Annotated in this window: 56 protein-coding genes and 1 pseudogene; 24 read left to right on the forward strand and 33 right to left on the reverse strand. The window is 70.9% G+C overall.

Annotation, left to right across the window (positions count from 1 at the left end):
- Positions 1-423: SDR family NAD(P)-dependent oxidoreductase (locus NMN56_RS26815; RefSeq protein ID WP_283742513.1), on the reverse strand; the 423-nt coding region annotated here is incomplete at its 3' end.
- Between the two features lie 131 nt (positions 424-554).
- On the opposite strand from NMN56_RS26815, the gene NMN56_RS26820 reads away from it, so the two are divergent.
- The 6 genes from NMN56_RS26820 to NMN56_RS26845 all read left to right on the forward strand — a co-directional run bounded on the left by NMN56_RS26820 (position 555) and on the right by NMN56_RS26845 (position 5824).
- A complete protein-coding gene (locus NMN56_RS26820) occupies positions 555-1307 on the forward strand; it encodes an enoyl-CoA hydratase family protein (protein ID WP_274040707.1) in 753 nt (250 codons plus the stop codon).
- A 5-nt stretch (positions 1308-1312) separates the two neighbouring features.
- Positions 1313-2167, forward strand: coding sequence for a CoA transferase subunit A (locus NMN56_RS26825; RefSeq protein ID WP_274040708.1), 855 nt, complete (start codon positions 1313-1315; stop codon positions 2165-2167).
- Positions 2164-2928 carry a CoA-transferase subunit beta gene (locus NMN56_RS26830; protein WP_274040709.1) on the forward strand — a complete coding sequence of 255 codons (765 nt, stop codon included), beginning with the start codon at positions 2164-2166 and terminating at the stop codon, positions 2926-2928. Before NMN56_RS26825 ends, NMN56_RS26830 begins: the two co-directional genes overlap by 4 nt.
- A complete protein-coding gene (locus NMN56_RS26835; protein WP_274040710.1) occupies positions 2925-4118 on the forward strand; it encodes an NAD(P)H-dependent flavin oxidoreductase in 1194 nt (397 codons plus the stop codon). The genes NMN56_RS26830 and NMN56_RS26835 overlap by 4 nt, the downstream gene beginning before the upstream one ends.
- Positions 4119-4262: 144 nt before the next feature.
- Positions 4263-4832 (forward strand): TetR/AcrR family transcriptional regulator, encoded by a 570-nt coding sequence (locus NMN56_RS26840; protein WP_274040711.1) that lies wholly within the window; start codon positions 4263-4265, stop codon positions 4830-4832.
- A 167-nt stretch (positions 4833-4999) separates the two neighbouring features.
- Positions 5000-5824, forward strand: a complete 825-nt coding sequence (locus NMN56_RS26845; protein WP_274040712.1) for a class I SAM-dependent methyltransferase — start codon at positions 5000-5002, stop codon at positions 5822-5824.
- Positions 5825-6022: 198 nt separating this feature from the next.
- Here the strand turns inward: NMN56_RS26845 and NMN56_RS26850 are convergent, their stop codons facing one another.
- Genes NMN56_RS26850 through NMN56_RS26860 form a run of 3 tightly spaced genes read right to left on the reverse strand, consistent with a single transcriptional unit; the run spans position 6023 to position 8412 of the window.
- Positions 6023-7027, reverse strand: coding sequence for a ferredoxin--NADP reductase (locus tag NMN56_RS26850; protein WP_274040713.1), 1005 nt, complete (start codon positions 7025-7027; stop codon positions 6023-6025).
- Positions 7017-7253: a hypothetical protein gene (locus NMN56_RS26855; protein WP_274040714.1), complete on the reverse strand. Its 237-nt coding sequence runs from the start codon at positions 7251-7253 to the stop codon at positions 7017-7019. The genes NMN56_RS26850 and NMN56_RS26855 overlap by 11 nt, the downstream gene beginning before the upstream one ends.
- Positions 7254-7257: 4 nt before the next feature.
- On the reverse strand, positions 7258-8412 hold the full coding sequence (locus NMN56_RS26860; RefSeq protein ID WP_274040715.1) for a 3-ketosteroid-9-alpha-monooxygenase, oxygenase component: 1155 nt from the start codon (positions 8410-8412) through the stop codon (positions 7258-7260).
- Positions 8413-8614: 202 nt separating this feature from the next.
- Between NMN56_RS26860 and NMN56_RS26865 the strand changes: the two genes are divergently transcribed.
- A complete protein-coding gene (locus tag NMN56_RS26865; RefSeq protein ID WP_274040716.1) occupies positions 8615-9352 on the forward strand; it encodes an IclR family transcriptional regulator in 738 nt (245 codons plus the stop codon).
- A 30-nt stretch (positions 9353-9382) separates the two neighbouring features.
- Here NMN56_RS26865 and NMN56_RS26870 read toward each other — a convergent pair whose 3' ends face one another.
- The 4 genes from NMN56_RS26870 to NMN56_RS26885 all read right to left on the reverse strand — a co-directional run bounded on the left by NMN56_RS26870 (position 9383) and on the right by NMN56_RS26885 (position 13236).
- Positions 9383-10192 carry a hypothetical protein gene (locus NMN56_RS26870; RefSeq protein WP_274040717.1) on the reverse strand — a complete coding sequence of 270 codons (810 nt, stop codon included), beginning with the start codon at positions 10190-10192 and terminating at the stop codon, positions 9383-9385.
- A gap of 155 nt (positions 10193-10347) precedes the next feature.
- Entirely contained in the window at positions 10348-11364 is a 1017-nt protein-coding gene (gene dmpG, locus NMN56_RS26875) for a 4-hydroxy-2-oxovalerate aldolase (RefSeq protein ID WP_274040718.1), read from the reverse strand.
- Positions 11365-11378: 14 nt separating this feature from the next.
- Complete coding sequence (locus NMN56_RS26880; RefSeq protein WP_274040719.1) at positions 11379-12320, reverse strand: acetaldehyde dehydrogenase (acetylating); 942 nt, start codon at positions 12318-12320, stop codon at positions 11379-11381.
- Positions 12310-13236, reverse strand: a complete 927-nt coding sequence (locus NMN56_RS26885) for a 2-keto-4-pentenoate hydratase (protein WP_274040720.1) — start codon at positions 13234-13236, stop codon at positions 12310-12312. Before NMN56_RS26885 ends, NMN56_RS26880 begins: the two co-directional genes overlap by 11 nt.
- Before the next feature lie 128 nt (positions 13237-13364).
- Here NMN56_RS26885 and NMN56_RS26890 point away from each other — a divergent pair, with 128 nt between their 5' ends.
- Both NMN56_RS26890 and NMN56_RS26895 read left to right on the forward strand, forming a co-directional pair.
- Entirely contained in the window at positions 13365-14264 is a 900-nt protein-coding gene (locus NMN56_RS26890) for an alpha/beta fold hydrolase (protein ID WP_274040721.1), read from the forward strand.
- A gap of 269 nt (positions 14265-14533) precedes the next feature.
- Positions 14534-15028 (forward strand): DUF6624 domain-containing protein, encoded by a 495-nt coding sequence (locus NMN56_RS26895; RefSeq protein ID WP_274041068.1) that lies wholly within the window; start codon positions 14534-14536, stop codon positions 15026-15028.
- Between the two features lie 115 nt (positions 15029-15143).
- Here NMN56_RS26895 and NMN56_RS26900 read toward each other — a convergent pair whose 3' ends face one another.
- From NMN56_RS26900 to NMN56_RS26930, 7 genes are all read right to left on the reverse strand, one after another.
- Complete coding sequence (locus NMN56_RS26900; protein ID WP_274040722.1) at positions 15144-15752, reverse strand: GNAT family N-acetyltransferase; 609 nt, start codon at positions 15750-15752, stop codon at positions 15144-15146.
- 178 nt (positions 15753-15930) lie between these two features.
- Positions 15931-16893, reverse strand: coding sequence for a zinc-binding dehydrogenase (locus tag NMN56_RS26905; protein ID WP_274040723.1), 963 nt, complete (start codon positions 16891-16893; stop codon positions 15931-15933).
- A gap of 72 nt (positions 16894-16965) precedes the next feature.
- Positions 16966-17550, reverse strand: coding sequence for a Uma2 family endonuclease (locus tag NMN56_RS26910; RefSeq protein WP_274040724.1), 585 nt, complete (start codon positions 17548-17550; stop codon positions 16966-16968).
- A gap of 99 nt (positions 17551-17649) precedes the next feature.
- Positions 17650-18561, reverse strand: a complete 912-nt coding sequence (locus NMN56_RS26915; protein ID WP_274040725.1) for an LLM class F420-dependent oxidoreductase — start codon at positions 18559-18561, stop codon at positions 17650-17652.
- A gap of 142 nt (positions 18562-18703) precedes the next feature.
- Positions 18704-19465 (reverse strand): amino acid ABC transporter ATP-binding protein, encoded by a 762-nt coding sequence (locus NMN56_RS26920; protein ID WP_274040726.1) that lies wholly within the window; start codon positions 19463-19465, stop codon positions 18704-18706.
- Entirely contained in the window at positions 19462-20418 is a 957-nt protein-coding gene (locus NMN56_RS26925) for an amino acid ABC transporter permease (protein ID WP_274040727.1), read from the reverse strand. Before NMN56_RS26925 ends, NMN56_RS26920 begins: the two co-directional genes overlap by 4 nt.
- Before the next feature lie 46 nt (positions 20419-20464).
- A complete protein-coding gene (locus tag NMN56_RS26930) occupies positions 20465-21409 on the reverse strand; it encodes an ABC transporter substrate-binding protein (protein ID WP_274040728.1) in 945 nt (314 codons plus the stop codon).
- A gap of 542 nt (positions 21410-21951) precedes the next feature.
- Between NMN56_RS26930 and NMN56_RS26935 the strand changes: the two genes are divergently transcribed.
- From NMN56_RS26935 to NMN56_RS26945, 3 genes are all read left to right on the forward strand, one after another.
- A complete protein-coding gene (locus NMN56_RS26935; RefSeq protein WP_274040729.1) occupies positions 21952-23148 on the forward strand; it encodes an NAD(P)-dependent malic enzyme in 1197 nt (398 codons plus the stop codon).
- Between the two features lie 314 nt (positions 23149-23462).
- On the forward strand, positions 23463-24107 hold the full coding sequence (locus tag NMN56_RS26940; protein ID WP_274040730.1) for a phosphoesterase: 645 nt from the start codon (positions 23463-23465) through the stop codon (positions 24105-24107).
- Complete coding sequence (locus tag NMN56_RS26945) at positions 24104-25654, forward strand: alkaline phosphatase D family protein (protein WP_274040731.1); 1551 nt, start codon at positions 24104-24106, stop codon at positions 25652-25654. Before NMN56_RS26940 ends, NMN56_RS26945 begins: the two co-directional genes overlap by 4 nt.
- 53 nt (positions 25655-25707) lie before the next feature.
- Here NMN56_RS26945 and NMN56_RS26950 read toward each other — a convergent pair whose 3' ends face one another.
- Positions 25708-26502, reverse strand: coding sequence for a class I SAM-dependent methyltransferase (locus NMN56_RS26950; RefSeq protein ID WP_274040732.1), 795 nt, complete (start codon positions 26500-26502; stop codon positions 25708-25710).
- Between the two features lie 76 nt (positions 26503-26578).
- On the opposite strand from NMN56_RS26950, the gene NMN56_RS26955 reads away from it, so the two are divergent.
- Entirely contained in the window at positions 26579-27262 is a 684-nt protein-coding gene (locus NMN56_RS26955; protein ID WP_274040733.1) for a CGNR zinc finger domain-containing protein, read from the forward strand.
- Positions 27263-27354: 92 nt separating this feature from the next.
- Here NMN56_RS26955 and NMN56_RS43075 read toward each other — a convergent pair.
- Positions 27355-27654, reverse strand: a pseudogene (locus NMN56_RS43075) (S24 family peptidase); the annotation flags it as partial.
- A 167-nt stretch (positions 27655-27821) separates the two neighbouring features.
- On the opposite strand from NMN56_RS43075, the gene sodN reads away from it, so the two are divergent.
- Positions 27822-28217: a superoxide dismutase, Ni gene (sodN, locus tag NMN56_RS26965; protein ID WP_274040734.1), complete on the forward strand. Its 396-nt coding sequence runs from the start codon at positions 27822-27824 to the stop codon at positions 28215-28217.
- A 229-nt stretch (positions 28218-28446) separates the two neighbouring features.
- On the opposite strand, the gene NMN56_RS26970 is transcribed toward sodN, so the two are convergent.
- A complete protein-coding gene (locus NMN56_RS26970) occupies positions 28447-29502 on the reverse strand; it encodes an aldo/keto reductase (protein ID WP_274040735.1) in 1056 nt (351 codons plus the stop codon).
- A 127-nt stretch (positions 29503-29629) separates the two neighbouring features.
- On the opposite strand from NMN56_RS26970, the gene NMN56_RS26975 reads away from it, so the two are divergent.
- A complete protein-coding gene (locus NMN56_RS26975) occupies positions 29630-30166 on the forward strand; it encodes a hypothetical protein (RefSeq protein ID WP_274040736.1) in 537 nt (178 codons plus the stop codon).
- A 23-nt stretch (positions 30167-30189) separates the two neighbouring features.
- Here the strand turns inward: NMN56_RS26975 and NMN56_RS26980 are convergent, their stop codons facing one another.
- The gene (locus NMN56_RS26980; protein ID WP_274040737.1) at positions 30190-31425 is read right to left on the reverse strand and encodes a class I SAM-dependent methyltransferase; all 1236 of its coding nucleotides are present in this window, start codon (positions 31423-31425) and stop codon (positions 30190-30192) included.
- A 31-nt stretch (positions 31426-31456) separates the two neighbouring features.
- Positions 31457-32266, reverse strand: a complete 810-nt coding sequence (locus NMN56_RS26985; protein ID WP_430542722.1) for an EamA family transporter — start codon at positions 32264-32266, stop codon at positions 31457-31459.
- A gap of 234 nt (positions 32267-32500) precedes the next feature.
- Between NMN56_RS26985 and NMN56_RS26990 the strand changes: the two genes are divergently transcribed.
- The gene (locus NMN56_RS26990) at positions 32501-32779 is read left to right on the forward strand and encodes a helix-turn-helix domain-containing protein (RefSeq protein ID WP_430542719.1); all 279 of its coding nucleotides are present in this window, start codon (positions 32501-32503) and stop codon (positions 32777-32779) included.
- 207 nt (positions 32780-32986) lie between these two features.
- Positions 32987-33229, forward strand: coding sequence for a hypothetical protein (locus NMN56_RS26995; RefSeq protein ID WP_274040739.1), 243 nt, complete (start codon positions 32987-32989; stop codon positions 33227-33229).
- A gap of 55 nt (positions 33230-33284) precedes the next feature.
- Here NMN56_RS26995 and NMN56_RS27000 read toward each other — a convergent pair whose 3' ends face one another.
- The gene (locus NMN56_RS27000) at positions 33285-33815 is read right to left on the reverse strand and encodes an NUDIX hydrolase (protein ID WP_274040740.1); all 531 of its coding nucleotides are present in this window, start codon (positions 33813-33815) and stop codon (positions 33285-33287) included.
- A gap of 85 nt (positions 33816-33900) precedes the next feature.
- The gene (locus tag NMN56_RS27005) at positions 33901-35274 is read right to left on the reverse strand and encodes an NsdA family TPR-like regulatory protein (protein ID WP_274040741.1); all 1374 of its coding nucleotides are present in this window, start codon (positions 35272-35274) and stop codon (positions 33901-33903) included.
- A gap of 239 nt (positions 35275-35513) precedes the next feature.
- Between NMN56_RS27005 and NMN56_RS27010 the strand changes: the two genes are divergently transcribed.
- Positions 35514-37094 carry an NsdA family TPR-like regulatory protein gene (locus NMN56_RS27010; RefSeq protein WP_274040742.1) on the forward strand — a complete coding sequence of 527 codons (1581 nt, stop codon included), beginning with the start codon at positions 35514-35516 and terminating at the stop codon, positions 37092-37094.
- A 77-nt stretch (positions 37095-37171) separates the two neighbouring features.
- A complete protein-coding gene (locus NMN56_RS27015; RefSeq protein WP_274040743.1) occupies positions 37172-37762 on the forward strand; it encodes an N-acetylmuramoyl-L-alanine amidase in 591 nt (196 codons plus the stop codon).
- A 168-nt stretch (positions 37763-37930) separates the two neighbouring features.
- Here NMN56_RS27015 and NMN56_RS27020 read toward each other — a convergent pair whose 3' ends face one another.
- Both NMN56_RS27020 and NMN56_RS27025 read right to left on the reverse strand, forming a co-directional pair.
- A complete protein-coding gene (locus tag NMN56_RS27020) occupies positions 37931-38257 on the reverse strand; it encodes a putative quinol monooxygenase (protein WP_274040744.1) in 327 nt (108 codons plus the stop codon).
- Positions 38258-38487: 230 nt separating this feature from the next.
- Entirely contained in the window at positions 38488-39039 is a 552-nt protein-coding gene (locus NMN56_RS27025; RefSeq protein WP_274040745.1) for a helix-turn-helix transcriptional regulator, read from the reverse strand.
- Positions 39040-39264: 225 nt separating this feature from the next.
- Between NMN56_RS27025 and NMN56_RS27030 the strand changes: the two genes are divergently transcribed.
- The 3 genes from NMN56_RS27030 to NMN56_RS27040 all read left to right on the forward strand — a co-directional run bounded on the left by NMN56_RS27030 (position 39265) and on the right by NMN56_RS27040 (position 42070).
- Complete coding sequence (locus NMN56_RS27030) at positions 39265-40185, forward strand: 1-aminocyclopropane-1-carboxylate deaminase/D-cysteine desulfhydrase (RefSeq protein WP_274040746.1); 921 nt, start codon at positions 39265-39267, stop codon at positions 40183-40185.
- Between the two features lie 521 nt (positions 40186-40706).
- Positions 40707-41120, forward strand: coding sequence for an ATP-binding protein (locus tag NMN56_RS27035; protein WP_274040747.1), 414 nt, complete (start codon positions 40707-40709; stop codon positions 41118-41120).
- A 20-nt stretch (positions 41121-41140) separates the two neighbouring features.
- Positions 41141-42070 carry an RNA polymerase sigma factor SigF gene (locus NMN56_RS27040; RefSeq protein WP_274041069.1) on the forward strand — a complete coding sequence of 310 codons (930 nt, stop codon included), beginning with the start codon at positions 41141-41143 and terminating at the stop codon, positions 42068-42070.
- A gap of 126 nt (positions 42071-42196) precedes the next feature.
- Here the strand turns inward: NMN56_RS27040 and NMN56_RS27045 are convergent, their stop codons facing one another.
- Positions 42197-42631 (reverse strand): hypothetical protein, encoded by a 435-nt coding sequence (locus NMN56_RS27045; RefSeq protein WP_347178666.1) that lies wholly within the window; start codon positions 42629-42631, stop codon positions 42197-42199.
- A gap of 113 nt (positions 42632-42744) precedes the next feature.
- On the opposite strand from NMN56_RS27045, the gene NMN56_RS27050 reads away from it, so the two are divergent.
- Together NMN56_RS27050 and NMN56_RS27055 are read left to right on the forward strand one after the other, a co-directional pair.
- On the forward strand, positions 42745-43713 hold the full coding sequence (locus NMN56_RS27050; RefSeq protein WP_274040748.1) for a diacylglycerol/lipid kinase family protein: 969 nt from the start codon (positions 42745-42747) through the stop codon (positions 43711-43713).
- Positions 43714-44029: 316 nt separating this feature from the next.
- Positions 44030-44293, forward strand: coding sequence for a WhiB family transcriptional regulator (locus NMN56_RS27055; protein ID WP_016469673.1), 264 nt, complete (start codon positions 44030-44032; stop codon positions 44291-44293).
- 212 nt (positions 44294-44505) lie between these two features.
- On the opposite strand, the gene NMN56_RS27060 is transcribed toward NMN56_RS27055, so the two are convergent.
- The 8 genes from NMN56_RS27060 to NMN56_RS27095 all read right to left on the reverse strand — a co-directional run bounded on the left by NMN56_RS27060 (position 44506) and on the right by NMN56_RS27095 (position 54427).
- Complete coding sequence (locus tag NMN56_RS27060) at positions 44506-46011, reverse strand: histidine kinase N-terminal domain-containing protein (RefSeq protein WP_274041071.1); 1506 nt, start codon at positions 46009-46011, stop codon at positions 44506-44508.
- 326 nt (positions 46012-46337) lie between these two features.
- Entirely contained in the window at positions 46338-46985 is a 648-nt protein-coding gene (locus tag NMN56_RS27065) for a class II aldolase/adducin family protein (RefSeq protein ID WP_274040749.1), read from the reverse strand.
- Positions 46982-48052, reverse strand: coding sequence for a sugar-binding transcriptional regulator (locus tag NMN56_RS27070; protein WP_274040750.1), 1071 nt, complete (start codon positions 48050-48052; stop codon positions 46982-46984). Before NMN56_RS27070 ends, NMN56_RS27065 begins: the two co-directional genes overlap by 4 nt.
- A gap of 299 nt (positions 48053-48351) precedes the next feature.
- Complete coding sequence (locus NMN56_RS27075) at positions 48352-49419, reverse strand: SIS domain-containing protein (protein ID WP_274040751.1); 1068 nt, start codon at positions 49417-49419, stop codon at positions 48352-48354.
- A gap of 205 nt (positions 49420-49624) precedes the next feature.
- Positions 49625-51151, reverse strand: a complete 1527-nt coding sequence (locus tag NMN56_RS27080) for a glycoside hydrolase family 3 protein (protein WP_274040752.1) — start codon at positions 51149-51151, stop codon at positions 49625-49627.
- A gap of 54 nt (positions 51152-51205) precedes the next feature.
- Complete coding sequence (locus tag NMN56_RS27085; protein ID WP_274040753.1) at positions 51206-52036, reverse strand: carbohydrate ABC transporter permease; 831 nt, start codon at positions 52034-52036, stop codon at positions 51206-51208.
- Complete coding sequence (locus tag NMN56_RS27090; RefSeq protein WP_274040754.1) at positions 52036-53061, reverse strand: carbohydrate ABC transporter permease; 1026 nt, start codon at positions 53059-53061, stop codon at positions 52036-52038. The genes NMN56_RS27085 and NMN56_RS27090 overlap by 1 nt, the downstream gene beginning before the upstream one ends.
- A gap of 94 nt (positions 53062-53155) precedes the next feature.
- Positions 53156-54427 (reverse strand): extracellular solute-binding protein, encoded by a 1272-nt coding sequence (locus NMN56_RS27095; RefSeq protein WP_274040755.1) that lies wholly within the window; start codon positions 54425-54427, stop codon positions 53156-53158.
- Positions 54428-54476: the final 49 nt, after the last annotated feature.

A 54476-nucleotide genomic window follows, 5' to 3' on the forward strand; every position in this document is an offset into this window, starting at 1 on the left:
GGGTGAGGGGCGGGTGCCGCTGACGCTGCCGACCATCACGATCGCGACGAAAACCGGCTGTTCGCGCATGTGCGGGTGGGCGGCGCGGGACAGGTGGAGGGGTGCGAGGAGGTTGAGTTCGATGATGCGGGTGTGGTGGCGGGCCTCGCCCTCGGCCAGGGGGCGGAAGGGGGTGCCGCCCGCGTTGTTCACCAGGACGTCGAGTGCGCCGTGTTCGCGCCGGACGCGGGCGCAGAACTCCTGCGCGGCTTCGGGGTCCCGTACATCGAGGGCGAGGTACCGGGCCGTGCGGCCCTCCGCCTCGACCGGCTGGTCGGGCTCGTTGCGCCCGCACACCACGACATCGGCGCCTTCGCGCAGGAACGCACGCGCGATACCGGCCCCGACGCCCCGCGTTCCTCCCGTAACGACCGCCACACTCATGCGCGTTCCTTCCGTCGGATGCCAGGCGCGGGCCGTTGGCTGTCAGGCACAGACCGCCTCTTCTCATGGAGCGCTCACGCTGCTAGCTTCTCACCAAACAAACGTTAGGTGGAAAGGTAGCTGATCCCGCCATGACTGTCTCCACCTCCAGCCCACGCGACGGCGTCGCGGTGGTCACCGTCGACCATCCACCGGTCAACGCGCTTCCGGTGAAGGGCTGGTACGAACTGGCCGACGCCGTACGCGCCGCCGGTCGCGACAGGGCGCACAACGCCGTCGTCCTCACCAGCGCGGGCAGAGGCTTCAACGCCGGCGTGGACATCAAGGAGATGCAGCGCACCGAAGGACACGAGGCGCTGATCGGCGCCAACAGGGGCTGCGCCGAGGCGTTCGCCGCCGTGTACGAGTGCGAGGTCCCGGTGATCGCCGCTGTGCACGGGCACTGCCTCGGCGGCGGTATCGGGCTCGTCGGGAACGCGGACGCGATCGTGGCCACCGAGGACGCGACCTTCGGGCTGCCCGAACTGGACAGGGGCGCGCTCGGAGCCGCCACCCATCTCGCGCGCCTCGTGCCCCACCACCTCATGCGGGCCCTGTACTACACGGGACAGACCGTCACGGCACGGGAGTTGGAGCGCCACGGCTCGGTGTGGGCGCTCGCGCCCGACCGGGAGGCGCTGACGGAGGCCGCACTGGAGCTGGCCTCGCGGATCGCGGCGAAGGACGGCTCGCTGATCCGGCTGGCCAAGGAGGCCATCAACGGCATCGACCCCGTCGACGTACGCCGCAGCTACCGCTTCGAACAGGGCTTCACCTTCGAGGCGAACCTCTCCGGCATCGCGGACCGGCACCGCGACGCCTTCGTACGCACCGAGGGGAAGTGATCCGGATGGCTCACGACAAGACGCTCACACCCGACCAGTTCGCCGCCCGTATCGAGTCCGGCATGACCCTCGGCATCGGCGGCTGGGGCGCGCGGCGCAAACCGATGGCGCTGGTGAGGGCGCTGCTGCGCACGGACGTCAAGGATCTGACCGTCGTCAGCCCGGGCGGGCCCGATGTGGGGCTGCTGGCGGCGGCGGGGCGCGTGCGCAAGCTGATCGCGCCGTTCGTGACGCTGGACTCCGTACCGCTGGAGCCCCACTTCCGCACCGCGCGCCAAGGCGGCGCGATCGAGTTCGAGGAGTGGGACGAGGCGATGTTCCTGTGGGGGCTGACGGCGGCGGCCAACAGGCTGCCGTTCATGCCGATACGGGCCGGGCTCGGCTCGGACGTGATGACCACCAACCCCCGCCTGCGCACGGTCACTTCGCCCTACGAGGACGGCGAGGAGCTGCTCGCGGCGCCCGCGCTGCGCTTCGATGCCGCACTCGTCCACATGAACAGGGCCGACCGCCGCGGCAACGCGCAGTGCCTCGGCCCCGACCCGTACTTCGACGGGCTGTTGAGCGAGGCGGCCGACCGTACGTACGTCTCGTGCGAGCAGCTCGTCGACCGCTTCGAAGGCCCGCCGCAGAGCCTCGTGGTGCAGCGCCAGAACGTCGCGGGTGTCGTACAGGCCCCGAACGGCGCGCACTTCACCAGCTGTGTGCCCGACTACGAGCGCGACGAGGCTTTCCAGCGCGCCTACGTGAAGGCGGCGGCAGAACCCGAGGAGTGGCAGGCGTTCGAGCGGCGCTTCCTGTCGGGGGACGAGGACGCCTACCAACGGGCCGTTGACACCTTCCGGGAGGAGAACCAGTGACGACAGCGGCATCGACGGCCACCCGTGCCGAGGTCTGCGCCGTCGCCTGCGCCGAGGCGTGGCGCGGCGACGGGGAGATCCTGGCGGCCCCCATGGGCGTGGTACCCGGCATCGGAGCGCGCCTGGCGCGGCTCACCTTCAGCCCCGACCTGCTGCTCACCAACGGTGAGGCGCTGCTGCTGTCCGACCCGCTGGACCCGCAGAGCGTGGAGGGCTGGCTGCCGTACGCCAAGCACCTCCAGATGGTCGCGGGCGGCAAGCGGCACGTGATGATGGGCGCCAGCCAGATCGACCGGTACGGCAACCAGAACATCTCGTGCATCGGTGACTGGGCCCGCCCCAAGCGGCAGTTGCTCGGCTCGCGCGGAGCGCCGGCGAACACGCTCAACAACCCCACCTCGTACTGGGTGCCCAAGCACTCGGCGCGGGTGTTCGTGGAGCGCGTCGACATGGTCAGCGGCGTCGGCTACGACCGCGCTGCGGAGGCCGGCCCGTCCGCGACCCGCTTCCACGGGCTGCGGCGCGTCGTCACCGACCTGGCCGTACTCGACTTCGCGACGCCAGACCACCGTATGCGCCTGGTCAGCGTGCATCCCGGGGTGAGCGTGGCGGAGGTACGGGAGCGTACGGGCTTCGCGCCGGACCTCCCCGAGGGCCCTGACGCGGTGCCGTACACCCGCGAGCCGACGCCGGAGGAACTGCGGCTGATCCGCGACGTGCTGGACCCGCGGCGCGTCCGCGAACGCGAGGTCCCGGCATGACGGCCCCTCCACCGCGGCCCTCGCCGCACGAGCCGGCGCCGCACGAACCGGCGCCGCACGAACCGGCGTCGCACGAGGCTCCGTCGCACGAGGCTCCGACGCTCTCCACGCCGCTGACCGCACTGACCGGGGTGCGCCATCCGCTCGTGCAGACCGGTATGGGCTGGGTGGCCGGTCCGCGGCTGGTCTCCGCGACGGCACGCGCCGGAGCCCTGGGCATCCTGGCCTCGGCGACGATGACGCTGCCCCAACTGCGCGACGCCGTACGGGAGGTGAAGTCCCGTACGGACGCGCCGTTCGGCGTCAACCTGCGCGCCGACGCGGGAGACGCGGGCGAACGGGTGCGGCTGCTCATCGACGAGGGCGTACGCGTCGCGTCGTTCGCGCTGGCCCCCTCGCGGGAGCTGATCGGACGGCTCAAGGACGCCGGTGTCGTCGTGATCCCCTCCATCGGCGCCGTCAGGCACGCGCAGAAGGTCGCCGAGTGGGGCGCCGACGCCGTACTCGTCCAGGGCGGCGAGGGCGGCGGCCACACAGGGCAGGTCGCCACCTCCGTGCTGCTGCCGCAGGTCGTGGACGCCGTGGACATCCCCGTCATCGGCGCGGGCGGCTTCTACGACGGACGCGGGCTGGCCGCCGCGCTCTGCTACGGGGCAGCGGGCGCCGCCATGGGCACCCGCTTCCTCCTCACCCAGGAGTCGACGGTGCCCGACGCCGTCAAGCAGCGCTACCTCGCCGCGAAGGTCACCGATGTCACGGTCACCACCAAGGTGGACGGCCTGCCCCACCGGATGCTGCGCAGCGAGATGGTCGCCGCGCTGGAGTCCTCGGGCCGCACCGTCTCCCTCGCACGGGCGCTGCGCCACGCCGCGGCCTTCCGCAAGCTGTCCGGGCTCTCCTGGCCCGCCATGCTGCGCGACGGCCGCGCGCTGCGCCACGGCAAAGACCTCACGCTCAGTCAGATGCTGCTCGCCGCCAACACGCCCATGCTGCTCAAGGCCGCCATGGTCGAGGGCCGCACCGACGCCGGAGTGATGGCATCGGGCCAGGTGGCCGGCCTCATCGGGGATCTGCCCACGGTCGCCGACGTGGTGGAGTCCACGGTCACGCAGGCGGCCCGCGTCCTGCGTGCCCTCGCGTTGGCGGGGGACGGCTCCGTGTCCCCCTCCGCGCCTGCTGCCCGTCCCTGACACCGCACATCCGGTCCACAGGTCGCTGTGAGCCTGCGGGTCCCGGGTCCACAGGCCGTGGGCCTGCGGGTCGCGGGTTCGCGGGGTCGCGGGTCTCCAGGTCCGCCGTCGGCCGGTTCGTGGGCTGCGGCTAGGCTGCGCCGCATGAGCGCCCCCGTCGATCCCGCCCAGCAGCGCAGAGTGATCCTGCGGGGTACGGCCGCCGCGCTGCGCGAGCGGGGAACCGGTGCGGGGATGGCGGACATCGCGCGGGCCGCCGGAGTGGGGCGGGCGACGCTCTACAGGCACTTCGCCACCCGCGAGGCGCTGCTGGAGGAGCTGTCGCAGTTCTCCGCCGACGAGTGCGTACGCGCCGTGCGGGACGCGGTGCGTGCGGGCGGGGAGTTGCGCGCGACGGTACTGCGGGCCACGCGGGCACTGCTCGCGGTGGGACGTGAGTACTGGACGCTGGTCTCCACGGGCCCCGCCGAGGGGCCGAGCACGCGGGAGCTGGCGGTGGCGGGGCCGCTGGTCGAGCTGGCCGCACGGGGACAGCGCGAGGGCGCCTTCCGCACGGACCTGACGGCCGAGCGGCTGGGCGCGATGCACGGGGTGCTCATCCAGGGCGCGCTGCTGTACCCGCAGCTGATCGGCGCCTCGCTGGAGGAGGCGGCGGAGTCTGTGACGCGGCTGTATCTCGACGGGGCCGCCACGGTGTCCGCCGAACAGCGCTGAGGGCTCCACCGAACGCGTTCATCCGACGAGTCCGCATTTCCCCCCTATGTGACGGGGGTTAAAACTGGCACGGTCTGGAACTCTCCCATCCCGCGTCGCCGCACCAGGCTGTCCACGGCGCGTGCAGTACGTCGCGGGTACCGCCCGGCGACGGATCCGGAGGACGCATGGCCACCAGGAAGAACCTTGTCGTCGACCGTACGAGTCTCGCTCACAAGGTCCGCTACGCCCTCGTGCACCCGCAGCGGATTCCCCGATACGCCAGGCGGGCGGCGCGCGACCGCTGGCTCGCCTTCAAGCACCGCGACCACGTGAGCTACTACCGCGCGGTCATGGCCTCGGACACCCGGCGCAACCCCGAGGCAGCCGTCGGCAGCGACACGCATGAGCGCTGGCTGGCGCTGGGCGAGCTGCAGTTCACCTATCTCAAGCAGCACGGGCTCAGTCAGCGGGCCCGGATGCTCGACATCGGCTGCGGCAATCTGCGGGCGGGGTGGCGCTTCATCGAGTACCTCGATCCTGGCCACTACTACGGCATCGACATCTCGCCCGACATCCTCATCTCGGCGAAGCGGACCGTCGCCGCTCGGGGCCTCCAGAGCAAGCTGCCCCATCTGACGCTCACCAAGGACCTCACGCTCGACTTTCTGCCCGACGCGCACTTCGATGTTGTGCACGCGCACAGTGTCTTCTCGCACTCGCCCATCGAGGTCATCGACGAGTGCTTCGCGCATGTGGGGCGTGTGCTGGCGCCCCACGGCTTTTTCGACTTCACGTTCGATCGCACTACTGGGGTTGAGCATCAGGTTCTGCGTGAGGATTTTTACTATCGCACCGAGACGTTGGTGGCTCTGGCGGCTCGGCATGGTTTGCTTGCCCGCTTCATGGAGGACTGGGAGACGCGGGGGCATGGGCAGTCGAAGATCCGGGTTACGGCGGCGGAGTCGGCTCGCCGTTTCCTGACCGGCCCGTCCCCGGCCTCCCGTTCCTAATGGGGGCTTCGCCCCCTTGCCCCCGTTGGCCTCGCCGGCCGGGCGTCGGGGGGCGCTGCCCCCCAACAGCCCCCCCGCCAAAAGGGGCTTCGCCCCCTCTGGACTCCCCCACCCCGCGTGGGGGCCTGCCCTGGAGTTCTGTCCGCGTTCCTGTCTGGTCAGAGGCACTTCTAGGTGGGGCCTGATCGGGGGACTCATTCAGTCGTATGACACGCTGACGCGTCCCGAGGTGGGCGTGGCCTGGCAGGCCAGGACGTAGCCGTCCTTCGTGTCCTCGTCGGTCAGCACGCCGGTGGTCCGCTGCACGACCTCTCCGTCGAGCACACGGCAGGCGCAGGCGCCGCAGGAGCCCTCGCGGCAGGAGTAGGGCGGGTCGAGTCCCTCGCCGATCAGGGTGTCCAGCAATGTGGTGGACCGCGGCCAGTCCAACTCTCTTTTTACGCCGTCCAGTTCGAGCAGCAGGTCGGCGTTGCCCGTGGTGGGCGGGGTGGGGTCCGGGGGCTCTGCGAAGGCGTCACCCGACAGTGAGGTGAAGACCTCCCGGTGCAGCCGGGCCCTGGGGACACCTAGGCCGCGCAGGGCGGTGGCCGCGGCATCCGTCAAGGGTGGGGGGCCGCACAGGTAGGTGTCGTAGGTGGCGTATGGCGCACTCAGCTTGGCCAGCGCGGGGACGGTGGGCAGGCCCTGTACGGACTCCAGCCAATGGTGGACCAGCAGCCTGGCGGGGAAGCGGGCGGCCAGCTCCCGCAGTTCGCGGGCGAAGATGACGGAGGACTCGTCACGGTTCGCGTATACGAGGACGACCGGCGCACTCTCCTCTTCCAGTGCCGCCCGTGCCAGCGCCAGGACGGGTGTGATGCCGCTCCCTCCCGCGACCAGCAGCACGCCCTCCCCCGGCGGTCGCAGGGTGAAGGCCCCCGAGGGCGGCAGCACGCTCAGTTCCAGGCCGGCACACGCCTCGTCGCACAGCCACGTGGACGCCGCCCCGCCGGGCACGCGCTTGACGGTGATACGGGGCTCGGGCGCGACCCGCGAGAAGGAGTAGCAGCGCGCGCCGCCCCCGGGCAGCCGTACGGTGAGGAACTGGCCCGGGAGCGGCCGGAGTTCGGGCCCGGGTGCCTCGGTGCGCAGCTCCAGGCTGACGGCGTCGGCCGTCTCCCGCACCACCCGCGTGACCCGCACGGTCAGCGGCCTACTCCCCATCGGCGGGCTCCGCATCCGTCCCCACCTCCAACGTCCCCTCCCGCACGGCGCGCTCGATGGAGGAGCGCAGCCCGGTGCAGACGGCTGTCAGGGCGCTGTCGCGTCCCGCCAGTTCCGGGCAGCGGTCGGTGGGCCGGGTCCACTGGACGGTGGTGTGCGGCAGACTGCGCTTCTCCACCAGCACCTCGTTCCCGCAGGCGCCGCACTCGACGGGCCGCATGCTCATGCCGTCACCGCTGCGCGCTCTGTGCGCGACGGGCGAGGTTCGCGTCCACCTCGTCCCGCCACACGCGTACGGCCCGTTCCGTGTCGATCTCGAACTCGAAGCGGTCCGTCATCTCGGGGCGCACGTCCTCCACGTCCACGTAGAACTGCTCGTACCAGCGCCGCAGTTGGTAGACAGGGCCGTCCTGGTCACACAGCAGGGGGTTGTCGATACGGGTCTTGCTGAGCCAGATCTCGACGTCCTCCTCGAAGCCCGTCGCGAGCCCCTCGGCCGCCTGGGCCGCGGCCTGCGCAGCCGCCTCGTCCGTCATGCCGGGCAGCTTCTTGACCAGGGCGCCGTACTGGAGAACGAACGCGTCGGGCGAGACCGGGTAGTGGCAGTTGATGAGCACGGTCTCGGCCGTGGCCCCGCCGACCTCTGTCCACAGGTGGTCGATCATGTACGAGGGGCCGTGGTACGAGGCTTCCGAGCGCAGCCTGCCCTGTGCCGAGAGCGTGTCGGCCGCCGTCATGTCCTCACGCGGGTCGCTCTCCATGTACTGGCTGGCGACATGCCCCTCGAAGACGTTCTTGAAGTACGTGGGGAAGGAGTTGTGGACGTAGAAGAAGTGCGCCATGTCCACGACGTTGTCCACGATTTCGCGGCAGTGCGAGCCGTCGATCCTGATGCTGTTCCAGGTCCAGTCGCTCCACTCGTCGCTGAAGGCGCCCTCGATACGGGGAATCGTCACCCCCTCGGGAGGCGGCGTGCCCTGCGGGTCGTACCAGACGAAAAGCTGCCCGTTCTCCTCCAGCGTCGTCCAGGCGCGGGTGCGGGCGCGCGGCGGTACGCGGTGCGCGTACGGGATACCGGCGCACTTCCCGTTGCCCGCCCAGCGCCAGTCGTGGAACGGGCAGGCGAGCGCGTCGCCCTTGACGGTGCCGTGCGCCAGGTTGCCGCCCATGTGGGGGCAGTACGCGTTGAGCACGTGCAGCTCGCCCGTGCCGGCGGCCTGGAAGGCCACCAGCTCGGTGCCGAACGCCTCGATCCCGTGCGGCTTTCCGTCCTTGAAGCCGCTCGCGAGGCCGAGACAGTGCCAGCCACGTGCATATCGCTCGGGTGGTGCGCCGGCCTCGATCCTCCGGGGCCCGTGATCCTCAGTGGTGCTGCGCGCGCTCATCTCGTTGTCGCCTCCACGTCCTCCTGTGCCAGTGGGGCGAGTCTCGGGCGGCGCCGACACGGGGCGCCAAGCCCGGTCCCGCTGACCGGGACGCGAGAAGGTATTTCGATTAGGCATTGCGCGCCTCTTCCCGCGCGCCCTCGCGGATGCGTAACCTCCCCGGCAACGAGACACAGTTGTCTCGCGAGCGCGAGGAGGCCCCATGAGCATCGCCGTACGGGAGCACGCAGCCGCAGCGCCCACACCGGTCTCGATGATCGACAGAGTCGTGCGGATTCTCGACGCCTTCGAGGGTGCCGACGGGCTCACCCTCGCCCAGGTCGTCCGCCGCACGGGACTGCCCAGGTCCTCGGCGCACCGCATCCTCGAACACCTCGCTGAGGTGCGCTACTTGCGCCGTGACGAGCACACCTACCGGCTCGGCATGCGGATCATGGAGCTGGGCGCGCTCGTCATCCACCAGGACAGGGTGCGCGAGGCCGCCGCGCCCCACCTGCACCAACTGCACCAGGTCACAGGGCTGGTGGCACATCTGGCCGTGCTCGACGACACCCAGGTCGTCTACCTCGACAAGGTCGGCAACCGCTTCGGCACCCTGCTGCCCTCCCGCGTCGGCGGCCGGCTGCCCGCCGCACGTACGGGCGTCGGCAAGGCGCTGCTCGCACACACCCCGCACCCCGGCCCGCTCCCCGAGGCACTGCTGGCCGAGCTGGCGCACATACGCGAACGGGGCATCGCACACGACCGCGAAGAGGCCGTACGGGGCGTCGCCTGTGTCGCGGCGCCCATCGTCGGCGCGGGCGACAGCGGGCCCGCGCTCGCCGCGATCTCCGTGTGCGGGCCCGTGGGACAGGTGCGGCGCGCCCCAGGACTGGCCTCGATGATCCGGCAGGCGGCGGCCCGGATCTGGCGCACCGCCGCACCCTCCGTACCCGCCTGAATCCGCCCCGCGGGCAGGTTGGTTGGTGCCTCAGCTCCGGGGCGGTTCGCCTGCGGTCCGCCTCGCCTGCGGCCCGTCCGCCGCCTCCGTAGCGTTCGCCGCTTCCGCGCGGCCCGTTCCGTCCGCGCGGCGCGCTTCCTCGCCCTCGTCCTGCTCGCGCTCCGCACGTCGGCGCCGCCAGGCCAGCACCGCGGCGGTCGCGGCGATCACGGTGGGTACGGCCAGCACCGGTGTGAGGGTCTCGGTCCAGGGCGGGTTCAGCTTTTCGGTGCCTCCGCTGCGGAACTGGCAGGTCGCCTGCGCCGGGAACAGGCTCGCATCCAGCGTCTGCGGCGCGTTGACGCCCCAGCCTCCGCCGACCGCGCAGGCCGACGACGGTGCGGTGAGCAGCGGCCGGACCGTCGGTCCGTAGGCCAGGAGGAAGACGGAACCGGTGACCAGCAACGCCGTTCCCGTACGCCGTAGCTTCTGCGCGCGCGTGAAGCGGAGAGCGGGCGAGGCACTGTCGGGCAGCTCGGCGCACTCGGCGAGCAGCGCCAACAGCACGCACAGGGCCAGGCCGACGGCGCAGAGCCAGATCACTCCGCCGAGCAGCCCCGTACCGCCAGAGGAGACCTCTCCCCCGGCGTACTCGCAGATCACTGCCGGGGGAAACGCCTGCCGCCTGATGTCTCCCAGCGCCCCGGGCCCCTCGACGCCCCCTTGTGCGCACTGCTCGTCGAACTCCAGCGACACCAGCAGCGCCCAGGCCGAGGCCACGAACAGCACGCCGAACAGCCCCGCCGCCGCGCCCCAGAGCCGACCGGTACGAAAGGCTCCATACGTACGTGTGCTCGACATCCGTGGAGAGTATCCCTGGCCGGGGCGGTCGCGGCGCACTGGTACGCCAGTACGCGAGTGCGCCAGTAGCCAGTACCCGGGTGCGCGGCAGGCGCGGGGCAAGAGCGGGGCGGAGGCACGCGGGTGCGGGTCGGGGCACTTGCGGATCGGGCGGGTCAGTCTGCCAGTTCGCGGGCTATGTCGATCAGTTGGTCCTCCTGCCCGCCCACCAGCTGCCGCTCTCCCGCGCGCAGCAGGATCTCGGCACCCGACACCCCGTACCGCTCCGCCCAGCGGTCGGCGTGCTTGAGGAAGCTGGAGTAGACCCCCGCGTACCCCATCATCAGTTCCAGGCGGCCCAGCCTGCACTCGTCGTCCATCACGGGCAGCACCGCGTCCTCCGCCGCGTCCGCGATCGCGAGCACATCGATGCCCGTGCGTATCCCGAGCCGCTCGGCGACGGCGGCGAACGCCTCGACCGGTGTGTTCCCCGCGCCGGCGCCGAAGCGCCGCGTGGAGCCGTCGATCTGCCGCGCTCCTGCGCCTACGGCCAGCACCGAGTTGGCCACGCCCAGGCCGAGGTTCTCGTGCCCGTGGAAACCGACCTGCGCGTCGTCGCCCAGCTCGTCGACCAGCGCGGCGACGCGGTCGCCCACCTCGTCGAGCACCAGCGCGCCCGCCGAGTCCACCACGTACACGCACTGGCACCCCGCGTCCGCCATCCTGCGCCCCTGCGCCGCCAGTACCTCGGGCGGCCGGCTGTGCGCCATCATCAGGAACCCGACGGTCTCCAGGCCGATCTCGCGGGCGAGCCCGAAGTGCTGGTCGGCGATGTCGGCCTCGGTGCAGTGCGTGGCGATACGGCAGATGGCCGCGCCGTTGTCCGCCGCCTCCCTGATGTCGTCCTTGACGCCGAGCCCCGGCAGCATCAGGAACGCGATACGTGCCCGCTTCGCCGTGCGCACCGCTGTCGCGATCAGCTCCTGCTCCGGTGTGTGGCTGAAGCCGTAGTTGAAGGACGAGCCGCCGAGCCCGTCGCCGTGTGTGACCTCGATGACGGGCACCCCCGCGCCGTCCAGCGCGGCGACGATCGCCCGTACGTGCTCCACCGTGAACCGGTGCCGCTTGGCGTGCGATCCGTCGCGCAGCGACGAGTCGGTGACGCGGATGTCGCGGCTCTGCGGCTCTGGCATGGCTGAACTCCCGTTCACAGTACGGTCGATGAGGTGGCGCCCGCCGGGAGCCCGGCCGCGAGGCCCTCGCCCACGCGGGTCGCCGCCGCGGTCATGATGTCGAGGTTCCCCGCGTAAGGCGGCAGGAAGTCACCCGCTCCCTCGACCTCCAGCAGGATGGCCACCCGCGCGGGCGAGAACGCGTCGGCCGGGTCGAACTGCGGCTCCCCGCGCAACCGGTACCCCGGTACGTACTCCGCGACGGCCGCCGCCATCTCCGCGACGGAGGCGGCGATCGCGCCCTGGTCGGCGTCGTCGGGCAGCTGGCAGTACACCGTGTCCCGCATCAGCATCGGCGGCTCCGCGGGGTTCAGGATGATGATCGCCTTGCCCCGTGCGGCGCCGCCGACGTGCTCGATGCCCCAGCGCGTCGTCCGCGTGAACTCGTCGATGTTCGCGCGCGTTCCCGGGCCGGCCGACGGCGAGGCGACCGAGGCGACGATCTCCGCGTACGGCACGTGCACGACCCGCGAGACCGCGGCCACCATCGGGATGGTGGCCTGGCCGCCGCACGTGAGGAGGTTGACGTTGGCCGCTCCGGCACCCGCCTCCAGGTTCACCGCCGGTACGATCCCGGGCCCGAGCTTCGCGGGCGTCAGATCGACGCACGGGATGCCGTGTGCCTCGTACCGGGGCGCGTTGGCCCTGTGCACCGCCGCGCTCGTCGCCTCGAACACGAGGTCCGGCTGCTCGTCCTGGCCGAGCAGCCAGTCGACACCGCCGGCTTCGGCCTCGATCCCCGCCTCCCTCGCCCGCGCGAGTCCCTCGCTGGCCGGGTCGACGCCCACCATCCAGCGCGGCTCCACGCTCGGCGAGCGCAGGAGCTTGTACATCAGGTCCGTCCCGATGTTGCCCGGCCCCACGATCGCCGCCCGCGCCCTGCGCGCCGTGCGCGGTCCGCCGCCGTCACTTCTCATGTGTGCGCAACTCCCTGATCGCGTCGGTTCCCTGACTCCGCCCGGGCCTCGGCCCCGGTACGGGCCTCCGCCTCCCTAGGGGCTCGGCTCCCGCCCCCCGCCGCTGAGAGGAGGTGCCGGTGGCCTCGAAGGCGAGCGACACGCTCCCCAACCCGTCCCCGAACTCCGCGACATACCGCTCTCCCGCGACCACATCGACCGCACGCGTGCACGACCCGGGCAGCACCACGTGCCCGGCACGCAGCCGCACCCCGTACCGGGACACGGTCCGCGCCAGCCAGGCGACGGCGTTCGCGGGGTCGCCCAGCACCGCGTCGGACCGCCCCCGCGCGAGCACCCGTCGCCCGTCCCCCGCGTACAGCGCCGCGTCGATCGCCCGCCTGTCCACCTCGCCGGGCGGCACACGCGCGGCGCCGAGGACGAAGCCGGCCGAGGACGCGTTGTCCGCGATGGTGTCGGCGATCCCGATGTCCCAGTCACGTACGCGGCTGTCGATCAGCTCGATGGCGGGCACCAGCGCCGACGTGGCGCCGAGCACATCGGCCGCCGTGCACCCGCTGCCCGGAAGGTCGGCGCCGAGGAGGAACCCCACCTCGACCTCGACGCGGGGCGCGCAGTACGCGTCGGCGGGTACGCGGGAGCCGTCCGCGAGTGCCATGTCGTCGAGAAGGTGACCGTAGTCGGGCTCGTCGACGCCCATCATGCGCTGCATCACCTCCGAGGAGAGCCCGACCTTGTGCCCGACGACCCGCGCGCCCCGCTCGCGGCGCCGGGCGACATTGAGCAGCTGGATCGCGTAGGCGTCGTCAGCGCCGGTCCCCGGCCAGGTCTCCCGCAGCGGCGCGACAGGAATACGGGCCGCCTCGGCCGCGCCCAACACCTCGGCCGCAGCACGGCGTTCGGCCTCGTCCAGCATGTGACCTCCCCTTTCGATCCGGCACAGCGGTGACCGTAGGCATGAGGCGCCGGGCACGTGAGCGTGCGCTCCCGTTCAGCGGGACGGGGCGGGGGTCCGCGGCCCGGCGCGCGGTTAGCGTCCGGCGCATGGGATCCACGACGGAGCTGACGTACGAGTCCACGAGCCGCACGCTGACCGGCGAGTACGAGCTGCACTACCACCAGGCGGGCCCGTCGGCGGGCGCCGCCGCCTCCGGCGCTCCCGGAGACGACGCACCCGTACTCGTACTGCTGCACGGCTCGGGCCCCGGCGTGAGCGGCTGGTCCAACTTCGCAGGCAACCTGCCGGTGTTCGCGGCGCACTTCCGTACGTACGTCCTGGACATGCCCGCCTTCGGGCGCAGCCCCCAGCCGTCAGCGTGGACGGACCTCTACCCCAGGGTCGCGGCCGACGCGCTCCGCTTCTTCCTGGACGAACTCGGCATCGTCCAGGCCCACCTGCTCGGGAACTCCATGGGCGGGAACGCCGCCGCCGAATTCGCCCTCGCCCACCCGGAGCGCGCCGGCCGACTGGTGCTGATGGGGCCTGGCGGGCTCGCCGTGAACACGTTCGGGCCGCAGGTCAGCGAAGGCACCAGGCGGCTGTTCGCCTTCCTGGCCGAGCCGTCGCGGGACGCCATGCGGGCGTGGGTGGAGACGATGGTCGCGGACCCCGCGCTGATCACGGACGCGCTGCTGGACGCGCGGACGGAGGCGGCGACGGCGCCCGGCGCCTGCGAGCGCGCTGCCTCGGTGTTCGCGACGTTCTCCGACCCCAGGTTCGCCGACGAGGCGCCGCTGTGGGCACGAGCCGACCGCCTGACCCACCGCACGCTGCTCACCTGGGGCCGCGAGGACAGGATGCTGCCGTACGAGGGCGCACTGTTCCCGTTCAGCCGGCTTCCCGATGCCGAACTGCACGTGTTCGCGCGCTGCGGGCACTGGGCCCAGGTGGAGCGGAAGGAGGAGTTCGAACGGGTGGTGCTGGAGTTCCTGCGGCGCCCGTGACATCCGTCCCGGCGCTGTATCCGTCCTGGCGTCCCATCCGCCCCGGCGCCCGTCCCAAGACCCATCATGGGCGGGCCGGGAGCCCCTTGTCACCGTCCTTCAGGACCAGATCAGCCGTGCGAACGGCTCCTAGGCTGAACGGCATGCCGACACCTGACACCGACGCACACCCGGAACCCCCGCACCGGCACCCCGGCTTCAGCACCGGCCCGGCCTCCGGCACGGAGGAGCCCCGCGCTCCCTCGCCCCTGGTCAGGGAACTGCTCACCATGAGGGCCGAGGACGAGGCGAACGCACCCCGGGCCAACAGCGCCGACCTGACCGATCAGCTCGCCTGGCGGCGGCTGACGGCCCGCCACGGCGACCGGCTGCGCGCGCTGCTGGAGGAGCACGGCGGCTGGCCCGTACCGGACGAGGTCGGCGAGGAGGCCGCCACCGGAGCGTGGCTGGTCGCCCAGCACGCCGACCGTCAGCTCGATGTGCAGCGGCTGGCGGTCCGACTGCTCGAACAGGCCGTCGCCGAGGGAACGGCGGGCCCCGAGGGGCGCCGCCGCCTCGCCTTCCTCCGCGACCGCCTCCACGTCAACGCGGGACTCCCCCAGAAGTACGGCACCCAGATCCAGGGCCTCACCTCCGACGGCGCCCCGATCCCCTGGCCGATCGAGAACCCGGACATGCTGGACGTCCACCGCGCCAGAGCGGGCATCCCGCCCTTCGCCACATACACCGCCGCACACGCCCCGAAGGAGCACCACCGGTCCTAGCGCGCTCCCCACCCACAGGGTCCGGAACCGCTGCGTCCCAGATCACAAGGTCCGGAACCGCTGCCGTCCCGGACCACGAGGCCGGAAGGGTGCCGCAGGAAGGCTACGAGCCCGGCTACAGGCGCCCGGAGGCGTGCGCGGGGCGCCACATCGGCCACATCGTCGGGCCGGCCTCCGGCAGTTCGACCGGTTTGCCCAGGTCCTCGAACCCGTACCGCGCGTACAACGCACGGCTGCGCTCGCTCGACGCCTCCAGGTACGCGGGAAGCCCCTCCTCGTCACAGCGGGACAGCCCGTGCCGCAGCAGCGCACTCCCGATGCCACGGTCCTGCTCCTCCGGTGCGACGGCGAGGCCCTGGAGGTACGCGTGGTCCTCGTGCGGGTGGCACTCCGCCGTGGCTCTGCCCATGACGCCCAGGCGTTCGTTGCCGGGGTCGACCTCCTTGAGCCCTTCGGTCAGCTCTTCCGCGCCCACCTGCTCACCGTCCCGTACGGCGAACCACAGCGCGACGCCGAGCCCGTCCTGCGTCATCTCCGCCGTGCCATGGAGGAAGGCACCGGAGAGAAAGGCACCGAAGAGGTACGGATGCCGTGCCTCCCTGCGCTCCTCCTCGGGGAAGATCCAACAGCTGACGGGGTCCGCGCGGAACGCCGTATGCAACAGCGTCCGCACGGCACCCAGGTCGCCGGTACGTACCGCACGGATGCCGGTAACTGGTCCCACTCTCGACACACCCACCTCTCAACTCGCCCCGTACGACTGCCAGTTCGAGTATGACGGAGGGGGCCGGGAGGCACACGGTGCCAAGGGGATCAGGTACCAGCACTCCGGTATCAGGGATCGGGAGAAGGAGCAAGGGTCAGGCCCCAGGGCTCAGTTCCCGGGGCTCAGGACTCAAGGCTCAGACGGTGAGGACGACCTTGCCGAACAGGTCACCGCTCGCCATCTTCCCGAAGCCCTCGCGCGCCCGGTCGAGCGGCAGCGTGGAGTCGATGACGGGCCGCACGCCCTTGGCGGCGCAGAAGCTCAGCAGCGAGGCCAGCTCCTCCTTGGTGCCCATCGTGGAGCCGACGACCTTCAGCTCCAGGAAGAAGATCCGGTTCAGCTCGGCTGCGGCCGGGTTGGGCCCGCTGGTGGCGCCCGAGATGACCACGGTGCCGCCCGGCTTGAGCGACTTGACCGAGTGCGACCAGGTCGCGGCGCCGACGGTCTCCAGCACGGCGTCCACCCGCTGCGGCAGCCGTTCCCCCGTCTCCACGGCGACTTCGGCCCCCAGTTCGAGGGCACGCTTGCGCTTGGCCTCGTCACGGCTGGTCGCGAACATCCGCAGCCCCGCTGCCGCGCCGAGCACGATCGCCGCCGTCGCGACACCGCCGCCCGCGCCCTGCACGAGCACCGTGTCACCTGGCCGCACACCGGCATTGGTGAACAGCATGCGGTACGCCGTCAGCCAGGCCGTCGGCAGGCAGGCCGCCTCCTCGAAGGACAGCTCCTTCGGCTTCGGCAGTACGTTCCACTGCGGTACGGCCACCCGCTCGGCGAACGTTCCCTGATAGCGCTCCGTCAGGATCGACCGCGGCTCGCGCGGCCCCACCCCGTGCCCCGTCTGCCCGATGACCGGGTAGACCACGACCTCGTTCCCGTCGTCGTCCACACCCGCCCCGTCGCAGCCGAGGATCATCGGCAGCGACTCCTCGGAGAGCCCCACGCCGCGCAGCGACCACAGGTCGTGGTGGTTGAGCGAGGCCGCCTTCACCGCCACCGTCGTCCACCCGGGCGGAACCTTCGGCTCCGGCCTGTCCCCCAGCTCCAGCCCGCTGAGCGGCTCTTCCTTGTTCATACGCGCGGCATACACACCAAACATGATCCAGACGCTACGCCGCCCCCCACCCCACCAACAGCCCTCACCGCCCCAAGAACAACCCAACTCATGCGCTCAGCGCACATGCTCCTTGAACACGTCCGTCCCGATCACGAACCCCACCGGCGCCGGCAACTCGACCTCCTCACCGAACCGCACGGTGTGCGTGTCCCGGTACAACTCCCGCCCCGGGTCCGGCGCACTGTGCACGGTCACGGTGCCCGCCTCCCGGTCGACCAGCAGGTAGACCGGGATCCCCGCGGCTGCGTAGGCGGCCGGCTTCTCCCATCGGTCACGCCGGTCGGTGTCCGGGTCGTACGACGTGACCTCCACCGTCATCAGCACACCGTCAGACTCCGCCCACTCGCCATGACCGGAGAAGTGGCCATCAGGTGCCAGCGCACCGTCGGGCCGCGCCCGGCCCTTGCGGTACGCCTCGACGATCAGCCCGCGCTCCGGGTACAACCAGAGATCGGGGCGATGCTGCATACATCGCTTCATGAGCCACTTGATGATCTCGTCGTGATCTCCGTCAGGCCCCTTCTTGACCCCGATCCGCCCGCCGAGGAACTCCAGCGTGACGGTCTCGGGGGACCCGGCGGCGACCGCCTCGAACTCCTCGACCCGCATCTGCGCGTCCCGCTCGGCCACAGCCGTCATGGCGACCTCCCTCCCTGTCCGGGACAGTGTCGGTCGCGCATACGGCTTGTCGTACGGATTCGCGCCTCTGAACGCTCTTACGGGTGACGGACGGGGCGCTCAGCCGCGCAGCGGAAGTGCTTCGGCGAGGGTGCGCCATTCCGGGAGGGGGAGGTCCGTGCCGGTGTGCCGGGTGACGACCTGGACGGCGACGTGGTCGGCGCCCGCGGAGAAGAAGTCGTCGATGCGCGCGCGGATCCGGTCGGGGGTGCCGATGGCGTAGAGCGCGTCGATGAGGCGGTCGCTGCCGCCGTTCTCCAGGTCGGCCTCGGTGAAGCCGAGGCGCAGCCAGCTGTTGCGGTAGTTGGTGAAGCCGAGGTACATGGCGAGGTAGTCGCGGGCGACCGCACGGGCCGCTTCACGGTCGCCGCCCTCGGGCAGGACGACCACCTTGAGTTCCGGGGCCAGCAGCGGGTCGGCGCCGAGGATGTCGCGAGCCTCGGCGGTGTGTTCGGGCGTGACGAGGTAGGGCAGCGCGCCCAGCGTCCGCGTACGGGCCAGCTCCAGCATGCGGGGCCCGAGCGCGGCCAGCGCACGCCGGTCGGCGGGTACGGGGCGGGGGGCGCCGTCGAGGGTGTCGAGGTAGGAGCGCATCGCGGAGTACGGGCGGTCGGCGAGCGGATGGTCGCGCCTGTAGTCGTTGCCCGTGGGCTTCTCCTCGTGGCTGACCCCGAGCCCGAGGACGAACCTCCCACCGTGCTCGTCGGTCAACTGGGCGTGGCGCGCGGCGACTTCGGGTGCCGCGTGGTCCCAGATGCTGAGGATGCTGGTGCCCACGGCGGCCCGTTCGGTGGCCTCCAGCAGCCGCTGCGCCATGTCCGGCGAGGGGCTGCCGCCGATCCAGAGCGTGCCGTATCCCAGCTCGTCGAGTTCGGCGGCGGCCTCGGCGACCTGTGTACGCCGTGCGGGGTCGTCGCCACGCAGCACGCCGGCCCAGATACCGATCCTGCCGAGGAGTTCGTTGTATGCCATGGCGTGCACAGCATCAGTCGTTCCGCCCATATTCCAGCAACGCCCGCCCCGCGTGTCGCGGCCACCGCGCAGGAGATCCCCTGCGGGGCCCGGGCAGAACGGGCCCCGCGGGGGCGGGGGATCACGCGGCGCGTACGCCGCGCTAGAGGACCTTGGACAGGAAAGACTTCGTCCTGTCGTGCTGCGGGTTACCGAGCACGTCGCGCGGGGTGCCCGACTCCACGACGATGCCCTCGTCCATGAAGACGAGCGAGTCGCCGACCTCCCGCGCGAAGCCCATCTCGTGCGTGACGACGATCATCGTCATACCGTCCCGCGCGAGGTCGCGCATCACGTCGAGTACCTCGCCGACCAGCTCGGGGTCGAGCGCCGAGGTCGGCTCGTCGAAGAGCATCAGCTTGGGTTCCATCGCCAGCGCACGCGCGATGGCGACCCGCTGCTGCTGCCCGCCGGACAGCTGTGCGGGGTAGTTGTCGGTCTTGTCGGCGAGCCCGACACGCTCCAGCAGCGCGACGGCCCGCTTGCGCGCCGCGGCCTTGGACTCCCGCTTGACCTGGAGCGGGGCCTCCATCACGTTCTCCGCTGCCGTCATGTGCGGGAAGAGGTTGAAGCGCTGGAAGACCATGCCGATGTCACGCCGCTGCGCGGCGACCTCGCGGTCGCGCAGCTCGTAGAGCTTGCCGTTCTTCTCGCGGTAGCCGACGAGCGTGCCGTCGACGTACAGCCGCCCCGCGTTGACCTTCTCCAGGTGGTTGATGCACCGCAGGAACGTGGACTTGCCCGACCCTGAGGGGCCGACGATGCAGAAGACGTCGCCGGCCTGAACCTCCAGATCGATGCCCCGCAGGACTTCGACGGGGCCGAAGGACTTGTGGACCGCCTCGGACTTGACCATGGCTGTCATGCGCCGGCACCTCCCGCGCTCGGACCCCGGCCGTGCCAGGTGAAGACGTTCTGCCGGACCTTCTGCCACGGCGTGAGGGGCAGCGCGCGCAGGGAACCGCGTGCGTAGCGCCGCTCCAGGTAGTACTGGCCGATGCTGAAGACCGTGGTGATCGCCAGGTACCAGATGGTGGCGACGATCAGCAGCTCGATCACGGCGCCCGAGGTGTTGCCGATGTTCTGAGCCTTACGCAGCAGTTCCTCGAACATCACGACGGAACAGAGCGAGGAGGTCTTCAGCAGGTTGATGAACTCGTTGCCCGTCGGCGGCACGATCACCCGCATCGCCTGGGGCAGCACGATGCGGCGCATGTTCTGCTGCTGGGTCATGCCGAGCGCCTGCGACGCCTCGGTCTGGCCCTCGTCGACCGACTGGATGCCGGCGCGGCAGATCTCCGCCATGTACGCGGCCTCGTTCAGGCCGAGCCCCAGCAGGGCCGCCATGAACGGGGTCATGACGTCGGTCATCTCGTCCTTGTAGAGGGGACCGAGGTTGAGGATCGGGAAGACCAGCGCGAGGTTGAACCAGAGCAGGAGCTGTACGTAGACCGGTGTGCCCCGGAAGAACCAGATGTAGCCCCAGGCGACCGTCGAGGTCACGGGGTTCTTCGACATCCGCATCACCGCGAGGACGATGCCGAGCACCAGGCCCATGATCATGGACAGCACGCTGACCACGATCGTGTTCTTCGCGCCCTCCAGGATCTGGTCGTCGAAGAAGTAGTCGCCGACGGCCTCCCAGCGCAGGTCGGCGCCGGCCACCGCGTTGGCGAGGAGCCCGAGCAGCGCGAGCACGACGACGGCGGCGACGTAGCGGCCGTAGTGCCGCACGGGTATGGCCCTGATGGCCTCGGGTGCGCTCTTCGACGGCTGTGGAGCGCCGTCGGAGGGCACCTTGTCGGTGGGTGTTGTCACGGGGCTTGCCTCTCAGCGTCCGTTGGTGTCCTTGGCGAAGTCCGGCTCAGGTGCCGGAGTTGACCTTCGCCTCGTCGACGCCGCCGTCCTCGACGCCCCACTTTTCGAGTGCCTTCTTGTACGACCCGTCCTTGATGATCGCGGCCAGCGCCTCCTTCAGGGCGTCCCGCAGCTTCTCGTTCTCCTTGCTGACGGCGATGCCGTACGGGGCCGACTCCATCTGGTCGCCCACGACCTCGAAGTCGGAGCCGGACTTGGCCGCGTTCGCCGCGACGGGGAAGTCGGAGACATCCGCGAGGACGCCGCCGGACTTCAGGCGCACGCGGGCCTCGTCATCGGTGTCGTACGCCTCGACGGTGACCTTCTTCTTGCCGTCCTTCTCGCACTTCTCCGTCTGGTTCTTGAGGATCTCGTGCGAGGTCGTGCCGCGCTGCGTGGCGATCTTCTTGCCGCACATCTGGTCCACCGAGTCGATCTTCTCGGGGTTGCCCTTCTTGACCAGGATCGAGGAGCCGGCCGTGAGGTAGTCGACGAAGTCGACGCCCTTGCCTGCCTTCTTGCCCTTGTCGTCCAGGCCCTCCTGGCGCTCCTTCGTGTCCGTCATCGAGGACATGATCATGTCGAACTTGCCGGTCTGCATAGAGGTGATCAGACCGTCGAAGGTGCCGTTGGCGAACTCGAAGCTGACGCCCAGCTTCTTGCCCATCGCGTCCGCGATGTCCGGGTCGAGGCCGACGATGTCGTCGCCCTCCTTGAACTCCATGGGCTTGTACGCCGCGTCGGTGCCGACCTTGATGACACCCGCGTCCCGGATCTTCTTGGGGAGCTTGGCGTTCAGCGCGGACTTGCTGCCGCCGCCCCCGCCTCCCTGTGCGCCGTCGGTCTGGTCGCCACAGCCGGTCAGCAGCAGGGCGCCGGTGACCGCGAGGGCCACGGGCGCCGCGATCCGGAGGCGCAGCGCGCCGGTGCGTCGTCTGGTGCTTGCGGTCATGGGGTGGATCCTCCCGCGGAGATGGGCTTGCGCTGCTTCGGCCGGGCACACACCTTCGAATGTCGCGACCATTTCAGATGGCTGGATGGTGGGCATCTTGCCATCCGGACAGCCGGGTACAGGGGGCCGGAGAGGTCAAAATCGGATAACGGAGACCGGGTTCCGGACACAGGGCGCCCCAGGGCGCGTAGGGGCACTGCTCCCGAGGTCAGAGACCCGGTACGCCCCGTACCTTCCGCTGCTCCGCCCCTCTTGTCTCACTGTGCGGACTTCCAGCCGGGGTCGAGGGACTTTGCGGAACCTTCTCCTGCGTTGAACGGTGCGGGGGCCGGAAGTAGGTCGTCCCGGGCGGCCGTTGTCGGGTAGAAAGGTCGATTACACCCCTCACCCGGGGACCAGGGCGCGTGTGCGGCGTGCCCGGCGTCCGCACCTCCCCCCGGACAGCGGCCATCCGCCGGCCGGGAAGCGGACGTGGTGCCCGCCCGTTCCTCACAGCAGGGAGCGGTCACCCTCACCAAGATTCGACAAAGGGGTTCAACACAGTGGCAGCGGAGATCGTCAATTCGAAGGACGGGCTGGAAGCGGACGTTATCGATCCGGCCTTCGCCCTGCACCGTGGCGGCAAGATGGCCGTCCAGGCAACCGTGCCCGTGCGCGACGCGGCCGACCTGTCCCTCGCCTACACGCCGGGTGTCGCGAAGGTGTGCAGCGCCATCGCCGATCAGCCGGACCTGGTCGACGACTACACCTGGAAGTCGCAGGTCGTCGCCGTGGTGACCGACGGCAGCGCGGTGCTCGGGCTGGGTGACATCGGTCCCGGGGCCTCCCTCCCCGTCATGGAGGGAAAGGCCATCCTGTTCAAGCAGTTCGGCGGGGTGGACGCCGTGCCGATCGCGCTGGACGCGCAGAGCGCCGACGACATCGTGGAGACCGTCGCCCGGCTCGCCCCCTCCTTCGGGGGCATCAACCTGGAGGACATCTCGGCGCCCCGGTGCTTCGAGATCGAGGCCCGGCTCAAGGAGAGGCTGGACATCCCCGTCTTCCATGACGACCAGCACGGCACGGCCATCGTCACGCTCGCGGCGCTGCGCAACGCCGCGAAGCTGAGCGGGCGCGCGCTCGGTGAGCTGCGGGCCGTCATCTCGGGTGCGGGCGCCGCCGGTGTCGCCATCGCACGCATCCTCGTCGAGGCCGGCATCGGCGATGTCGCGGTCTGCGACCGCAAGGGCGTCGTCTCGGACGACCGCGACGACCTCACCGACGTGAAGCGCGAGTTGGCGGGCTTCACCAACAAGGCGGGCCACACCGGCTCCCTGGAGTCCGCGCTCTCGGGTGCCGATGTGTTCATCGGCGTCAGCGGCGGAACGGTCCCCGAGGACGCGGTCGCGCGGATGGCCAAGGACGCGTTCATCTTCGCCATGGCCAACCCGAATCCGGAGATCCACCCGGATGTCGCCGTCAAGTACGCGTCCGTGGTGGCCACGGGCCGCAGCGACTACCCGAACCAGATCAACAACGTGCTCGCGTTCCCCGGTGTCTTCGCCGGTGCGCTCCAGGTCCGCGCCACGGACATCACGGAGGGCATGAAGCTGGCGGCTGCCGAGGCGCTGGCCGCCGTCGTCGCGGACGAGCTGAGCGCCGACCGCGTCATCCCCTCGCCCTTCGACGAGCGTGTCGCGCCCGCTGTGACCTCCGCCGTCGCGGCGGCTGCCCGCGCCGAGGGCGTCGCCCGCCGGTAGAGCCTGTACGCAGCCGGGAGGGGTGCCCCTGACGGCACTTCGCGTGGAACCCGTGCGTCCGTGGCTGGTCGCGCGGTTCCCCGCACCCCTGCCGGGCGCACCCCCCGACACCGGGCAGGCGTGATCCGCGGGCCCGGCCGCAACACCCCGACGGGGCCGCTCCTTTGTGGAGCGGCCCCGTTTCGTGTGCGTGCGCTTCCGAAACTGCCGGAAAACAATGTGCTCCCGGTAGTGCGGTGTTCACCCGATGCTGCTGTGATGTTCCGTCCGTGGCGCATGCGCCACTTGTACAGACAACTGGAGGCAGTTTCTCTGTGGACGGTTCGAAGAACATCGTGGTCAACGGCGGTGCCGAGGACGGACCTGGCGGTTCGACTGTGCCCGTGAACTCCGTCAAGGGCTGGCAGATCGCCGAGGGAGCGCCCGCCCTCCTCACCTACGGAGCCGACAGCGGCTACCCCACGCACGAGGACCCCGGCCCGCCCCGGCGCGGCAGCCGCTTCTTCGGTGGCGGCAACTCACCCCGTACCACCCTCTTCCAGGACATCACGCTGCCCCGCACAGGGCGCACAGGGCGTGGACCCGTGGACGCGGGCAAGGTGCGCTACGAGGTGGCGGCCCATCTGGGCGGCTACGCGGGCCAGGAGGACGGCGCGCGGCTGTCGGTCGAGTTCCGCGACGGCGCGGGCACCCCGCTCGCGCTGAGCGTGCTCGGCCCGGTCACGGCGGCCGAACGGAACGCGCGTACGGGTCTCGTCCCGCGCACGGCGGAGGCGGCGGTTCCGCCGGGGTCACGCAGCGCACGGGTGCTGCTGGTGCTGACCCGCTCCGGCGGCGGCACCAGCAACGACGGTTACGCGGACGCCGTTTCGCTCACCTTGCACCACACGAAGGGCCGCCCCTCGTGGGCCGGTTCACCGGGGAAGACCGGCGACAAGCCGACTGGAGGCCAGGCATGAAGCTCAACCGGCGTGATCTGCTGAGGGCCGCCGGCGCCGTCGGCGCGCTCAACCTCGTCTGGCCGCTGTCGGCCGGCCTCTCGCCCGCGCAGGCGAAGGAGGCGGCACAGGAGCTGGGCGCGACCTACGACCCGGCGCCCTTCACGCTCGGCATCGCCTCGGGCGACCCGCTGCCCACCAGCGTGGTGCTGTGGACCCGGCTGGCACCCGAACCGTTCGCAGGCGAACAGGACCTGCCCGAGACCGTCGAGGTCGACTGGGTCGTGGCCGAGGACCGCGCGCTGCGCCGGGTGGTCGCGCGCGGCTCTGTTGCCGCCTCGGCGACGCTCGCGCACAGCGTGCACGTACCGGTGGGCGGCCTGAGACCCGGGCGGCACTACTGGTACGCGTTCACCGCGCTGGGCCGCAGAAGCCGCACGGGCCGCACGAAGACGGCGCCGCTGCGCACCGACCGGGTGCGCTTCGCGAACGCCAACTGCCAGGCGTTCCACGACGGTTACTACGCGCCGCTGCGCGGCATAGCCCGCGAGGAGCTCGACTTCGTCGTCCACCTGGGCGACTACATCTATGAACACGGCCCCGTCGGCGGGGAAGCCGTACGCGACCACAACAGCCCCGAGATCTTCACGCTGGCCGACTACCGCAAGCGCTACGCCCTCTACAAGGGCGACCCCTCGCTGCGCGACGCACACGCCGCACACCCCTGGTATCTGACCTGGGACGACCACGAGGTCGTCAACGACTACAGCGGCACGGGCGGCGGCGCCCCGTTCATGCAGCGCAGGGCAGCCGCCTACCAGGCGTTCTACGAGAACCAGCCGCACCGCGACGACGGCTCCTCCGCGCTGCCCGACCCCGTCATCCACCGCCGCCGCGACTGGGGCGGCCTGCTGGATCTGACGATCCTGGACCTGCGCTCGTACCGTTCGGCGCAGAACCTCCCGGACGGCACCATCCTGGGCGCCCCGCAGAAGCGGTGGCTCAAGGACGCCGTCGACCGGGCACCGGACGCCTGGCACTGCTGGGTCAACTCGATCATGCTCAGCCAGCTGCGCGGCAGGCCGGGCGGCGGCTACATGTTCACCGACCAGTGGGACGGCTTCGTCAACGAGCGCAAGGAGGTGCTCGGACACGTCCACAAGGCGGGCCTGGAGGACCTGGTCGTGATCACGGGCGACTGGCACTCGTGCTTCGTGGACGACGTGGTGCCGGAGTTCGGCGAGGCCGGCTCCCCCGTCATCGGTACGGAGTTCACCGCGCACTCCATCAGCTCAGCGCCGTACGACGAGGCGTGGAACGCGGCGAACGGGCCCCTGATGGGCAAGGCCAACCCGCAGTTGCAGTACTTCGAGGGCGGCCACCGCGGATACGCCGTCTACGACGTGACCCCGGAGCGCTGGTCCACCCACATGCGGGTGATCGCATCGCCGACCGACCCGGAGTCCCCTGTACGCACCCTGACCACCTTCCATGTGGACCGGGGCACGGCGGGCGCCTACGAGGACAAGGACACGGCCGGCTCCCGCGCCCACTACCGCAGGGACTGACCCCCTGACCGCGCGGTGGGGACGTACGGACGGCCCCCACCGCGCGGTGCGCCTCAGCGCAGGCCCAGGACCAGCGCGTCGGTGGGCGAGGCCCACACGGAGCGCGCCTCGGCGAACCCGGCCTCGCGGAGCGTGGCGGCGTGCCATGCCGGAGACTGGAACTCCTCGTCGTTGTGGTCGTGGCCGTGCTGCAGCTCGGCCGGGTTCCCGAACAGCGCGAACCGCTCCTCGGCGACCTCGCGCAGCGCGGGGTCGGCGGCGAGCGCCTTCCACCAGCCGCCCCAGTCGAGGGAGCCTCCGGTACGCGCACGCTCCTGCCGCGCGTCCTCGAAGAGGTGCACGGCCGCGTTGACGCGCGGCGTGGACTCCTCCGGCATGTGGTCGGCGTTCATGAAGACGCCGCCCTCCCTGACCACGCCCGCGACCTGCCCGTACAGCGCACGCAGCGGTTCTGTGGTCATCCAGTGCAGCGCCGTCGCGGTGAGCACGGCGTCGAAGGGCTTCCCGCCGGGAAGCGCACCGACCCAGTCGGCCCCGCTCAGGTCGGCGGAGACGAACTGGACACGCGCATCGCCCTCGAAGTGCCCGCGCGCGATGGCGAGCAGCGCGGGGTCACGGTCCACGCCGACCGCCGTGGCGCCCGGGAGCCGCTTGAGAAGGCGGTCCGAGATACTGCCCGTACCGCAGGCGAGGTCCAGCACCCTCGGCGCGGGGCCCACGAGCGCCTCGGTCATGTCGAGCATCACCCTGAACCGCTCCTCGCGGTCGGGGAGGTACCACTCCTGCTGCCGGTCCCAGCTGTCCTGCCACTCCTGCCAGTTGGTGCCGTTCAGCGCATGGCTCGCCATGTCCCCTCCTTAACGTAATACCCTCGTTGGGATTCAGCTATTACCGACCATAGAGCGCCCCCCGTAAGGATCACAAGTGGAACTCAACTATTACTCGGATATGGCCGTGCGGCTCGTGAACACCGAGGAGCCCGAACGGGGAGAGGACTCGCTCACCTCGGTCGACGCGGTGCGGGAGCTGTGCGGGGCCAATGTGACCATGGCGCGCAAGGCGACGGAGGCGGACGTGACCCGGCTCAGGGGCGTGCGCACACGGCTGCGTGCGGTCTTCTCCGCCGCAGCCGAGGGCGACGCCGTACGCGCCGTCGACCTGCTCAACTCGCTGCTGATGGAGTTCCCCACCAGCCCGCAGATCTCGGGACACGAGGTCCTGGACGACGCGGGGCGCCCCCGCTGGCACATGCACCTGGCCGAGCACCCGGCCAACGCGACGGCGGGCTACGCGGCGACCGCCTGCATGGGCCTCGCCTTCCACCTCACGGACCTGGGCGTCGACCGGCTCGGGGTCTGCCAGGCGACGCCCTGCCGCAACGCCTATCTGGACACCTCGACGAATCGTTCCCGCCGCTACTGCTCCGACCGCTGCGCCACCCGCGCCAACGTGGCCGCCTACCGGGCACGCAAGCGCTTGGAGACCCTGGACAAGGAGGCGGAGGAACCGGGCGGCAGCCCGGCCGCTTCACCGCGCGGCCGTACGGGCCCGATCAAGGGCCGCACAGCGGCCACCGACCAGCGCGCCACGGAGGACAGCGAACGCTGAATCCCGCGCGGCGGACGCAGCCGCAGCCACGCGCGCGCGACCACCAACTCGTCCGGCACGGTGCCGAACTCCCGGCTGTCGTTGCGCACGTGCGGGTTGTCGCCCCGCACCCACCAGCCGCCGGTGCGGCGCTCGACGGCCCGCTTGACGATGAGCAGGTCGTGCTGGAAGGGATGCCGCAGCACGACGATGTCCCCCGGGTGCACGGTGGCCCCGTACTTCACCACGAGCTGGTCGCCGGGGAGCAGCGTCGGCTCCATCGACGGGTTGTAGACCTCCGCCAGCCCGATCCGTTTCAGCGGCCCGCCGCGCTCACCGTGCGTGCCATGCTCAGCGCTCTCACTACGGGGTCGGCCCTCCGCGCCGCCGTGCTCACGCGTCCGCTCCGGCATCTTCTCCGCCTCCGGTCCAGCGGACCGGAGTGTCCGGTCCGTTTGCTCCAGCAGATCCACCCTGTCACTGGACTTTTGTCCTAAGCCCGTGGGGGCACACGCGAAAAGGCTTCCCACACGGAGTAATCTCGCACGTGAGAAGACGATCACGAGGAAGGACGGCTTTTATGCTCTCCCGCCTGTTCGCCCCCAAGGTGCAGGTCAGCGCCCACTGCGACCTGCCCTGCGGTGTCTACGACCCGGCCCAGGCCCGTATCGAGGCCGAGTCCGTCAAGGCCATCCAGGACAAGTACCAGGCCAACGAGGACCCCCACTTCCGCATGCGCGCCACCACCATCAAGGAGGAGCGCGCTGAGCTGGCCAAGCACCATGTCTCGGTGCTGTGGAGCGACTACTTCAAGCCCCCGCACTTCGAGAAGTACCCGGAGCTGCACCAGCTGGTCAACGACACCCTCAAGGCCATCAGCACGGCCAAGGGGTCGACCGACCCGGCCACCGGCCAGAAGGCGCTGGACTACATCACCCAGATCGACAAGATCTTCTGGGAGACCAAGAAGGGCTGAACCCCTGTGGTTCGCCTTCCGGAGTCCTCCGGATGTCGTACGGACGCACCCGCACCGCCCGATCGGCGGACCGGGTGCGTCCGTCTTTTCTCAGCCGCTCGCAGACACCCTCTCGTCCGTTCTCCGGTAGCCCCGTACGCCCGGTGCTGACCACCGCGCAGGGGGAATCGAGGTTCGGACCATGGTCGTAGGACCTCACGGCGCCACGCCCCGGTGTCCTGAGGAGCGGTCAGTCCGTGGGCGGGGTGACGTCGACGGGCGAGGGGTTCAGCCGCGCGAAGCGTTCCTGCCGCTGGGCGAGCCAGTGCGGGTAGACGGCGTGCCGCGCGCTCGCCGCTTCCAGGCGCGCGACCTGTTCCGGTGTGAGGCTCCAGCCCACCGCGCCCAGGTTCTGGCGCAGTTGCTCCTCGTTCCGGGCTCCTATGACCACGGAGGCGACGGAGGGGCGGCGCAGCAGCCAATTGATCGCCACTTGCGCGAGGGCGTGCCCGGTCTCCTCCGCGACCTCGTCCAGGGCGACGACCACACGGTGGAGTTGCTCGTCCTCGACAGGCGGCCCGTAGGCCGCCGCCTCGCGCAGACGGCTGCGCTCCGGCAGCGGCTCCCCCTTGCGCACCTTGCCCGTCAGCCGCCCCCAGGCCAGCGGGCTCCACACGACAGCGCCGACACCCTGGTCCAGGCCGAGCGGCATCAGCTCCCACTCGTACTCGCGGCCGACCAGCGAGTAGTACACCTGGTGGGCCACATAGCGCGCGTAGCCGTAACGGTCGGAGAGCGCGAGGGACTTCATCAGGTGCCAGCCGGGGAAGTTGGAGGCGCCGATGTAGCGCACCTTCCCCGAGCGCACCAGCTCGTCCAGCGTGGCCAGCACCTCCTCGGCGGGTGTGCCCGCGTCGAACAGATGGAGCTGGAGCAGGTCGATGTGCCCGGTACCCAGCCGGCGCAGCGCGTCCTCGACGCCCCGCACCAGACGGGGCCGCGACGTGCCGCCCTCGCCGGGGCCCTCGCCCAGGGGAACGCCGATCTTCGTGGAGATCAGCGCACGGTCCCTGCGGCCCTTGAGCGCCGCTCCCAGCACCTCCTCGGACGAGCCCGCCGCGTACACGTCCGCCGTGTCGAACATCGTCACGCCGGCTTCCAGGCACATGTCCACCATGCGGCGTGCCTCCGCCGTCCCCGTACCGCCCGGCGGAAGCGCTGAGCCTTCTGGTACGCCGAAGGAACCGGCACCCAGGGCCAGTTCGGGAACGTGCAGTCCGGAAGCGCCCAGACGTCGGTACTCCACAGCCGTCTCCCTTGCCTCACCCGCCGACCCCCGTGTGCGTCAACGATCGGACGGGGCAGGGGAGTTGGACAAGAGGGCCCCGCACCGGCCCTTGCCCTGGGGGCTGTAATCGCGTAATTCTGCTTACATGAGGACGACGAAGCAGGAAGAGGAGGAGCTGCGCGGCTGGCTGGCCGGGCGGCTGCCCGGAGAGCTGTTCACGCGGCTGGTCGAGGTGACGGCCGACCGCGAGGAGGTCACGGTCATCGGCGCCATACCCGAACCGGCGCTGGACGCCGACGTGTCGGCGGGCGAGCGGGCCGCGGCGCTGGAGGGCCGTGTCGCGGAGTTCAGGGAGCGCACGCGCGACACCCGTATCGACGTCGCGCGCCAGACCGAACGGCGCTACGGCAAGAAGGTCTCCTGGGGCGCCCAATGCGGCGAGGTCCGCGTGCTGTTCACACACGTGGCGGCGCCCGTGATGACGCGGCTGCGGCAGCCGCAGCGGCAGGTGCTGGACACGCTCATCGCCGCGGGAGTGGCACGCAGCCGCAGTGAGGCGCTCTCGTGGTGCGTACGCCTCGTCGAGCAGCACAGCGACGAGTGGCTGAGCGAACTGCGGGACTCCCTGGCACACGTCGAGGACGTACGGGCCCAGGGCCCCGACCGGCAGTCGGAGGCGTGAGGGGAGGGCGAAGGGGCGGTCGGTCAGCTCTTTGAGGCCAGCCGCCACAGGCTCGTCGTTTCGGCGGCGCGTGCCGCGTGCAGGGGCGCCGCCGGGTCGGTCGCGCGGCCGTGCCGGGGGCGCGCGTCATGGCGGCCGGCGACCTCCAGGCCCGCGTCCCCGATCCAGCCCAGCAGCTCGTCGCGCGCGCGCAGGCCCAGGTGTTCGGCCAGGTCGGAGAGGATCAGCCAGCCCTCGCCGCCCGGCGCGAGCCGTGCGGCGAGCCCGTCGAGGAAGCCCCGCAGCATCCGGCTGCCCGGGTCGTAGACCGCCTGTTCCAGGACGGAGGTCGGCTTCGCGGGCAGCCAGGGCGGGTTGCACACCACGAGGTCGGCCCGCCCGGCCTCGGGCGCGGGGAACAGGTCGGCCCGCACGACGTCCACCGTTGCCTCTGCCCCGAGCCGCCGCACGTTCTCGCGCGCGCAGGCGAGCGCCCGCTCCCCCAGGTCCGTCGCGACGACGCGGCCCACCCTGCCGCCCTCGCGCCGCGCGAGCACGACGGCCAGCACACCCGTGCCCGTACCGATGTCGAAAGCGACCAGCGGCCCTCCCCTGCCCTGCGGCAGGGGTGTGTGCGCGACGAGGTCGATGTACTCGCCGCGTACGGGCGAGAAGACGCCGTGGTACGGGTGCACATGTTCCCCGCCGAGCGCCTCGACCGGCACACCCTTGCGGCGCCACTCGTGCGCGCCGAGAACCCCCTGCAGCTCGCGCAGGGAGACCAGCGTCACGGAAGTTCCCTGCTCCGCGTACCTTCCGGGCTCCCCGTGCTCCGCGTACGCCCCGGGCTCTCCGTACGCCCCGGCACACGCCTCGGCCACCTCGGGGGCACGCCGCAGCGGCACCGTACGGCTGCCGTCCGGCGAGGTCTCCAGCGGTACCAGCAGCATTCCCAGCACCCTGGCACGCCGCGACAGTGCCTGGCGGTGCAGGTGGAAGCTCTCGGAGGGTGTCGCGCCCATCTTCGGCGGCTTGCGGTCCACGCGCCGTCCCAGCGCGGCGAGCAGCTGCCGCGCCCCGTGGTAGTCGCCGCGCCACAGCAGCGCCGTGCCCTCGCAGGCCAGCTTGTAGGCGGCGTCAGCGGTCATACGGTCGTCGGCGGCCACCACCCGCTTCGGTGGCCGCGCCCCGCTCTCGGAACGCCACAGCGCCGACCGTTCCTCGCCGTCCTCGCTCCAGCGGACCACGTCCACCCTGCCGGCCTGCTGTTCTGCGTCCACCCGGCCAACCCTAAGCCGCGCGGAAGACGGGTCACGACGACGAGGTGCGCACGGCCCCCATGCTCGCCGCGACGACGAGCGCGATGGCCAGCAGTTCCATGAGCCCCAGGCTCTGGCCCAGCACGAGGAAGCCCGCAGCCGTGGCGGCGACCGGCATGAGGCTCATGAGCACGGCGAACGTCCCGGCCGGCAGCCTCCGCAGCGCGAACAGCTCCAGGGTGTACGGCAGCCCGGAGGAGAGCACCGCGACCGCGGCACCCAGCCCGAGCGTGACGGGATCCAGGAGGGCGCCGCCCGCGCTCACCACACCGAGGGGCGCGCTCACGACCGCCGCGACCCCCATGGCGAGCGCCAGCCCGTCGACCTTGGGGAAACGCGCGCCCGTACGGGCGTTGAAGACGATGTAGGCCGTCCACATCGCACCGGCCCCCAGCGCGAAGGCGGCCCCGGCGAGGTTGAGCTGCCCGAAGCCGCCGGCCCCGAGAAGGTAGACCCCGACCAGCGCCAGCCCGGCCCACACCAGGCTGAGCGCGCGGCGGGAGGCGACGACGGACAGGACGAGCGGGCCCAGCAGTTCGAGGGTGACGGCCGCACCGAGCGGAATCCTGTCGATCGCCTGGTAGAAGAGGCTGTTCATGGTGCCGAGCGCGACCCCGAGCCCGATGACGGCCGTCCAGTCCTTGCGCGAGTGCCCGCGCAGCTTCGGCCTGCACACGGCGAGCAGCAGCAGCGCCGAGAAGATCAGCCGCAGCGCGACGACGCCGAGCGCCCCGGCACGCGGGAAGAGCAGCGCGGCGACGGCCGAGCCGAACTGGAGCGACATCGCGCTGCCGATCACCATCCCGAACGCGCCCATCCGCCCCCGGCCACGGCCGGACGCCGAGCCCGCGGAGCCCGTACCGGCAGGGCCCGTACCGGAGTCCGCACCCGCGTGGCCCACGTCCGCGGCGCAGCCGGCGCCCGGCGCTGTTCCGGGGACTCCTGAGGGGCGGTCGGCAGCGGTCATACCGCCACGCTAGGCCCCCACTCCTCGCCTCGTGAAATGCGGTTTCCGCTGTGACTGTGCTCCGGACGCATGGCCGTCGAGCTGCGACATCCGCGCGCCTTCCTCGCCATCGCGCAGGAGGGCGGCATCACCTCCGCCGCCGCGCGCCTGCGTGTCAGCCGGTCCGCGCTCCCACGCACCCTGCGCCGGCTGGAGACGCACCTGGGCGTCCGGCCGACCGCCCGACCCACCATCCGGAACTCACCCCGGAGGGGCGCACGTTCCGGGACAAGGCAGCCGTCGCCCTCGCCGCCGTCGACGACGCGCTGGACCCCGCGCGGCTGCCGGGTGTCGCCCGCCGCCCGCTGACCGGGGCGGCCGATGTGCCCGTCGTCCTGCTGTGGCGCGCGGCCCCCGGGCACCGGCCATCCCCGATCTGGTGACAACGGCGCGCGGGGTGCTGTCGGACCGGGGAACCGGCTGATCACGGCATACGTTGACGACGCAGGACGCATTCACAGAACCGGGCACGGGCACACGGCCCTTCCCGTACCCCACTCATCGGGAGGCAGGACCATGGCAGGGTTTCTCGACCGCGCCAAGGAGCAGGCACAGCGTGGGCTGTCCCAGGGCAAGGAGAAGGTGGAGGAGGTCCAGGCCCAGCGCGCGGGCAACGACCTGCTGCGCAGGCTGGGTGCCGCCTACTACGCCGAGCAGCGCGGCAGCGGAACGGCCCAGGACGTCCAGCAGGCCCTCACCGCGCTCGAACAGCACATCGCGCAGCACGGCGACGGCTTCCTCAAGAGCGGGTCGCAGTGACCCGCGTGTCCCACTGACCCCTCGGTCCCACTGACCCCTCGCCCCGGGCGTGCTCTCATCCGAAGCGCACGCGGTAGAGCATGAGCAGCGCAGCCGCCGTGTTGGCGGCGGGCACCTGTCCGGCGGCGATGAGGTCGGGCACCTCCTTGAGGGGGACCCACTCCCGCTTGTCGGACTCGAAGTCGTCCTCGGGAGGACCGAGGTACTCGGCGCTGTGCGCCCAGTAGATGTGGTGCCGCGCGTCGGTCAGCCCGTTCGCCGGCTCGACTGTCATGAGGTGGTGGAGGACCCCGGGCCGCCAGCCCGTCTCCTCCACCATCTCGCGTGCCGCGGCCTCTCTGAGCCCCTCCCCCTCGTCGACCACTCCCGCGGCCAGTTCCCACCCCCAGCTGTCCGTGATGAAGCGGTGCCGCCACAGCAGCAGCACCTCGTTGCGCTCGTTGACTGCGGTCGCCATCGCGACGGGGCGCAGCCGGATCAGGTAGTGATCCAGATGTCGCCCGTCGGGCAGCTCCACATCCGCCAGATTCACCCGAAGCCACTGGTTCTCGTACACAGTGTGTTCACCCAGGTTCTTCCATTGCACGTATGTGCCCCCTTCCTGACGGAGGTTGGGCACATCCCAGCATGTTGTGCTCTCCCTCTGACAGAGGCACTCCGAGTGCCCCGGTTCAGAAGGGCACGCTCAGCGAGTCCTCGATCAGCTTCGCCGCCTCGGCAGCTGAAGCTCCCGGGTGCCGGACGAGGGCCCGTCTGACCCTGCGCATGCGCCCGCGCAACCGCTGCGACTCGATACCCCGCGCCGTCCCCACCATCTCGGCCGCCGTGACAGCGGCTTGCTCGGGTTCGCCGGCGAGCAGTGCCACGTCGGTGAGGGTGGCGAGCCTGTTGACGCGGCCCCGGACGTGCGCGGGCGCGCGGGCCGCCTCCCGCGCATATCGGGTCGCCGCTTCCAGCTCGCCCAGGAGGAGCAGCGCCTCGGCCAACCGCACCTCCACCAGGCCCGGTTGGACGTAGCCGGTCTCCTCGGGCTCCTCCTCGGGACGAATGCGCTCGGAGTACGCCTCCGCCCCGCGCATGCAGGTGTGCGCACCGCGCCGGTCACCGAGACGTGCGTACGCGGTCGCCTGCATCGCGTACAGATCCGTGGTGAGCGCGGGGCTCGCCTGGGGCCCCGCCGTGCGCAGCACGGCCTCGGCGCAGGCGATGGCGTGCCGCGCGTCGCCCAGGAACAGCGCCTGGTTGACGAGCAGCGCCACGACGTAGCCGCCGAACCTGAGGTCGCCCGACGCCTTTCCGAGGCGCAGCGCCTGATGGAAGTAGCGCTGTGCCAGGCCCTGCGCGTCGGCGTCGTAGGCGCAGATGCCGCTGATGGCGGCCAACGAGCCCGCCGCGCGGAAGAGTTCGCGCCCGGTGCCGTCGTCGTAGCTCCCGCGCAGAAGGGGCGCGACCTCCGCGTTGAGGAACCCGACGACGCGTGCGCGCGTGGCGACGCCGCCGGCGTTGCGGTACAGGTGCTCGTAGTGTCCGCGCGCGGTGTACAGGACCGTCACATCGGCCTCGGTGACGGTCACCCCGCCGTCGTGCGAGACATCGCGGTCCTGCGGCGGGTTCTCCCACTCCCATACGGGTGCGACGGCTGCGGCCCCCGTGAGCAGTGAGGGGCCTGGCCAGTCGTCGTGCACCTGGTCGGAGCGCCACAGCGAGGCGGCCCGCTCGACGAAGCGGCCGAGCAGTGCCTCTCCGCCATCTCCCGCCTCCGAGGGGCCCGTTGGCAGCCCGTACGTGCGTGCCGTCGTCGGTACGCCCATGCCGATGTCACCCAGAGTGAGGGTGCGTCCGAGCTTGCCGCCGAGGACCTCGCAGATCAACTCGGGGACCCTGCCGCGTGGCCGCTGCCCTTTGAGCCAGCGCGCCACGGCGGTGTGGTCGTAACGCAGGGTGGTTCCGGCTCTGTCGCCTAATCGGTTGATTCTCGAAGCAAGACCAGCCCGGGACATTCCTGACTGGTCAAGCAGTGCGTCCAGTTGACTGTTGGGCTCCATGCCGCCCTCCGGTCGTCATCGTGTTGTTTCGCAGAGTAACGGACGTGCGTTCACACGGGGTGTGAAACCACCACGCACGCGTGCGCCCGGCACATGCTTACGCGCACCCGAAGAATGCGCTTGCCTGGAAGACATCCGCATCCGTGGCAGCACGTACAGCACACGGAGAGCTACGGAATGAAACCGGAAGAGAGGCTCGCAGATGAACGACCCCATCCAACTCCACCTCAGGGAACGCCATGTGTCCCACTGACCCCGCAAGTACGGCACAGCACCCCCGTGCCCGCACCCGTACCCGAGCCCCGAACCGCGCGCTGCGCGCCCTCCTGGAGGAGACCGAGTGGACGCAGGCGGCCTTCGCGCACGCCATTACTCGTCTCGGCGCCGAGGTGGGGCTACATCTTCGGTACGACAGGACTTCAGTCGCCCACTGGCTCCGCGGCAGCCGCCCCGAACCCCGCGTGCAGCACCTGATAGCCGAGGCGCTCTCCCGTCGCCTCGGCCGTCCGGTGGCGGTCGCCGACCTGGGCATGCGCGGTGCCCAGGGGGCACGCGGCGGGCGCCTGGGCGCCGGAACGCGCGCCCGCAGGGGCGAATCCGCCGACGAGGGCGGCGAGGAGGGTGCCGATGGCTCCGGGGAAGCCGACGGCTCAGGGGGAGCCGATGCCTCAGGACAAGGAGCGGCCGGCCCCGGACACCCAGCGGACCGCCTCACCGCGCTCACGGCCCCTGTGGTCCCTCCGCCCCGTGCCGACTCCCCTCCCCCGGCGCCCTACCGGCTGAGGCTCCTGGCGGAGCCCCCTGGGCCCGACGCCCCGCCCCGCGACGGCGGTTCAGGAGTGGCGACGGCCACGTTCGGCGCGGGCTGCGCACGAGGCGGCACGCGGCGCTCCGACCCCGGTGAGGTCGCCTCCGTGCACGAGCACGCGCGCTTCTTCGCCCAGCAGGCCGACCGGCACGGCGGCGGCCACATCCGCACCTCTCTCGCCGCGTACCTCTCCGGGCTCGTACGCACCTTGCGTACGGGCGAGGACGGCGCGCACCAGCGGGGCATGCTCGCCGGCGCGGCCCGGCTGAGCTTCCTGCTCGCGCGGGTCTACGCGGACGAGCGGCGGCACGGCCTGGCGCAGCGCGCCTTCCTCGTCGCGGGCGAACTCGCCGCCGAGGGCGAGGACCCCGAGGGCGTGGCCCTGGCACGCCGCGCGCTCAGTTCCCAGGCGCACCAGCTCGGACACGCACGCGAGAGCGTCGCGCTGGCGGAGGCCGCCTGCGAGGCGGCGCCCGCCGACGCCGACCCCTCGACCCGCTCGTTCCTGTACGCGGGCCTGGCCGTCGCCAAGGCCGGCCAGGGCGAGCGCGAGCAGGCGATGGACGCGCTGCGCCGTGCCGAGCACCAACTCGCGCGCGCACCGGCCGACTTGACGACGGGGCCCGGCATACCGGGCGGCGAGTCGGTGGGCTCGTACCAGGACGCCGCGCTGCTCTACCAGTCCAGCCATGTACGCACCGCGCTGGGTGACCGGAGCGGCGCCATCCGCGATCTGCGCTCCTCCCTGCGCTCGCGCCCTGCGGGAGAGCGCCGCTCACGCGCCCTGTGCCAGGCCGAGCTGGCCGAACTCCTGCTCTCCTGCGGCCGGTTGGAGGAGGCGTGCGCGTCCTGGAAGGTGTTCCTGGAGGACTGCGCACAGGTGCGTTCAGGCCGCGCGCTCGAAGCCCGCTCCCGGATGCCGGGCCTGCTGCGCCCCTACGCGCGGGAGCGCTGCGTCCAGACGCTCCTCGCACAGACGAACCCCCTGGCGGGTGACAGGCGATTCGGCTAGAAGCGTCCCGATCCGGGGTATGACCCTCCACCGGAGGGAACTCCGGCACCAGCACACACAGAGATACGGGGGCGAGGATGGCCACACCCATCACCGCGACCGCTTTCGTCCAAGCTCTCAAGAAGGAGGGCGTCAAGGTCGAAGAGGTCCGCGACTGGCGCAACCACAACCGCAATCACAAGGGTCCCTGGGGACCGGTGCACGGCGTGGTGATCCACCACACCGTCACCAGCGGCTCCCGCGAGACCGTCGATCTCATCTACGACGGCCACGCCGATCTGCCCGGACCGCTCTCGCACGGCTGCATCACCAAGGACGGCACCGTGCACCTGACGGGCCACGGCCGCGCCAACCACGCCGGGCTCGGCGACGACGACGTACTGCGCGCCGTCGTCGCCGAGCGTGGCCTGCCGTCGCCCAACGAGCGGAACACCGACGGCAACAGGTACTTCTACGGCTTCGAGTGCGAGAACCTCGGCGACGGCAAGGACCCCTGGCCGACGGAACAGCTCGAAGCCATCGAACGCGCGGCGGCGGCGCTGTGCAGGCACCACGGCTGGAACGCGCGCTCTGTCATCGGCCACCTGGAGTGGACGGACCAGAAGTCCGACCCGCGCGGCTTCAGCATGGACGACCTGCGCGAGCGGATCGCCGACCGCCTCAAGTGAAGCGGGCGCCAGACATGCCGCGCATACAGCGCACCCGGGACGACCCGACGGGTCCCGGGTGACAGATGCGGGCGAGGCCGGCCGGAGCTGTCTCCGGCCGGCCTCGTCGCCGTACGGGGCATTGCCCGCCGGCGCCGCGTTCTTCACGCGGCTTGCGCGGCGGGTGCGTCAGCGAGGGGTGACCTCGGCCATGGCGCCCCAGCCGTGCTGGTCCGGGATCTCGGTCGAGACGATCTCCGGGGTCGCGGCCACGGCCGTCGACATCGTCTCGGTGCCCTGCGCGAAGTGCGCCGACTCCACGTGCGCCGCGCCGGCCTCGGGGTCGGCGAAGGCTTCCACCAGGTAGAAGACGTGGGGGTCGTCCACCGAGCGTGACCACTCGAAGAACAGGTTGCCCGGCTCCTCCCTGGTGGCCCGGGTGAACGGCCCGACCAACTCCAGCCAGTCGTCGGCGCGTTCGGGACGTACGGTGAACTTGACGGTGATGAAGATCATCGAAGTGCTCCTTGCTCAGCGGTGGCGCCGTCCGCCACCGACGGGATGAACGGCACCGCCGTGTGCGGATACCGCTTGCGGCTGCGGGCACCGCACGGAATGCGGCGGCCCTCCACCGCGGACAAGCTGTACCGGACCGTTCTGTTCCGGTACCGGACTGTTCTGTTCCGGCCGTGGGCAGGCCCCGAGGGAGCCCGCCGCTCCTGCTCGCACGCTCCTGGAAGCGGCCCCTAGCACCCCCCGGCCCACGCGTTTCGCGCCGTACCTGCCTGCTCGCCGGGCAGCCGCGGATCGGCGGCGGCCGGGGTGCCCGGCTCGGGCAGGTGGGCGACGACGGAACGGTCCCGGTCGTCCGGCAGCCGCAGCGTCTCGAAGGTCACCTGGAGGGTGCCGACGAGCGGGTGGAAGAGCGGCTGGGCCCCGTGGGTCACCTCACGCACAGCGTGGTCGGCCCACACGCGCCGGAAGTCCTCGCTCCGCCGACGCAACTCCCCGACGAGGCGGACGAGTTCGGCGTCATCAGGGCGCCGCCCCACGTCCAGCCGCAGCGCCCGCGCGAGCGCGTCCAGCACCTCGGGCCGTACATGGCCCGCGCGGCCCTGTTCCAGCCGCACGTAGTGCTCCACGCTCATACCGGCCGGCCGGGCCGGTTCCTCCCGGCGCAGCCCGGGCACCCGGCTGCGGCCTTCGGGCGCTGGGCCGCCGTCCGGCCCGGTGCCCTGCGGGCTGATCCGCGCCCGGCACGACCGGAGGAACTCCCTCAGCTCGGCCCTCGTGTCCACTCCGCGTCTCTCCGCATCACGGCGCCGCCGCGCCTTCCCACCGCCGTACTCTCTCCGACCTGCCCAAAGGCGCCTCGGCGCCTCCGCCGGAAACCCTACAAGCCGGAGAGTTCGGGCATCGTGGCGCACCGGGCGGCCACCGCTCCCGTGTCCGGCACGTCCGGCACGGGCACCCGCCGCCGGCACCCGGAACGCGGGCAGGCGGCGCCCCGCCACAATGGACGGGTGTCCCTCCGGTTCGAAGCACTCGCCCCACGCCTGCCCTCTCCGCTCCAGGAGGCAGCCGACGAGCACTTCGCCCGCAGAGGAGTCCGCCTCCTCCTGAAGCGCGACGACCTCATCCACACCTCGCTCCCCGGCAACAAGTGGCGCAAACTCGCCCCCAATCTCCGTGCGGCAGCCGAGGCGGGGCACCGCTCCCTCCTCACATTCGGAGGCGCCTACTCCAACCACCTGCGTGCGACCGCGGCGGCGGGACGGCTGCTCGGGCTGCGCACCATCGGGGTCGTACGGGGAGAGGAACTGGCGGACCGCCCGCTCAACCCCTCCCTGGCGCGCTGCGCGGCGGACGGCATGCTGCTGCACTTCGTTCCCCGCTCCGTCTACCGCAGGCGCGCGGACCCGGAGTGGCACACGCAACTACGCGCCATGTTCGGTGAGTGCGCCGTCATCCCCGAGGGCGGCAGCAACGCGGCGGCCGTACGCGGCTGCGCCGAGTTGGGCCGCGAGCTGCGCGGACACACCGACGTCGCGGCCGTCGCCTGCGGCACGGGCGGCACACTCGCGGGCATGGCCGAGGGTCTTTCCGCAGCTCAGCGCTGTATTGGGGTGCCCGTACTCAAGGGCGGCTTCCTGCCGGACGAGGTGCGGCGCCTCCAGCGGGACGCCTTCGGCGGGCCGCGCGGCGACTGGTCACTGGACGAGCGCTTCCACTGCGGCGGTTACGCGCGTACGAGCGGGGAGCTGGCGGACTTCGCCGCCGCCTTCGCCACCCGCAACGGGCTGCCGCCGCTGGATCACGTCTATGTCGCCAAGCTGCTGTTCGGCCTCACGGCGCTCGCCGCCGAGGGCGCTTTCGCGCGCGGCAGTACGGTCACGGCCGTCGTGACGGGCTTCCCCGGCCCGACCACAGGCCCAGAGTGTTAGCGCAGAGTCACCAAATTGACTACGCTCTGTTGTCATCAACTCCGGTTCCTCGGCCCACCCTTCACGCTCCGTAAGCGTCGCTCCGGCCCATCCACTCCCTCGCGCCCATCGCCACCCCGCGCCCAGGGGCGGGTTTCGGCCCTTGTCGGGGCACGTGTCCCACGGGGTTATGAACGCATCAGGTGGCGGGTATTGAAATGACAAGCCCTTCCATCCGCCGCCGTGCCCCGCACGAGGAGAACGGCGACGACGAACCGAAGAGCGCCCTGCCCCACAGGGGAAGCTGCCGTTGGCACTCCCAAGATGCCAACTCAGCGTAATCACGCAGGATTTGAGGCCCCCACCCCCTAGCCACGGACAGTACCCATGTGTTTACTATGGGTGACGCTCACGGGATGGGGCGGCTTGGGTCCATGCGTGCGGCATCGTGACACGGATCGCGATAGCGTCGCTGACGAAACGAACCAACAGCCGCGCAGGCCCGCGAGGCCCAACCGGCTCGTGTCACCTTGGAGGTGAGGGTGTCCCAGATCGCAGGCGAGCCCGCGTCGCAGGACTTCGTCGAGGTCCGGCTGCCGGCCGCGGGTGCCTATCTGTCGGTGCTGCGGACCGCCACCGCCGGGCTCGCGGCCCGCTTGGACTTCACCCTCGACGAGATCGAGGACCTCCGGATCGCCGTGGACGAGGCGTGCGCGATCCTGCTCCAGCAGGCCGTTCCGGGCTCCGTACTCAGCTGTGTGTTCAAGCTCGTCGGCGACTCGCTACGCGTCACCGTCTCGGCGCCGACGACCGATGGCCGTGCCCCTGAACGCGACACGTTCGCGTGGACGGTGCTCTCGGCCCTGGCTGGTGAGGTGGATTCAACAGTGTCGGACGACCGTACGGTCAGCATCAGCCTGCACAAGAAGCGCGGTGCGGGCCCTGGGGCGTCGTGACCGAGCACGAGGCGCGGGAGATGTGGGCAGGCCGCCGGAGCGCGGTCCCCACGGGCATTCCTGAGCAGCAGGCCCGGCCACACCCGGCCGACCCCACCAGTCAGCGACCGGAGCAGGCAGAGCGGGCGGACGCGATGGACCAGCAGCAGCACGAGAAGCGGGAGCAGGGCGGCCGTGAGCCCCGCACGCTCGACCCGCACGACCGCAGCGGGGCGCGCGCACTCTTCATCGAGCTGCGCAAGCTGCCTGACGGTGCTCCCGAACGCGCCGAGCTGCGCAACCATCTGGTGCGGATGCACCTGCCGCTCGTCGAGCACCTGGCCCGCCGCTTCCGTAACCGCGGCGAGCCGCTCGACGACCTCACGCAGGTCGCGACCATCGGTCTGATCAAGTCGGTCGACCGCTTCGACCCGGAGCGCGGCGTGGAGTTCTCCACGTACGCGACCCCGACGGTCGTCGGCGAGATCAAACGGCACTTCCGCGACAAGGGCTGGGCGGTACGCGTGCCCCGCCGGCTCCAGGAGCTGCGTCTCTCCCTCACCTCGGCGACGGCCGAACTGTCCCAGCAGCACGGGCGTGCCCCGACCGTGCACGAGTTGGCGGAGCGTCTGTCGATCTCCGAGGAGGAGGTCCTGGAGGGACTGGAGTCGGCCAACGCCTACAGCACGCTCTCCCTGGACGTACCTGACACCGACGACGAGTCGCCCGCCGTCGCCGACACCCTCGGCGCCGAGGACGACGCGCTGGAAGGCGTCGAATACCGCGAGTCGCTCAAACCCTTGCTGGAGGAACTCCCGCCGCGCGAGAAGAAGATCCTTCTCCTGCGCTTCTTCGGCAACATGACCCAGTCCCAGATCGCCCAGGAGGTCGGCATCTCCCAGATGCACGTCTCCAGGCTTCTTGCCAGAACGCTGGCCCAGCTCCGGGACAGGCTGCTCGTCGAGGAGTGACACCCGGGGAAGGCGGCACAAGAAAGCCGCACCCCGGAAAACACCCCCGGGAAGCGGCATTTCGGGCGGACCGACCCTTCGGTCCGCCCGAGTTCTCTGTGGTCCGGGTTCCCTGGCGGGCGCCGCCTACTCCCGGGGCCCGATCCCCAGCGCCTCGGTGGCCTTCGGGTTCACCAGGCACGCGAGCACGGCCACGGCCGCGGCGGCGAGCAGCACGGCGAGCACCACCAGGCCGCCCCCGTTCTGCCCCATCTGCCAGGCGACGGGCAGCGCCAGCAGCTGCACGATCATCGAGGGCCCCCGGCTCCAGCGCCGCAGCCCCCACAGGCCGCGCGCGGCGGCGAGCGGAAGCACGGAGAGCGCGAGCACGGTCACGGCCATGGTCGCGGCCTGCGTCATGTCGTCCGGCGTCCCCGTGAAGAGCATCACCACCGACACGACCCCGAACACGGCGACGACCAGTCCCTCCAGCCCGGTCAGCGCGGCAGCCGCGGTGATCCGGCGCGGCCGGGTGGTCTCCATGACGGCTGCGGTACCCGTTTCGGTCTGCGTCTCGCTCACAGAAGCAGCCTAGCTCTCCCCTGCCTGACGGGAACCGGGCCGCTCTCCCCTGGGCGGGCCGCCGCCTCCCTGGGGACTGGGCCCCCGTACCCCGCGGTAGGTACTCTCACCCCATGCGCGCACTCCTCGTGGTCAACCCGGCAGCCACCACCACCAGCGCGCGGACCCGTGATGTGCTCGCGCACGCGCTCGCGAGCGACCTCAAGCTGGAGGTCGCCACCACGGAGTACCGCGGTCACGCCCGCGACCTCGCCCGGCGCGCGGCGCAGGGCGGCGAGACGGAACTGGTCATCGCGCTCGGCGGCGACGGCACCGTGAACGAGGTCGTGAACGGACTGCTGCACGAGGGCCCCGACCCCGAGCGCCTGCCCGGTCTCGCGGTCGTCCCCGGCGGCTCGACCAATGTCTTCGCCCGCGCTCTCGGCATGCCCAACGACGTGGTGGAGGCGACCGGCGCGCTGCTGGACGCGCTGGAGGCGGGTACGGAGCGCACGGTCGGGCTCGGTCTGGCGGCCGGCGTCCCGGGCACGGACGACTCGGAGATCCCGGGCAGATGGTTCACGTTCACGGCGGGGCTGGGGTTCGACGCCGGCGTGATCGGCCGGGTCGAGCAGCAGCGCGAACGCGGCAAGCGTTCGACGCACGCGCTCTATGTCCGCCAGGTGGCACGGCAGTTCATGCACGAGACGCACCGCACCAAGGGCACCATCACGCTGCGGCGCCCCGGCGAGGAGCCGGTCGAGAACCTCGCGCTGTCGATAGTCTGCAACACCGCTCCGTGGTCCTACCTGGGCAACAAGCCCCTGTACGCGGCCCCCGAAGCGTCCTTCGACGCCGCTCTCGACGTGCTGGGGCTCTCCCGTCTGACTCCGGCGGCCGTGAGCCGTTATGCCACCCAGCTCCTCACGTCGTCGCCCGAGCGGGGCCCCCGCGGCAAGCACGCGGTCACGCTGCACGACCTGACGGACTTCACCTTGCATTCGCAGGTGCCGCTGCCATTTCAGATGGACGGTGACCACCTAGGACTGCGTACGAGCGTGAGCTTCACAGGCGTACGCCGTGCACTGCGTGTGATTGTGTAAGTGGAAGGGCCCAAAGTCCTTCCACTCGAACGTTTAGACCAGGGTCCACCCACTGGAATGACGGCTGTGAGCTAGGCGACACCTCGGAATCCAAAAAAACTTTTCGGAAGGGGTTGTATCCGTCGCCGAGGTTTGCGAGTCTCTTCATGGCGATCGGGACGGCCCACTTACTGGGCCCCCTTGAGAGTCCGAATCCCCTCCTCTTCATTCCAGTGGGACCCGCATCACAGCTGTGAGGCCCCTCTTCCCCTGTGGGGGGATTCGTGAAAGCGTTCACATTCACAAGCAAAGCCACACACGAGGAGAGGTAGCAGCCATGGACTGGCGTCACCACGCCGTTTGCCGCGAGGAAGACCCCGAGCTGTTCTTCCCCATCGGCAACACTGGTCCTGCGCTGCTGCAGATCGAGGAAGCCAAGGCCGTCTGCCGCCGCTGCCCCGTCATGGAGCAGTGCTTGCAGTGGGCCCTGGAGTCCGGTCAGGACTCCGGTGTCTGGGGTGGCCTCAGCGAGGACGAGCGCCGTGCGATGAAGCGCCGCGCCGCCCGCAACCGGGCGCGGAACAACGCCGCGACCGCCTGACGCCCAGCCCTGCACCTAGCTGCACCCCCGAGCCGCAGCGCGCAGTGTTCTCGGAGCGCCTAGCAGCACGCAGAGCGCCCGCACAAGCAAAACCGCTGAACCGCTGAACCGTTGAAACACAGAAGAACGTTGAACCCCCGGCCCATTCGTCAACGGGCCGGGGGTTCAGTGCTGTTGGCTGCTGCCGGGGGCGCGGTGCGGTTGCCGGGAGTTCAGCGCTTGTTGATGTCCTCGCGCTTCTCGCCCCGCGTCTCCGCCTCGACCGGCAGATCGAACAGCACGCGCGTGCCCGCTCCCGGCGCCGGGACCATGTCGAAGCTGCCGCCCAACTCGCCCTCCACAAGCGTGCGTACGATCTGGAGCCCGAGGTTGCCCGTGCTCTTCGCGTCGAAGCCCTCGGGCAGACCACGGCCGTTGTCCTGCACCGTGACGATGAGCCGCGCGCCCTTGTTGCCAGAGCCGCCGCCGCGTACGGCGTTGATCTCCACGGTGCCCTGCGCCTCGGGGCCGAAGCCGTGCTCGAAGGCGTTCTGGAGCACCTCCGTCAGCACCATGGACAGCGGGGTGGCGATCTCCGCGCCCAGGACGCCGAAGCGGCCGATGCGGCGTCCCGTGATCCGGCCCGGGGAGATCTCGGCGACCATGGAGAGCACACGGTCGGCGATCTCGTCGAATTCCACGCGCTCGTCCAGGTTCTGGGACAGCGTCTCGTGCACGATCGCGATCGAACCGACCCTGCGCACCGCCTCGTTGAGAGCGTCCTTGCCCAGGACCGAGTCCATCCTGCGGGCCTGGAGGCGCAACAGCGCCGCCACGGTCTGCAGGTTGTTCTTCACCCGGTGGTGGATCTCCCGGATGGTGGCGTCCTTGGTGATCAGCTCGCGCTCGCGGCGGCGTACCTCGGTGATGTCGCGCAGCAGGATGAGCGAACCGATGCGGGTGCCCTTGGGTTTGAGCGGGATGGCGCGCAGTTGGACGACGCAGTCGACGCCCTCGACCTCGGCGCCGCGCGGTGCCCAGCCGCTGGCGAGCTTGACGAGGGCCTCGTCCACCGGGCCGCGTGAGGGTGCGAGGTCGGTGGTTGCCTGGCCCAGGTGCAGGCCGACCAGGTCGGTGGCGAGGCCGAGGCGGTGATAGGCGGAGAGCGCGTTGGGGCTGGCGTACTGCACGATCCCCTCGGCGTCGAGCCGGATGAGTCCGTCGCCGACGCGCGGCACGTGGTCCATGTCGACCTCGTGTCCGGGGAAGGGGAAGGAGCCGCCCGCGATCATCTGTGCCAGGTCGGAGGCGCTCTGGAGGTAGGTCAGCTCCAGGCGGCTCGGGGTGCGCACGGTGAGCAGGTTGGTGTTGCGCGCGATGACGCCCAGCACGCGGCCCTCGCGCCGTACGGGGATGGACTCGACGCGTACGGGCACCTCCTCGCGCCACTCCGGGTCGCCCTCGCGCACGATCCTGCCCTCATCGAGGGCGGCGTCCAGGAGCGGGCGGCGACCCCGGGGCACGAGGTGGCCGACCATGTCGTCCTGGTGCGAGGTGGGCCCGGTGTTGGGCCGCATCTGCGCGACGGACACATAGCGGGTGCCGTCGAGGGTCGGTACCCACAGGACGAGGTCGGCGAAGGAGAGGTCGGCCAGGAGCTGCCACTCGGACACCAGCATGTGGAGCCAGTCGAGTTCGGCGTCCGACAGTGCGGTGTGCTGGCGTACGAGGTCGTTCATGGAGGGCACGGAGCCGAGGGTACGGCAGGTCGCCGCGAGGGCGCCGGGACCACCGGTACGAGCGGGCTCCGGCGGCGGTCGGACGGCGGTCGAGCGGCTGCGGCGGGATCGCGGCCGGCTTGTGCGAGCCGTAGACAGCGGGCGGTGGTCTAGTCCAGAATCCTCGGGAAGTCACTTCTGCTCTCCCCGCACAGGAGAGCAGATCGAGGCCCGCGTCGCTCTCTGCCCTGACAGCACCGGGTCTTGTAGCTCCGGGCTGCGGTGCCGGGCGGGTTGAGGGTCCCGTGCCGGCGCCGCGGCCCGAAGTGCTTCCGGGGCTGTGCGGCTCAGGCGTGCTGGATCGCCCCGTCGGCCGGCATGGGGAACGTGGCCGTCGTGTCGCCGAGAGTGAGCGCGCGGTAGGTCGCCGTCGCCGCCTCCTCCAGGTTCATGGCGCGGCGGAAGGCCATGCCGATGTCCTCTCCGAGCGCGGAGCAGCCGTGATTGCTCAGGATCACGCAGTTGTGGTGCCGGGCCTGCTCGGCGGCGGCGTCGGCCAGCTCGTCGGAACCGTTGGGGTGGAAGTCGGTGCGGCCGACGGAGCGGACGTAGACCGCGTGGTCGAGGGTGAGCAGGCGGATCCGGTGGCCGAGCGCGTCCACGAGCACGGCGTGCTGCGGGTGTATGTGGACGATCGCGTTGGCGTCCTCGCGTACGAGGTAGGTGCGCTGGTGCAGCTTCCATTCGCTGGAGGGCCGCGGGTTGTCGGCCGACGGGCCGCCGACGACCTCGCCCTTGAGGTTCATGGTGGCGAAGTCACCCGGCACGAGCCGGTCGAGCCAGGTGCCGGACGCCGTGACGACGAACTCGTCGGAGCCGGGGAGCCGGGCCGACAGATTGCCGCCGCTGGCGAGGACGAAGCCCTGCCGTACGGCGGTGCTGCCGACGTCGATGAGCTGCTCGATCAACCCTTCGACGGTGGTCGCCTTCTTCATGATGCTGTCCCCTTCCGTTTCATGTCGCTGTCCCCCTCTGCCCGTTCTGCTCGCTTCTCGTCCTGCTCGCGCTTCCCGTTCTGCCCGTGCTGCTTGTGCTGTTCCTTCTGCTTGCCGCTCGGCTTCTTGAGCAGCGCCTGGGCCGTGTTGACGTCGGTGACGGCCATGTTCATCAGTCCCGCACCGAGCGCGGTGCGCAGCGCCTCGACCTTGTGGGGGCCGAAGGAGACGGCCACGCGGCGGGGGATGGCGGACAGCTCATGGAGTGTGAGCCCGACGACGCGCTCGTCGACGTCGCCTGTGACGGGTGTGCCGTCGCGGGTGAAGAAGCGGCCCGAGATGTCGCCCACGGCCCCGGCCTCGTCCAGCGCGGCCTGCTCGCGCTCGCTGAGCCGGTCGATCAGCAGGCCCGACCTGCGGTCCATGCCGCCGACACCCGCGACGAGCAGATCGGCGTCGGCGGCCAGCCGCAGCGTCTCGCGCACGCCGGGGTCGGCGCGCAGCGCGCGTCCCATCCCGGGCGACGAGGCGAGGACGGGTGCGGGCAGGTGGTAGGTCTCGCCCTGGAAGAACGTGCCCAGCCTGAGCACGAGTTCATGGGGGCTGATGCCCCGCGAGAGCCCGCCCCAGCTGCCGGCGAGCGGGACGAGGCCCAGTCCTGGGACGGGCTCGGGGCGTACGTGGGGGATGATCGCCGCGATGGCCGAGGAGAGGCCGACGGCGACCGTACGGGCCGAGGGTACGAGCGCGGAGAGGCACTCGGAGCCCGCCATGCCCACGGCGTCGTACGTACGGTCGGCGTCGGAGAAGCTGGGGGCGACCCACGCCTGACCGAGGCCGAACTCCGCGGTGAGCGCGGCCTCCAGGTCGCCGAAGGGCGCCTGGGGGCTGTGGATACGGATCTCCACGATCCCCGAGCGGCGGGCCTCGGCCAGCAGGCGGGTCACCTTCACGCGGGAGAGGCCGAGCAGCTCGCCGACCTCGTGGTGGGTCATGTTGTGCTGGTAGTGCAGCCGGGCCACACGTCCCTGTAGTTCCTTGGCCTCCATGGCTGAACTTCCGTTCAAGCGAGTGAGCATCGGTTCACCATCATGCCTCGCGCCGCCGCCGGCCGACAACAGCCCGGGCCGCACCGGCCGCCCGCGGTATCAGGTCAGGGCCGGGGTCCGGGCCCGTGCCGGGCCGGTCCCGGGCGCGCTCACACCGGCGGGGTGTCCGGCGACGTGAGCGCGGTCCACGCACGCACGGCGGCCGGCGCGCCGCGCGCCTGGAAGGCGGGCGAGCGGCCGGCCGCCGTCGCGGATCCGGGTGGGTACGGGAGGTGTTGAGCCCCTGCTGGTTCCGGGGGCCCGGCCCTCCTGGGGTGCTAGCGGGTCTCGGTGACCTTGGCGAGGGAGCGGGGCGCGTCCGGGTCCTGGCCGCGCGCGATGGTGACCTCGTACGCGAGCATCTGGAGCGGCATGATCTCCACGATGGGCTGAAGCTCCTCGGCCAGGCCGTCGGTGGGCAGCGCGAACCCGGCGGACGCGCGGTCCACCTCGGCCTGTGCACCGATCACGACGAGGTCGGCGCCCCGGTCCCGCAGTCGGTCCAGGACCGGCTGGAGTGCCTCGCCGCCCTTGCCGTCGGGGACGACGGCGATGACGGGCGAAACGTTGTCGACCATGGCCAGGGGACCGTGCAGCAGGTCGGCGCCCGAGTAGGAGAGAGCGGGGATGTAGCTCGTCTCCATCAGCTTGAGCGCTGCTTCCTTGGCCGACGGGTAGCCGTAGCCGCGCGAGGTGAGCACCATGCGCTCGGCGAAGCGGTAGCGGCTGGCCAGCGCCTTGACCTCGTCCTTACGGGCGAGCACGGCCTCGGCGGCGTCCGGCAGCGTCTTCGCCGTGTCGGCCGCGCCTTCACCGGCGCCGCGCAGCCCCTCGACGAAGAGGTAGAGCGCGAGCAGTTCGGCGGTGTACGTCTTCGTCGCCGGCAGGGCCTTCTCCGGGCCCGCGAGCACGTCGATGTGGAACTCGCTGACCTTCGCCAGCGAGGAGTCCGCGTTGTTGGTGACGGCCAGCGTGATCGCGCCGGCATCGCGGGCGGCCTGGGTGGAGGCGACCAGGTCGGGGCTGCCGCCCGACTGGCTGATGGTGATCACCAGGCAGTCGGTCAGGTCGGGCTGCGCGCCGTACGCGGTGGTCGTCGACATGGAGGTGAGCCCGCACGGCTTGCCGAGCTTGATCTCCAGCAGGTACTTCGCGTAGAGCGCCGCGTTGTCGGACGTACCGCGCGCTGTGAGCAGCACGAAGCGCGGGTTACGGGCGGCGATGCGCTCGGCGACCTCGCGGATGCCCGGGGCGCCCTCGTCCAGGATGCGGCGCAGCATCGCGGGCTGCTCGGCCATCTCGCCGGACATGATGGTGCCCGGCTTGGACGGTGCGTTCTCGGACATTCGGGGTCCTCCCAGGAGGGTGTGCGTCGTGGTGTGCTTGCCGTTCGATCCTACGGCGTGGCTGGTGACAGGGCATTTCCCCCGCCCCTGGCCCCTGTCTCCCGGCCCTTGTCTCCAGCCCCTTGCCCCTCCCCCGGCGCGGGAGGGGCTCAGTGTGTTCCCCTCCCGCGCCGGCGCCGGGGCGCGGCACCGGCACCGGGATCCCTCAACCGCGGGCGATGACCTCAGCCGCCGCTCTTCCGCAGACGCGGGCCGCGCCGTGGGTGGCGAGGTGCAGGGCGCCGCTGGGTGCCGACTGGGGAACGCCCATCTCGACGACGACCGTGTCGGGGCGTGCCGAGACGAGCGCGGCGACCGCGTCGGCCATCCAGGGATGGCGGTGCGCGTCCCGTACGACGGCGACCACGGGCCGCGAACCCGCCGCCGCGAGCACAGCGGCGGCGACATCGCCGTCCGCCATGCCGAAGGTCCCCGTACGGGTGCCCGGAACCATACGTTCCAGTTCGGCCGCTGGGCCCCACGGCGTCTCGTCGCCCACGGCGATGTTCGCGAGCGGGGTGAGCGCGGCGACATACAGCGGGCCCGAGGGACGCACATACGCGTCCAGGCCCGTCACCACCAGCGCGCGCCGTGCCGCCTCCAGGCCGATGCCCGGATCGGCGCGGAGCGCGGGGTCGGTCAGACCCCCCGTGTCCGACCGCCTCGCGCTCCGCGTCCACGCGGCGAGGGCCCGCACCCGTGCCGCGGCGTCGGCGAGCCGTTCCTCCGTCAGCTCGCCCTCGCGTACGGCCTTCACCAGCGCGTCGCGCAGCCGCAGCACGGTGTCCTCGCCGGCCAGTCCGCCGCCGACGCAGATCGCGTCGGCCCCGGCGGCGAGCGCGAGCACGCTGCCGCGTTCGAGGCCGTAGGTGGCGGAGATCGCCTGCATCTCCATGCCGTCGGTGACGATCAGGCCCTCGTGCCCGAGCCCGCCCTCGCTCTCGGGAGCGCGCAGGAGCCCGGTGAGCGCGGCGGGGCTCAGGGTGCCAGGGCGCGCTTCGTCGAGTGCGGGCAGCAGGATGTGCGCGCTCATCACGCACTTGCTGCCGGCCGCGACGGCGGCGCGGAACGGCACGAGCTCGCGGGTCCTGAGCGTGTCCAGGTCGGCGTCGATACGCGGCATGGAGTGGTGCGAGTCGACGGCGGTGTCCCCGTGGCCAGGGAAGTGCTTGACGCAGGCCGCCACGCCCGCCGCCTGGAGCCCCTCGACGTAGGCGACGGTGTGCCGGGCGACGAGTTTCGGGTCGCCGCCGAACGAACGTACGCCGATGACGGGGTTGTCCGGGTTGGAGTTGACGTCCGCTGACGGCGCCCAGTTGAGGTTGACGCCCGCGGCGGCGAGGCGCCGGCCCAGCTCGTGTGCGACGGCGCGGGTCAGGTCGGGGTCGTCGATGTGGCCGAGTGCGAGGTTGCCGGGGAAGGACGAGCCCGTGCGCGCCTCCAGCCGGGTGACGTCGCCGCCCTCCTCGTCGATGGCGACCAGGACGTCGGACCGTACCTCGCGCAACTGCTCGGTGAGGACGGCCAGTTGTTCGGGCGAGTCGATGTTGCGCCCGAACAGGCCGACGGAGGTGAGCCCTTCACCGAGCTGCCGCAGCAGCCAGGAGGGCGCGGTCGTCCCTGTGAAGCCGGGCTGGAGAACGGCCAGGGCGTCGCGGGTGAGGGTGTCGGATTCTCGTACTGAGGTGGTCATCTGGCGCGTTGTCCCTTCACTTCACTGGTGTCCATCGAGGCGGCGGGCGGCCTCCTACCCCTTCACCGCACCTGAGGCGAGGCCGCTCACTGCCTTCCGCTGGAGGTAGAGGAAGAGCAGCAGAATGGGGATGGCGAAGAGCGAGGCCGCGGCCATCGTGGCGCCCCAGTCGTCGCCGAACGCGGTCTGGAACTTCGACAGCCACAGGGGCAGCGTCTGGGCTTCCGCGTCCTTGTTCAGAATGAGCACCATCGGGAACTCGTTCCAGGCGGTGATGAAGCCGAAGAGCGAGGTGGCCATCAGGCCGGGGGCCAGCAGCGGGAAGATGACCTTGATGAACGCCTGGGTGCGCGTGCACCCGTCGACCATCGCCGACTCCTCCAGGTCCTTGGGCACGGCCGCCACATAGTTGCGCAGCGTCAGCACCGTCAGCGGCAGCACCATCACGGTGTAGAAGAGCGTGAGCGGGAGCAGGCTGTTGAGCATGTCCGCGTCGCGCACGACCATGTAGATCGCAATCACCATGACCTCCCATGGGGCCATCTGGGCGACCATGAAGACCAGGATCATGCTCTTGCGCCCCTTGAACCGCATGCGCGCGAGGGCGAACGAGGCGAAGAGCGCGATCAGCAGCGAGGAGACGACGGCGACGACCGTGACGGTGACGGAGTTGCGGACGAGCGTCCAGAAGTTCTCGGCGTTCACCGCCGTCTTGAAGTGCTCGAACGTCGGCGACGTGGGGAACCAGACGGGTGTCTCGCTGAGGATGTCGCCGTTCGGCTTGAGCGCCGTGTTGAACATCCAGTACACCGGAAAGACGAAGACCAGGAACAGCACGAGGGCCGTCGCGTTGGGCCACAGGCGGCCGAGGAGTGACTTTCTCATCAGGACTTCTTCTCCCCCGGTCCCGCGGACGCGCCGTCGGCGTCCTCAGCGTCTTCCTGCCGCAGGACGATGCGCAGGTAGTACGACATCAGCGCCAGCAGGATCAGGATGGTGAGCACCGAGATCGCCGCGCCGGCCCCGTAGTGCTGGTTGCCGACGCCCTCGACGAACGCGTAGACGGGCAGGGTCTCGGTGAGGCGGTCAGGACCGCCCTCGTTGATGGCGAAGACGTGCGGGAACGCCTTGAAGATCCAGATGACTTCGAGGAACGTCGCCACCATCATGAACGGCTTGAGGAACGGGAACGTGACGTTCTTGAAGCTCTTCCAGGCCCCGGCGCCGTCCAGCGCCGCTGCCTCGTACAGCTCGCGGGAGATCGTGGTCGTGGCGGCGTAGAGGTTGATCGCGACGAACGGGATCGACGTCCAGACGATCAGCAGCGAGATGACGAAGAACGTCGAGAGCTGGCCACCGGTCCAGTTGTAGTCCGCCATCGAGGAGAACCCGAGCTTGGCGAGCACCCAGTTGACGACGCCGAAGCGCTGTGCGAACAGCCACTGGTAGACGGTGGTGGCCGCGATGATCGGCATGGCCCAGGCGAGCACGAGCCCGGCGGACAGCAGCAGCCGCATCTTCGGGCCGAGCTTGGCCAGCAGCAGCCCGATCAGCGTGCCACCGATCATGATGATCACGACGTTGATCAGCGTGAAGATGACCGACCGCAGGGTGACGCGCCAGAAGGTGTCACTGGTGAGCGCGTCGCTGTAGTTGCTGAACCCCGTCCACTCGGTGACGTGCTGGATCAGCTGCGTCATGTTGAGGTTCTGGAACGACAGCATGCCGTTCGTGACCAGCGGATACCCGAGGAAGATCGCGGTGAACGCGAGCGCCGGGAGGAGCAGCAGGTAGGGGAGGGTGCCCTTGACCTTGGTTCTGCCGCCCTCGGGAGGGCCGAGGTTGGCGGCCGTGAGGGGCGCCTTGCCTTCCGGCGGCGCCTGGCCGGTCTGCACTGACTGCGTTGCCATCGGGGGTCCAGTTCCAAATCGGACGTGTGGTGAGGCCCTGGGGAGGGGGCACTCTCGTGCCCCCTCCCGCGGGTCGGCCGGGCTCAGCGCGGCATCACTGCTTCTGCGAGAGCCTCTTGTTCAGCTCGTCCTCAACGCCCTTGGCGGCAGCCGCGTGCGACTTCCCCTTGAGCACCGACGTCATGTACGTCTTGATCGGGTTGGGCGGGTTCTCCACGGCTGCCCACTCCGGGATGAGCGGGGTCAGACCACCGTCGGCGACGGCCGGCGAGGCGGCCTCGGCTGCCGGGTTGCCCTTGAGCTGGTCCTGGAGCGCCTCCTTGTTCGGGATGACGCCGCCCTCCTTGGCGAGGGCGCCCTCGTTCTTGTCGGAGAGGGCGATCTTCAGGAACTCCTTGGCGAGTTCCTGCTTTTCGCTGCCCGCTGCGACGGCGAGGTTGGAGCCGCCGAGGAAGACACCCTCGGGCTTGTCGGCGGTCTCACCCGGAATGGTGAAGTAGCCGATGTCCTTCTCGATCTTCTTGTTGGCCTCGATGGCGGTGGCCGCCTCCCAGCTGAGACCGACGAACGCGCCGGTCTTGCCCTTGGCGAAGACCTCGGCCTGCTGCGGGGTCGCCTCGTCCTTGTCCTTGGGAGCCTGGGAGTAGGAGGCGTACTTCTTGTAGACCTCCATGGCCTCACCGACCTTGGCGTCGTCGAGGTTGGAGACCCACTTGCCGCCCTTCTTCTTGACGAGGTCGGCGTTGTTGCCGATGAGCAGCCCGTCGAAGAAGTACCAGTTCTGGCCGGGCATGTAGAGCGGTTCCGCTTCGGTCTTCTTCTCGATCTTGTCGAACGCGTCGAAGAGTTCGTCACGGGTCTTGGGCGTGCCCTTGATGCCCGCCTCGGCCCAGATCTTCTTGTTGTAGATGACCGTACGGTTGACCGCGAACCACGGGGCGGCGTACTGCTTTCCGCCCTGTACGGCGGAGGCGTTGATGGACTCGGTCCAGTCCTTGCCGAGACCCTTCTTCAGGTCGCTGAGGTCAGCGAGCCCACCGGTCTTGGCATACGCCGGGGTCTGGGTGTTGCCGACCTCGATGACGTCCGGCGGGTCGGACTCGGAGAGCGCCGTGGTGATCTTCTGCTGGATGCCGTTCCACTGCTGGACCTCAAGCTTGAGCTTGGCCCCGGTCTTCTTCTCGAACTCGGCCCTGACATCCTTCTCCCACTGCTTGGGAGTTGAGCCGTCCATCGCCCAGAGTGTGAGCGTCTGTCCCTTGAAGCTGTCGGTCCCTGACTTCTTGTCACCGCCGTCGGACCCACAGCCCGCGACACTCACCACCAGAGCCGCGACACCGGTCGCAGCTATGAGTCCACGTTTCACAGCATCCTCCCCTGCACACTGGATGTGGTCTTTAATGGTTTAGACCAGT

The sequence above is a fragment of the Streptomyces iconiensis genome (genome assembly GCF_028657195.3).
Classification (GTDB): Bacteria; Actinomycetota; Actinomycetes; order Streptomycetales; family Streptomycetaceae; genus Streptomyces; species Streptomyces iconiensis.

What these genes read in the sequence shown, in the direction of transcription:
- NMN56_RS27010 (WP_274040742.1), top strand. Translation starts at nt 35,514, where the DNA reads ATGTGTCCCACTGACCCCGCAAGTACGGCACAGCACCCCCGTGCCCGC.
- NMN56_RS26840 (WP_274040711.1), top strand. Translation starts at nt 4,263, where the DNA reads ATGAGCGCCCCCGTCGATCCCGCCCAGCAGCGCAGAGTGATCCTGCGG.
- NMN56_RS27085 (WP_274040753.1), bottom strand. Translation starts at nt 52,036, where the DNA reads ATGAGAAAGTCACTCCTCGGCCGCCTGTGGCCCAACGCGACGGCCCTC.
- NMN56_RS26855 (WP_274040714.1), bottom strand. Translation starts at nt 7,253, where the DNA reads ATGAGCATGCGGCCCGTCGAGTGCGGCGCCTGCGGGAACGAGGTGCTG.
- NMN56_RS27050 (WP_274040748.1), top strand. Translation starts at nt 42,745, where the DNA reads ATGCGCGCACTCCTCGTGGTCAACCCGGCAGCCACCACCACCAGCGCG.
- NMN56_RS26985 (WP_430542722.1), bottom strand. Translation starts at nt 32,266, where the DNA reads ATGGTGATCGGCAGCGCGATGTCGCTCCAGTTCGGCTCGGCCGTCGCC.
- NMN56_RS27015 (WP_274040743.1), top strand. Translation starts at nt 37,172, where the DNA reads ATGGCCACACCCATCACCGCGACCGCTTTCGTCCAAGCTCTCAAGAAG.
- NMN56_RS26995 (WP_274040739.1), top strand. Translation starts at nt 32,987, where the DNA reads ATGGCAGGGTTTCTCGACCGCGCCAAGGAGCAGGCACAGCGTGGGCTG.
- dmpG (WP_274040718.1), bottom strand. Translation starts at nt 11,364, where the DNA reads ATGCCAGAGCCGCAGAGCCGCGACATCCGCGTCACCGACTCGTCGCTG.
- NMN56_RS26930 (WP_274040728.1), bottom strand. Translation starts at nt 21,409, where the DNA reads ATGACCGCAAGCACCAGACGACGCACCGGCGCGCTGCGCCTCCGGATC.
- NMN56_RS26860 (WP_274040715.1), bottom strand. Translation starts at nt 8,412, where the DNA reads ATGAGCGCGCGCAGCACCACTGAGGATCACGGGCCCCGGAGGATCGAG.
- NMN56_RS27020 (WP_274040744.1), bottom strand. Translation starts at nt 38,257, where the DNA reads ATGATCTTCATCACCGTCAAGTTCACCGTACGTCCCGAACGCGCCGAC.
- NMN56_RS26880 (WP_274040719.1), bottom strand. Translation starts at nt 12,320, where the DNA reads ATGAGAAGTGACGGCGGCGGACCGCGCACGGCGCGCAGGGCGCGGGCG.
- NMN56_RS26950 (WP_274040732.1), bottom strand. Translation starts at nt 26,502, where the DNA reads ATGGCGAGCCATGCGCTGAACGGCACCAACTGGCAGGAGTGGCAGGAC.
- NMN56_RS27060 (WP_274041071.1), bottom strand. Translation starts at nt 46,011, where the DNA reads ATGAACGACCTCGTACGCCAGCACACCGCACTGTCGGACGCCGAACTC.
- NMN56_RS27055 (WP_016469673.1), top strand. Translation starts at nt 44,030, where the DNA reads ATGGACTGGCGTCACCACGCCGTTTGCCGCGAGGAAGACCCCGAGCTG.
- NMN56_RS26850 (WP_274040713.1), bottom strand. Translation starts at nt 7,027, where the DNA reads ATGGGGAGTAGGCCGCTGACCGTGCGGGTCACGCGGGTGGTGCGGGAG.
- NMN56_RS27040 (WP_274041069.1), top strand. Translation starts at nt 41,141, where the DNA reads ATGTGGGCAGGCCGCCGGAGCGCGGTCCCCACGGGCATTCCTGAGCAG.
- NMN56_RS26945 (WP_274040731.1), top strand. Translation starts at nt 24,104, where the DNA reads ATGAAGCTCAACCGGCGTGATCTGCTGAGGGCCGCCGGCGCCGTCGGC.
- NMN56_RS26835 (WP_274040710.1), top strand. Translation starts at nt 2,925, where the DNA reads ATGACGGCCCCTCCACCGCGGCCCTCGCCGCACGAGCCGGCGCCGCAC.
- sodN (WP_274040734.1), top strand. Translation starts at nt 27,822, where the DNA reads ATGCTCTCCCGCCTGTTCGCCCCCAAGGTGCAGGTCAGCGCCCACTGC.
- NMN56_RS27005 (WP_274040741.1), bottom strand. Translation starts at nt 35,274, where the DNA reads ATGGAGCCCAACAGTCAACTGGACGCACTGCTTGACCAGTCAGGAATG.
- NMN56_RS26975 (WP_274040736.1), top strand. Translation starts at nt 29,630, where the DNA reads ATGAGGACGACGAAGCAGGAAGAGGAGGAGCTGCGCGGCTGGCTGGCC.
- NMN56_RS26865 (WP_274040716.1), top strand. Translation starts at nt 8,615, where the DNA reads ATGAGCATCGCCGTACGGGAGCACGCAGCCGCAGCGCCCACACCGGTC.
- NMN56_RS26915 (WP_274040725.1), bottom strand. Translation starts at nt 18,561, where the DNA reads ATGGCATACAACGAACTCCTCGGCAGGATCGGTATCTGGGCCGGCGTG.
- NMN56_RS26920 (WP_274040726.1), bottom strand. Translation starts at nt 19,465, where the DNA reads ATGACAGCCATGGTCAAGTCCGAGGCGGTCCACAAGTCCTTCGGCCCC.
- NMN56_RS26890 (WP_274040721.1), top strand. Translation starts at nt 13,365, where the DNA reads ATGGGATCCACGACGGAGCTGACGTACGAGTCCACGAGCCGCACGCTG.
- NMN56_RS26885 (WP_274040720.1), bottom strand. Translation starts at nt 13,236, where the DNA reads ATGCTGGACGAGGCCGAACGCCGTGCTGCGGCCGAGGTGTTGGGCGCG.
- NMN56_RS26825 (WP_274040708.1), top strand. Translation starts at nt 1,313, where the DNA reads ATGGCTCACGACAAGACGCTCACACCCGACCAGTTCGCCGCCCGTATC.
- NMN56_RS27090 (WP_274040754.1), bottom strand. Translation starts at nt 53,061, where the DNA reads ATGGCAACGCAGTCAGTGCAGACCGGCCAGGCGCCGCCGGAAGGCAAG.
- NMN56_RS26820 (WP_274040707.1), top strand. Translation starts at nt 555, where the DNA reads ATGACTGTCTCCACCTCCAGCCCACGCGACGGCGTCGCGGTGGTCACC.
- NMN56_RS27065 (WP_274040749.1), bottom strand. Translation starts at nt 46,985, where the DNA reads ATGAAGAAGGCGACCACCGTCGAAGGGTTGATCGAGCAGCTCATCGAC.
- NMN56_RS27075 (WP_274040751.1), bottom strand. Translation starts at nt 49,419, where the DNA reads ATGTCCGAGAACGCACCGTCCAAGCCGGGCACCATCATGTCCGGCGAG.
- NMN56_RS26895 (WP_274041068.1), top strand. Translation starts at nt 14,534, where the DNA reads ATGAGGGCCGAGGACGAGGCGAACGCACCCCGGGCCAACAGCGCCGAC.
- NMN56_RS26990 (WP_430542719.1), top strand. Translation starts at nt 32,501, where the DNA reads ATGGCCGTCGAGCTGCGACATCCGCGCGCCTTCCTCGCCATCGCGCAG.
- NMN56_RS26845 (WP_274040712.1), top strand. Translation starts at nt 5,000, where the DNA reads ATGGCCACCAGGAAGAACCTTGTCGTCGACCGTACGAGTCTCGCTCAC.
- NMN56_RS26905 (WP_274040723.1), bottom strand. Translation starts at nt 16,893, where the DNA reads ATGTTTGGTGTGTATGCCGCGCGTATGAACAAGGAAGAGCCGCTCAGC.
- NMN56_RS27080 (WP_274040752.1), bottom strand. Translation starts at nt 51,151, where the DNA reads ATGACCACCTCAGTACGAGAATCCGACACCCTCACCCGCGACGCCCTG.
- NMN56_RS26870 (WP_274040717.1), bottom strand. Translation starts at nt 10,192, where the DNA reads ATGTCGAGCACACGTACGTATGGAGCCTTTCGTACCGGTCGGCTCTGG.
- NMN56_RS26910 (WP_274040724.1), bottom strand. Translation starts at nt 17,550, where the DNA reads ATGACGGCTGTGGCCGAGCGGGACGCGCAGATGCGGGTCGAGGAGTTC.